The organism is Streptomyces sp. NPDC002730 (assembly GCF_042888805.1).
Classification (GTDB): domain Bacteria; phylum Actinomycetota; class Actinomycetes; order Streptomycetales; family Streptomycetaceae; genus Streptomyces.
In genome coordinates this window covers 226,781-283,304 of sequence record NZ_JBIAQG010000014.1, presented here as the reverse complement: position 1 = coordinate 283,304, position 56,524 = coordinate 226,781, and the positions used below count along the sequence as shown (strand labels likewise).

Annotated in this window: 49 protein-coding genes and 2 pseudogenes (2 of these 51 cut by a window edge); 18 read left to right on the top strand and 33 right to left on the bottom strand. The window is 68.6% G+C overall.

The window, feature by feature from the left end; all coding sequences use genetic code 11:
* Positions 1-600, top strand: partial view of a hypothetical protein gene (locus tag ACFYXH_RS32780; RefSeq protein ID WP_389570706.1) — the final stretch only. Its footprint begins 1,536 nt before the window's first position; the window shows 600 of its 2,136 coding nt (coding positions 1,537-2,136); its start codon lies off the left edge, out of view; it ends in the stop codon at positions 598-600.
* A gap of 81 nt (positions 601-681) precedes the next feature.
* The gene (locus ACFYXH_RS32775; protein ID WP_389570703.1) at positions 682-6,549 is read left to right on the top strand and encodes a hypothetical protein; all 5,868 of its coding nucleotides are present in this window, start codon (positions 682-684) and stop codon (positions 6,547-6,549) included.
* Positions 6,550-6,706: 157 nt separating this feature from the next.
* Here ACFYXH_RS32775 and ACFYXH_RS32770 read toward each other — a convergent pair.
* Positions 6,707-6,802: pseudogene (locus tag ACFYXH_RS32770) on the bottom strand (IS5/IS1182 family transposase); the annotation flags it as partial.
* A 117-nt stretch (positions 6,803-6,919) separates the two neighbouring features.
* Between ACFYXH_RS32770 and ACFYXH_RS32765 the strand changes: the two are divergent.
* A complete protein-coding gene (locus tag ACFYXH_RS32765; RefSeq protein WP_389570806.1) occupies positions 6,920-7,138 on the top strand; it encodes a hypothetical protein in 219 nt (72 codons plus the stop codon).
* A 172-nt stretch (positions 7,139-7,310) separates the two neighbouring features.
* Here the strand turns inward: ACFYXH_RS32765 and ACFYXH_RS32760 are convergent, their stop codons facing one another.
* From ACFYXH_RS32760 to ACFYXH_RS32745, 4 genes are read right to left on the bottom strand one after another with little or no spacing between them, the layout of a single operon-like run.
* Positions 7,311-8,495 carry a Wadjet anti-phage system protein JetD domain-containing protein gene (locus ACFYXH_RS32760; protein WP_389570699.1) on the bottom strand — a complete coding sequence of 395 codons (1,185 nt, stop codon included), beginning with the start codon at positions 8,493-8,495 and terminating at the stop codon, positions 7,311-7,313.
* Position 8,496: 1 nt separating this feature from the next.
* Positions 8,497-11,913: an ATP-binding protein gene (locus ACFYXH_RS32755; protein WP_389570696.1), complete on the bottom strand. Its 3,417-nt coding sequence runs from the start codon at positions 11,911-11,913 to the stop codon at positions 8,497-8,499.
* Entirely contained in the window at positions 11,910-12,536 is a 627-nt protein-coding gene (locus tag ACFYXH_RS32750; RefSeq protein WP_389570691.1) for a DUF4194 domain-containing protein, read from the bottom strand. Before ACFYXH_RS32750 ends, ACFYXH_RS32755 begins: the two co-directional genes overlap by 4 nt.
* Positions 12,533-14,014 carry a DUF3375 domain-containing protein gene (locus ACFYXH_RS32745; protein ID WP_389570688.1) on the bottom strand — a complete coding sequence of 494 codons (1,482 nt, stop codon included), beginning with the start codon at positions 14,012-14,014 and terminating at the stop codon, positions 12,533-12,535. The genes ACFYXH_RS32750 and ACFYXH_RS32745 overlap by 4 nt, the downstream gene beginning before the upstream one ends.
* Before the next feature lie 485 nt (positions 14,015-14,499).
* Between ACFYXH_RS32745 and ACFYXH_RS32740 the strand changes: the two genes are divergently transcribed.
* Entirely contained in the window at positions 14,500-14,652 is a 153-nt protein-coding gene (locus tag ACFYXH_RS32740; RefSeq protein WP_389570685.1) for a hypothetical protein, read from the top strand.
* A 434-nt stretch (positions 14,653-15,086) separates the two neighbouring features.
* On the opposite strand, the gene ACFYXH_RS32735 is transcribed toward ACFYXH_RS32740, so the two are convergent.
* From ACFYXH_RS32735 to ACFYXH_RS32705, 7 genes are all read right to left on the bottom strand, one after another.
* Positions 15,087-15,665 (bottom strand): hypothetical protein, encoded by a 579-nt coding sequence (locus tag ACFYXH_RS32735; protein WP_389570682.1) that lies wholly within the window; start codon positions 15,663-15,665, stop codon positions 15,087-15,089.
* Between the two features lie 2 nt (positions 15,666-15,667).
* Complete coding sequence (locus tag ACFYXH_RS32730; protein WP_327326893.1) at positions 15,668-16,828, bottom strand: ROK family glucokinase; 1,161 nt, start codon at positions 16,826-16,828, stop codon at positions 15,668-15,670.
* 158 nt (positions 16,829-16,986) lie between these two features.
* Entirely contained in the window at positions 16,987-17,814 is an 828-nt protein-coding gene (locus tag ACFYXH_RS32725; protein WP_389570677.1) for an ATP-binding cassette domain-containing protein, read from the bottom strand.
* Positions 17,811-18,863, bottom strand: coding sequence for an ABC transporter permease (locus ACFYXH_RS32720; protein ID WP_389570673.1), 1,053 nt, complete (start codon positions 18,861-18,863; stop codon positions 17,811-17,813). Before ACFYXH_RS32720 ends, ACFYXH_RS32725 begins: the two co-directional genes overlap by 4 nt.
* Entirely contained in the window at positions 18,860-19,873 is a 1,014-nt protein-coding gene (locus ACFYXH_RS32715; RefSeq protein ID WP_389570670.1) for a sugar ABC transporter substrate-binding protein, read from the bottom strand. Before ACFYXH_RS32715 ends, ACFYXH_RS32720 begins: the two co-directional genes overlap by 4 nt.
* A 128-nt stretch (positions 19,874-20,001) precedes the next feature.
* A complete protein-coding gene (locus ACFYXH_RS32710; protein WP_389570667.1) occupies positions 20,002-21,000 on the bottom strand; it encodes a sugar ABC transporter substrate-binding protein in 999 nt (332 codons plus the stop codon).
* 188 nt (positions 21,001-21,188) lie between these two features.
* Complete coding sequence (locus tag ACFYXH_RS32705; protein WP_362677268.1) at positions 21,189-21,908, bottom strand: GntR family transcriptional regulator; 720 nt, start codon at positions 21,906-21,908, stop codon at positions 21,189-21,191.
* Positions 21,909-22,063: 155 nt separating this feature from the next.
* Here ACFYXH_RS32705 and ACFYXH_RS32700 point away from each other — a divergent pair, with 155 nt between their 5' ends.
* Positions 22,064-23,068, top strand: a complete 1,005-nt coding sequence (locus ACFYXH_RS32700; RefSeq protein WP_389570664.1) for a Gfo/Idh/MocA family oxidoreductase — start codon at positions 22,064-22,066, stop codon at positions 23,066-23,068.
* Positions 23,069-23,147: 79 nt separating this feature from the next.
* Here ACFYXH_RS32700 and ACFYXH_RS32695 read toward each other — a convergent pair.
* From ACFYXH_RS32695 to ACFYXH_RS32675, 5 genes and pseudogenes are all read right to left on the bottom strand, one after another.
* Positions 23,148-23,949 (bottom strand): annotated as a pseudogene (locus ACFYXH_RS32695) (cytochrome P450).
* A 10-nt stretch (positions 23,950-23,959) separates the two neighbouring features.
* Positions 23,960-24,379, bottom strand: a complete 420-nt coding sequence (locus tag ACFYXH_RS32690; protein ID WP_389570661.1) for a PaaI family thioesterase — start codon at positions 24,377-24,379, stop codon at positions 23,960-23,962.
* Positions 24,380-24,444: 65 nt separating this feature from the next.
* Complete coding sequence (locus tag ACFYXH_RS32685; protein WP_389570659.1) at positions 24,445-25,623, bottom strand: cytochrome P450; 1,179 nt, start codon at positions 25,621-25,623, stop codon at positions 24,445-24,447.
* A 9-nt stretch (positions 25,624-25,632) separates the two neighbouring features.
* A complete protein-coding gene (locus ACFYXH_RS32680; protein WP_389570654.1) occupies positions 25,633-26,304 on the bottom strand; it encodes a response regulator in 672 nt (223 codons plus the stop codon).
* Positions 26,301-27,530, bottom strand: a complete 1,230-nt coding sequence (locus ACFYXH_RS32675; protein WP_389570651.1) for a sensor histidine kinase — start codon at positions 27,528-27,530, stop codon at positions 26,301-26,303. Before ACFYXH_RS32675 ends, ACFYXH_RS32680 begins: the two co-directional genes overlap by 4 nt.
* 144 nt (positions 27,531-27,674) lie before the next feature.
* Between ACFYXH_RS32675 and ACFYXH_RS32670 the strand changes: the two genes are divergently transcribed.
* Positions 27,675-27,893: a hypothetical protein gene (locus ACFYXH_RS32670; RefSeq protein ID WP_389570647.1), complete on the top strand. Its 219-nt coding sequence runs from the start codon at positions 27,675-27,677 to the stop codon at positions 27,891-27,893.
* Here ACFYXH_RS32670 and ACFYXH_RS32665 read toward each other — a convergent pair.
* From ACFYXH_RS32665 to ACFYXH_RS32655, 3 genes are all read right to left on the bottom strand, one after another.
* Positions 27,890-28,264 carry a hypothetical protein gene (locus tag ACFYXH_RS32665; protein ID WP_362676949.1) on the bottom strand — a complete coding sequence of 125 codons (375 nt, stop codon included), beginning with the start codon at positions 28,262-28,264 and terminating at the stop codon, positions 27,890-27,892. The genes ACFYXH_RS32670 and ACFYXH_RS32665 overlap by 4 nt on opposite strands.
* A gap of 11 nt (positions 28,265-28,275) precedes the next feature.
* Positions 28,276-29,202 (bottom strand): DMT family transporter, encoded by a 927-nt coding sequence (locus ACFYXH_RS32660; RefSeq protein ID WP_389570795.1) that lies wholly within the window; start codon positions 29,200-29,202, stop codon positions 28,276-28,278.
* Between the two features lie 94 nt (positions 29,203-29,296).
* The gene (locus tag ACFYXH_RS32655) at positions 29,297-29,914 is read right to left on the bottom strand and encodes a dihydrofolate reductase family protein (RefSeq protein WP_389570644.1); all 618 of its coding nucleotides are present in this window, start codon (positions 29,912-29,914) and stop codon (positions 29,297-29,299) included.
* Between the two features lie 234 nt (positions 29,915-30,148).
* On the opposite strand from ACFYXH_RS32655, the gene ACFYXH_RS32650 reads away from it, so the two are divergent.
* The gene (locus ACFYXH_RS32650) at positions 30,149-30,877 is read left to right on the top strand and encodes an SDR family NAD(P)-dependent oxidoreductase (RefSeq protein WP_389570641.1); all 729 of its coding nucleotides are present in this window, start codon (positions 30,149-30,151) and stop codon (positions 30,875-30,877) included.
* A 161-nt stretch (positions 30,878-31,038) separates the two neighbouring features.
* Here ACFYXH_RS32650 and alc read toward each other — a convergent pair whose 3' ends face one another.
* Both alc and allB read right to left on the bottom strand, forming a co-directional pair.
* Positions 31,039-32,154, bottom strand: coding sequence for an allantoicase (gene alc / locus ACFYXH_RS32645; protein WP_389570792.1), 1,116 nt, complete (start codon positions 32,152-32,154; stop codon positions 31,039-31,041).
* Complete coding sequence (gene allB, locus ACFYXH_RS32640) at positions 32,154-33,497, bottom strand: allantoinase AllB (protein ID WP_389570636.1); 1,344 nt, start codon at positions 33,495-33,497, stop codon at positions 32,154-32,156. The genes alc and allB overlap by 1 nt, the downstream gene beginning before the upstream one ends.
* 357 nt (positions 33,498-33,854) lie before the next feature.
* Between allB and ACFYXH_RS32635 the strand changes: the two genes are divergently transcribed.
* Entirely contained in the window at positions 33,855-34,655 is an 801-nt protein-coding gene (locus ACFYXH_RS32635; RefSeq protein WP_389570633.1) for an IclR family transcriptional regulator, read from the top strand.
* A gap of 68 nt (positions 34,656-34,723) precedes the next feature.
* On the opposite strand, the gene ACFYXH_RS32630 is transcribed toward ACFYXH_RS32635, so the two are convergent.
* The gene (locus tag ACFYXH_RS32630; protein ID WP_389570630.1) at positions 34,724-35,296 is read right to left on the bottom strand and encodes a TetR/AcrR family transcriptional regulator; all 573 of its coding nucleotides are present in this window, start codon (positions 35,294-35,296) and stop codon (positions 34,724-34,726) included.
* Positions 35,297-35,388: 92 nt separating this feature from the next.
* Here ACFYXH_RS32630 and ACFYXH_RS32625 point away from each other — a divergent pair, with 92 nt between their 5' ends.
* On the top strand, positions 35,389-35,808 hold the full coding sequence (locus ACFYXH_RS32625) for a DUF1348 family protein (protein WP_389570627.1): 420 nt from the start codon (positions 35,389-35,391) through the stop codon (positions 35,806-35,808).
* Between the two features lie 33 nt (positions 35,809-35,841).
* Here ACFYXH_RS32625 and ACFYXH_RS32620 read toward each other — a convergent pair whose 3' ends face one another.
* Positions 35,842-36,165 (bottom strand): DUF5955 family protein, encoded by a 324-nt coding sequence (locus tag ACFYXH_RS32620; RefSeq protein WP_389570624.1) that lies wholly within the window; start codon positions 36,163-36,165, stop codon positions 35,842-35,844.
* Between the two features lie 118 nt (positions 36,166-36,283).
* Entirely contained in the window at positions 36,284-38,176 is a 1,893-nt protein-coding gene (locus tag ACFYXH_RS32615) for a protein kinase (RefSeq protein WP_389570621.1), read from the bottom strand.
* 167 nt (positions 38,177-38,343) lie between these two features.
* Between ACFYXH_RS32615 and ACFYXH_RS32610 the strand changes: the two genes are divergently transcribed.
* From ACFYXH_RS32610 to ACFYXH_RS32600, 3 genes are all read left to right on the top strand, one after another.
* On the top strand, positions 38,344-38,949 hold the full coding sequence (locus ACFYXH_RS32610) for an NTP transferase domain-containing protein (RefSeq protein WP_389570618.1): 606 nt from the start codon (positions 38,344-38,346) through the stop codon (positions 38,947-38,949).
* Between the two features lie 217 nt (positions 38,950-39,166).
* Positions 39,167-40,789 carry a malate synthase A gene (gene aceB, locus ACFYXH_RS32605; protein ID WP_385301580.1) on the top strand — a complete coding sequence of 541 codons (1,623 nt, stop codon included), beginning with the start codon at positions 39,167-39,169 and terminating at the stop codon, positions 40,787-40,789.
* Positions 40,790-40,983: 194 nt separating this feature from the next.
* Positions 40,984-41,595, top strand: a complete 612-nt coding sequence (locus tag ACFYXH_RS32600; protein ID WP_389570614.1) for a hypothetical protein — start codon at positions 40,984-40,986, stop codon at positions 41,593-41,595.
* Positions 41,596-41,610: 15 nt separating this feature from the next.
* Here ACFYXH_RS32600 and ACFYXH_RS32595 read toward each other — a convergent pair whose 3' ends face one another.
* Positions 41,611-43,602: a PE-PGRS family protein gene (locus tag ACFYXH_RS32595; RefSeq protein ID WP_389570611.1), complete on the bottom strand. Its 1,992-nt coding sequence runs from the start codon at positions 43,600-43,602 to the stop codon at positions 41,611-41,613.
* Positions 43,603-43,646: 44 nt separating this feature from the next.
* A complete protein-coding gene (locus tag ACFYXH_RS32590) occupies positions 43,647-44,093 on the bottom strand; it encodes a RidA family protein (protein ID WP_389570608.1) in 447 nt (148 codons plus the stop codon).
* 213 nt (positions 44,094-44,306) lie between these two features.
* On the opposite strand from ACFYXH_RS32590, the gene ACFYXH_RS32585 reads away from it, so the two are divergent.
* Positions 44,307-45,863: an FAD-dependent oxidoreductase gene (locus ACFYXH_RS32585; RefSeq protein ID WP_389570604.1), complete on the top strand. Its 1,557-nt coding sequence runs from the start codon at positions 44,307-44,309 to the stop codon at positions 45,861-45,863.
* A gap of 9 nt (positions 45,864-45,872) precedes the next feature.
* On the opposite strand, the gene ACFYXH_RS32580 is transcribed toward ACFYXH_RS32585, so the two are convergent.
* Positions 45,873-46,823 carry a fibronectin type III domain-containing protein gene (locus ACFYXH_RS32580; protein WP_389570601.1) on the bottom strand — a complete coding sequence of 317 codons (951 nt, stop codon included), beginning with the start codon at positions 46,821-46,823 and terminating at the stop codon, positions 45,873-45,875.
* A 324-nt stretch (positions 46,824-47,147) separates the two neighbouring features.
* Between ACFYXH_RS32580 and ACFYXH_RS32575 the strand changes: the two genes are divergently transcribed.
* Positions 47,148-47,657, top strand: coding sequence for a hypothetical protein (locus tag ACFYXH_RS32575; RefSeq protein ID WP_389570598.1), 510 nt, complete (start codon positions 47,148-47,150; stop codon positions 47,655-47,657).
* Positions 47,658-47,722: 65 nt separating this feature from the next.
* Here the strand turns inward: ACFYXH_RS32575 and ACFYXH_RS32570 are convergent, their stop codons facing one another.
* Both ACFYXH_RS32570 and ACFYXH_RS32565 read right to left on the bottom strand, forming a co-directional pair.
* Positions 47,723-47,938: a DUF397 domain-containing protein gene (locus ACFYXH_RS32570; protein ID WP_389570595.1), complete on the bottom strand. Its 216-nt coding sequence runs from the start codon at positions 47,936-47,938 to the stop codon at positions 47,723-47,725.
* A complete protein-coding gene (locus ACFYXH_RS32565; RefSeq protein WP_389570790.1) occupies positions 47,935-48,768 on the bottom strand; it encodes a helix-turn-helix domain-containing protein in 834 nt (277 codons plus the stop codon). Before ACFYXH_RS32565 ends, ACFYXH_RS32570 begins: the two co-directional genes overlap by 4 nt.
* Positions 48,769-49,135: 367 nt before the next feature.
* Here ACFYXH_RS32565 and ACFYXH_RS32560 point away from each other — a divergent pair, with 367 nt between their 5' ends.
* Together ACFYXH_RS32560 and ACFYXH_RS32555 are read left to right on the top strand one after the other, a co-directional pair.
* Positions 49,136-50,305, top strand: a complete 1,170-nt coding sequence (locus ACFYXH_RS32560; protein WP_389570592.1) for a hypothetical protein — start codon at positions 49,136-49,138, stop codon at positions 50,303-50,305.
* The gene (locus ACFYXH_RS32555) at positions 50,302-50,766 is read left to right on the top strand and encodes a hypothetical protein (protein WP_389570589.1); all 465 of its coding nucleotides are present in this window, start codon (positions 50,302-50,304) and stop codon (positions 50,764-50,766) included. Before ACFYXH_RS32560 ends, ACFYXH_RS32555 begins: the two co-directional genes overlap by 4 nt.
* Positions 50,767-50,918: 152 nt before the next feature.
* Here ACFYXH_RS32555 and ACFYXH_RS32550 read toward each other — a convergent pair whose 3' ends face one another.
* The gene (locus ACFYXH_RS32550; RefSeq protein ID WP_389570586.1) at positions 50,919-51,380 is read right to left on the bottom strand and encodes a hypothetical protein; all 462 of its coding nucleotides are present in this window, start codon (positions 51,378-51,380) and stop codon (positions 50,919-50,921) included.
* 462 nt (positions 51,381-51,842) lie between these two features.
* Between ACFYXH_RS32550 and ACFYXH_RS32545 the strand changes: the two genes are divergently transcribed.
* Both ACFYXH_RS32545 and ACFYXH_RS32540 read left to right on the top strand, forming a co-directional pair.
* Complete coding sequence (locus ACFYXH_RS32545) at positions 51,843-52,055, top strand: DUF4287 domain-containing protein (RefSeq protein ID WP_389570583.1); 213 nt, start codon at positions 51,843-51,845, stop codon at positions 52,053-52,055.
* Positions 52,056-52,232: 177 nt separating this feature from the next.
* A complete protein-coding gene (locus ACFYXH_RS32540) occupies positions 52,233-52,586 on the top strand; it encodes a DUF4333 domain-containing protein (protein ID WP_389570581.1) in 354 nt (117 codons plus the stop codon).
* 326 nt (positions 52,587-52,912) lie between these two features.
* On the opposite strand, the gene ACFYXH_RS32535 is transcribed toward ACFYXH_RS32540, so the two are convergent.
* Positions 52,913-54,586, bottom strand: coding sequence for a DUF262 domain-containing protein (locus tag ACFYXH_RS32535; RefSeq protein WP_389570578.1), 1,674 nt, complete (start codon positions 54,584-54,586; stop codon positions 52,913-52,915).
* A 377-nt stretch (positions 54,587-54,963) separates the two neighbouring features.
* Positions 54,964-56,524, bottom strand: the 3' portion of a protein-coding gene (locus tag ACFYXH_RS32530; RefSeq protein WP_389570574.1) for an MXAN_6230/SCO0854 family RING domain-containing protein. 1,067 nt of this gene lie beyond the right edge of the window; the window shows 1,561 of its 2,628 coding nt (coding positions 1,068-2,628); the start codon falls outside the window, past its right edge; its stop codon occupies positions 54,964-54,966.

The following is a 56,524-nucleotide window of genomic DNA, read 5'->3' as shown; positions in this document are numbered from 1 at the left end:
GCGTGGGGCCTGCTGGATATCCCGCCCCCGCCGTTGAGTCCCGGGTCGCCGACGCATCGGCCGACCGGTGGGGGGCATCGGCCGCCGGTGACGGCACTGGAGGTACTGATCGTGGCTGCATTGTTGCGTGATGGAAGGGTCGGTACGGCCCGCTCCCGGTCGTTGGACGGCCAGCAGTTGAGTGCGGCAATGTTCGGCCCGGATGTGGTCACGCCGCCCTTGTTGTGGACGGTGATCCACACCTGCGAGGACATGGCGGCGGCTGGTCTCCTTACCCGCACGATCGTCGCTCACGACGGCGTGCTGCCGGAGGTGTTCACCTGGTGGCCCGACACCGAAGAGGCCCGGGAGGCACAGCGAATCGCCGTGGGCGCCGATACGGCCGTGCGGCAAATACGGCACTGGCGGCGCCCCTGGGAACGCAGGCTGCCGGACGGGCACAACGCCACCCCCGCTGCAAGTGCGCGATATGCCCAGTGGCGTATCGAGGTCGACGGCCCTGATGCCAACACCGAGCTACCCGAGGGACACACATTTGTACGCGGCCATCGCAGGGGCGAGGGACAGGCCCCCGCCTGGCACCAGCATCTGCAGCGCTGAACTACTGAAAGGAATCCTGTGGCACGCCGCACGCCGCGTACCCCGCATCACACTCTTACTGAGCCGCAACGCACCCAGTACTTGGCCCTGGAGCAGGCCGTCGCAGAACTGCCTGACCCCGTCGGGGATGTGCTGGCACTGGTCACCGAGGAGCAGCTCTCCTCAATGTTGGAACGCCTCAGCCGTAAGAGCCGCACGGCGGTTCTGCAGGAGTTGCGCACTCCATCGGTCGGGCAACCGAGCACCCACGCGGTACGGCAGGCGCTGGGAGCCTTGCGGCGCAGCGAAGGGGCTCAACAGACACACACCATCGGCACGCTCACCCAGCCCACACTCGACGGTATGTGGGACGGACTGTCCACCTGGTTGGAACAGGGGTCTGACCAAGACCTTTCCGGATTGGAAGAGCTGGCTCCGGACCGGACCGTACTGCTGCTTACCGGTCTGGTTCAGTGGAGGGTCACACATCTTGCGGTCCCATTGCTGCACTTGGTGCTGCGCGACCATCCCCTGTCGTCGTGGCCTGCCGAGGATGCAGACGCCATTGTGCGGGCCTGCCAGGCATTCGAGGAAGCCCATCGAAGCCGTCCGATCGACAGCACGCCGTCCGAACCAGCTCCTCGGTCGGTGGAGCCGCCCGTCGATAGGGAGGAACCCGCGGTACGGGATGAACCCGTCAGCACCATCGATCTGAGTACCACAGCAGCCTGTACGACCCAGGCCGAACGATTGCGTGATGCCTTTGCGTCGGCCACCCAGGTCGTATCCGAGGCTGCGACCTTGCTGGCGGCAGGCAGGGTGGTGCCCTCTGAGCTGCTACAACCTGTCGGGCAGGTAGGGCAGGTTGTCGATGAGGTGCACGCGGCAGTAGCGCTGGCACTGCACGAGCCCGGGCCGTATCCGGAGCAGGACCTTCCGGGCCTGCTGGATGCGCTGGAGACACTGGGAGCTGCGGCTGACCAGGATTACGCACTACGGGAGATCCTGCAGCGCGTCGCAGCGGCGAGCGGCCCGGTGGGACACCCAGCGATCGCACAACTTCGTACAGCCGCAGAGTCGTTGTTGGCCGTCAATAAGTGGGCTCCTCAACAGGTTCAGGAGGCTGAATGTCTGGCCACGGTCGCGGAGCTGGCGTACGCGGTGGAGTCGGACGATGACGATGGTGCCGACGCACTGACCGAGCGACTGCGTCAGACACTGCCCCCGGCCATCGCACCTGTGTTGACCTTGATACTGCGCGGCAAGGCTGTCGTTCCATCTGTTCCCACCAGCGCCGGCCCGATAGGCGGGAACGATCCAGGAGGCGCGCACGAACCGGCACCACAAGGATCGGCTTCCTTGGAACTCCCGCCCCTCCAGGAACCAGGTGGCATCCCGCCCAGCGACGGTGCGGAGTCTTCAGACACTGATGCATCGCTGATCCCAGTCCCCCGTCACGGGTTCGACGTCGAGCCAGGAGCTCTGGCGGCTGGTTCTTTCAAGCCAGCACCGCCCTCAGCGGCACCGTCGGCGGACCGTACGGTGACCGTCGACAGGCAGTGCACACCAGTGCGACCAGCGGCCGCCCACACCACGGCAGAACTCGCAGTCTCGAAGTCAGATACGCCTGCCAGTCTTCCTGCTCCTGCTGCCTCTCCCGTCCTTGCCGATCTGACCGCGCGGGGCCAGCTAGCTCTCGCTCACCACGCCGCTAACGCTCTCGGCCACCTCGCCACCGCCTCGGCGCTGCGCTCCCTGGTCCTGGCCGAGGCCATGCGCTCGGACACCGGCGCCTGTGCCCATGAACTACGTGCGGCGGTGACCGATCAGCTGCAGCACGGTGTGCCGGACTCCTTGGCCGATCAGTTGATCGTGTTGGCCGCCGTCGTCCGGTCCGGTCTGCTCGCAGGAGATCCCGACAGTGGCGAACTCGCCTTGAAGATCGCTGCGCAGTGGCACGACTTGCCCGGAACCAGCGCGGTCGCTACCGCAATTGGTCACGCGTCCGCCCGGGGACAGTTGTCTGGACGAACCACTCTCAACGTCCTGGCCGCCCGCCCCGATACTGGTGATGACCTCGCCGTCATCTGCGACACTGCCCGCGCCGAACTGCGCACCGGCCCCAACCTCAGCAACCTGCGGGCAAAGCAGTTCGCCGAACAGTGGTGGGCACCCGACGGCAGGATCGGCGCCCTGCTGCATGCAGTGGCCGATGACCGACGGGACTTGGCAACCAGCACCCGACAGCAGTTGCGGGACCTGGGTGCGCCCGGGGCGCTGTCCACCTTCTTGGACGCTGACGACAAAGCAGCCCGAGGCACATCCCGCAAACTCAAGAACGCTGCCCGCTCGCGAATCCTGCAGTACGCCACCAACTCCCTCGACGTAGTCCAACAGTGGCTGGTGCTCATCGCCCAGGTCCAACCCCGTGCAACCGACCCTCTTTCGTTCCTGCACGAGGCGGTCCAGCCGCACCGCCAAGGCATGACCGATGAGCTGACCGCCCTGACCGAGACCGACCCGAAGTCCCTCACCGCGGCCGCGGCACGGAGCTGCTTGGCGAGCCTTGAGACAACGGCGCGGCTTTTGGCTGGCGGAACCCTCACCGGCACCGAGCCTGAACCGTCCACCGTCCTGAACAGTGACCTGCTGCGGGCCCCCGACCTTGAGCTCAACTCCCGCCTGGTCCCTTCCCGTACCCCGACACTGGACGACGTCACAGTCGCCGACCGCGCCGACTGGGCCCAGGCGGTGCGCGCGAATATCGACCGGGAGAACTATGCCATCGCCCGGATCGCCCTGGACGCACTGGAACAAGCGGACACTACTTCCCCAACGCTGACAGACGAACTGCGTGCCACGTTGCACACCCGGCGTGCCCATAGCGGCAGCGCGATCAAAACCCTGCACGGCGAACTGACGCGCGATATCGACACCGCCACCCGGCTGGGCCGGGTGCCCGAGCACGGGCGCGCCCGGATCACCGCCCGGATGGAAGCCGCGCACAGCGCGCTGGCCGGCGATGCTCTCGGTGCTGTCCGCCGCGAGTGTGAGGCCATTCGCGAGGAACTCACCGTTCTGGGTGCCGAGGCCGCCCGGTCCCTGCAGGAACGGGCCACCGTGGAGCTCAACGAGGCTGACGCGCCCACCCGACTGACCGACGCTGTAAGACAGCTGATCGTCGAGGGTGACCTTGCGACGGCCGAAGAGTACTTGCTGGCGGCCCGCGAGGGGAACACGCCGCCACGTGCACAGCACACCGCGCTGGCCGACTTCGATGCCTTTTTCCCTGCGGTCCCACAAGCCCTGGCCGATGGCATCACCCCCGCGGTGATCACCGCGGCCGAGAACGGCACCAGCCTGGGCCCCTTGGACTTCGGCCCCCTGTCCCCCGGTGATCGTAAAATCGCCGTGGCCGCACTCACTGCCTGGCACCACGTTGCCACCCGATGGGCCCAGGTCCGCACCAACACCTACGTACTGAGCCCGGCTCTGCGTCTGGCCGGTATCGAATATGAGCGCGAGGCCGATCCCGGCCTGCCGGTCGCCTCAAACCTGCGCCGGTGGGTCGATCTTCGCGACGTGACACTGATCGGCAAGGTTCGCCTGCCGGCTTTCGGTACGCAAGCGGACGGCCGACTGCGACTACTGATGACGTCCGAGGTCACCGACGCTGCCAAGCTCCTCGCCTGGGTCCAGCAAGATCCCAGCTCCATCCCCGTCATGATCGCGTTCATCGGCACCCTATCTCCCGCTCAACGCAGAGCCCTGGCCGCAGCCTGCGCCGAACATCCCGCCAAACCCGTTCTGGTACTGGACGCTGCTGCTCTGGCCTACCTGGCCTCCCGCGGCAGTGGCCAGTTCACCTTGACTGAACGCATCCTGGCCCCGTTCAGTGCCATCAATCCCTACACCCCCGACGCCAACGAAGCCGTGCCGGAGGAGATGTTCTACGGTCGCGCCGAGGAACTGTCCGCCGTCACTGACCAGCACGGTGTCAGTCTCTTGTACGGCGGGCGCAGGCTGGGAAAGTCGGCCCTCCTACGGGCCGCTGGTCGCCGCCACGCCCTCACCGAAGGTCATGTCGCGCTCTACCTACCGCTGCCCAGTAGCCTGGCCTCGGGCACAGAGGAAATCTGGGACATGATCTCCACCGAGCTGGGTCGGGCAGGGATCGGTCTGGCACCCGGCCGGCGCGCCTCCACCGCGTTTCGGCGTGTCCGGGATGCCGTCACGGCCTGGCTCGATCAGGACCGGACCCGACGGTTGCTGCTCCTGCTCGACGAGTGCGACTCCTTCTTCGACGCCGAAGCCGACGCCGGCTTCCCTCAGACCACCCGCCTGCGGGACCTGATGAGCGCGACCGAACGCCGCTTCAAGCCCGTCTTCGCCGGTCTGCACCAGGTCCAGCGCTTCGCCGGTCTGCCCAACCAACCCCTCGCCGAGGCGCACTTCGGCAGAGCCCTGGGCATCGGCCCCCTCTCCCCTGGCCCTGCCTACCGTCTACTCCAGGAGCCCGCTGAAGTCCTGGGGATCAACTTCGCGCACGACAGCCTCATCCACCGCCTGCTGGCCTACTGCAACTACCACCCCAAACTCCTTCAGGTCGCCGGCGAGGCCCTCGTCAGCGAAGCACTGGCCAGCCGCACGCCCGACGGGCCACCCTGGACCATCGACAACGACATCCTCGAACGCGTTGTCGGCTCGCCGGACCTGCGACGTCGTATCCGCGACACCGTGCGCCTCAACCTCAACCTCGACCCCCGCTACAAGGTCATCGCATTGCTCATCGCGCACAACGCCCACACGCATGGCGTCGAACACAGCATGAGCACGCGCGCCCTGCGCCAGCAATGCGCTGAATGGTGGCCCGAGAGCTTCACCCACCACACGGCCGACGAGTTCCGCGTCCTGCTGGAAGAGATGCTGGGCCTGGGGATCCTGGCCACCGAACGTGACGGCTGGCGCCTGCGCTCCTCCAACGTCCTGCGGCTCTTGGGTACCCAGGACGCCATCGAGGAAGAACTCCACGCTCACGATCCCAACGACATCTCCACCCGTCTGTCCATCAGCCAGGCTCGGCGCCCGCTTCCCGGCGCCCGAATTAGTCCCCTGACGGAACAGCAGATCGCAGGTCTGGTACGCCGCAACAACGCGCTGCGCATCGTGCTTGGCACCGACGCCACCTGCCTCGATGACGTCACCGCCGCGCTGACCGACCAGCAGCAACGCACCCCCAGCGAGCTGGCACCCCTGATCAAACCGGCCACACCCCACGCATACCGCCAGGCGCTGAGCGCAGGCAAGGCCCGCAGCCCTCACCGGCTGATCGTCAGTGACATGCGACACTTCAAGCCCGACCGCGTCGATACCGCTCTGCGCGACGCCATCACCCGCCAACCCGCCTCCGGCGTAACCCGCTGCGTCATCGCCCTCATTGACGCCGGGAATCGCGAACACCTTGAGGTCCTGTCCCGCTACGCGGAAGAGGACATTCTTGTCCCCCTGCAGCGCGCCACCACCGACGGCATTCGCAGTTGGGTCACCCCCACCGATGTCCTGACCGCCTTCAACGCCCCGGAAGACCGCCGCCGCCTCTTCGCCACGACCGGCGGTTGGCCGATGCTGCTCAATCAAGCCGCCGAGCTGGCCGCCACGAGGCACAGCGCAGCGGACATCTGCCGCACCCTGCACGACGCCCTCGCCACACCCGCCGGTGCCAACCAGCTTCTGGAAGCAGCCGCCCTCACCGGTCCGGCCCTGCAGGGCATCCTGCACGACCTGTCCGAACTCGACGAGCCCCTGTCCGAAGACGACCTCGTCGACCTCCTCACTTCAGAACACCCCGACGCCGCTGACGCACTGGCCACCCTGCGCCACTTGTCAGCCCTGACCGAGACACCCGGCACCGACGACTCGGCGCTGGAAGCAACCATCGCTACTGCCTGGCGTGCACACGGACCACGCTAACCATCGCAGCGACACACAAAACATCGCTAAGTGCCCAAGATCCCGGTGTGACGAACAACCTGGACACCCTCGCGACTGCACTGTAAAGCGTGTTGTAGAAGGCCGTAGTCAGGCAGGCTGAACTGGGCATTTGGCGTGCCTGGTCATGCGGTGAGGGCGCGAGGTGATGCATGCGGGCGAGGGCCTGGACCGCGTGGTGGAGGCTGTCGCCGCGCTGCCGGCAGTCGCGGAGAATCTTGTAGTTCTTCATCCGACTTCCTCCGGTAGGGCTCACGGAGGAGGGCGGGGACGGAACGGCGAAGGTACGGCCGAGGAACCGGCCGCCGATGCACTCGACCGCTGCCGGATGCCCGTTGCCCTGCTGCGCCGCATGGCAGATCCGGTTCTGCGCTACGCGGAGCTGAATGCCAGGGCGGAGCGCGCCATGCGGGACGGCAAGAGCCACCGCCGCCGGCCCCAAGGTGGTCAGCGGCTGAGCCGCGTCGCCGCATCCCGCCATGCGGTGCTCGAGCGCAGCCAAGGGGGCTGGGAGAACCCCCGCTGCCCTGATCCCCGCTACACCTCGGCACTCAGCCGCAATGGGCCATGATCGCTCTGTGCCCGAGCTGCCATGCCCTGAAGACCCGTGGGACGGTGACCGACGAGTTCCGTGCTCTCCTTCGCCCTACGGCCCTCGCCAGGCACCAGGAACTGCTCGCCGCGGGTCGATGAACCTGCCCCTTCATCGACACCGACAAGCTGGCTGACGGTGTGTGCGGTTGCTAGCGGAGCTCCTTGAGGGCGTCTTCGAGCAGGTGGAACCGCACGCGTTCTTGTTCGAGTCGCACGTTGGGGCCGAACTCGCCGTCCACGAGGCCGTCGTAGACATCGGCCTCGTCCGGTGTGAGCGTGCCGAGAGGCCGGTGGGTGGGCGCATCTTCCTTCACCCACTGGCCGCGGTGCTCCAGGAGAGTGGGCCGGTTCATCAGGATTGACTGCGCGTGCGGGAAGGCCCGACGCAGCCGGTCGAGGATGGTGAACCCGTGAGTGTCCAGGTCGCCCCAGTACACAAGGCGTACATCGTGCAGCCAGGTCAGGGCGGACAGTTGGGTGACGGCGTAGCCGCCGCCGTGGATCACGATGCTGTGGGGCTGGTCGGGGAAGGCTAGGTAGGTGGTTTCATTCTCGATGACGTACACGGTCGTGATGCCGGGCGGGGGCGCGGTGAACTCATCCGCGCGGACCGTGAGTTCGCTGAAGCCCCCCAGCGACTCGCCGCCGAGCAGCCGGAATCGCAGGTAGGCGGGCTTGCGCAGGAAACGGAAGCGGGCGGCGAAGTCAGTGCGCGCGGCCTCGGCGTCGATGCGGTCGTCGGGAAGGCACTGTTCGAGCAGGGTGGTCAGGATGGCGCGGTGGCGTTCGATGAACTTGGTGTCCACCCCAGGTACGTCGAGCTGGCGCAGGTAGACGGCTGGTCCGCGGTAGTCGGTGATCCAGCGGATCGTGTCCTCCAGGCGGGGCCAGTCGGCCTCCCGTTGGAGGACCTGCATGGGGTGGGCGACCATCCAGACGATGAGCGCGGGCAGCCTTTCCTGGGTGGAGACCAGCAGGGCTTCGTAGCGGGCGACCGTGGGGGTGACGCCGAGTAGGCGCCAGAGGTCGTCGCGGTCGTCGATCCAGATGCGGTCGGGGATGTTGTTCACGCCGGCCAGGCGTCCGCCGAGTCTGCGGTATTCGATGCGCAGGTGCCGGTGTGCGCTGGGCGCCCACGATTCGGTCCAGGCGAGGACGTTGTCGTAGTGGCGGGTGATGTCGCCGGCTTTTGGGCCGCGCAGTGGAATCTCGACGGGTTCCCAGGGTGCCCCGTCGGCGAGTTGGGTGAGGTAGGTACCCGTGTTCCAGCGTTTGCGGAGGCGTTCGAGGACGGCCTGCGGCGTAGTCCAGTTGGAGTTTTGATGCGTCGTCATCTCAGTCTCCCTGTCCGGCGGTGGGCTGCAGGCCGGCCAGGGTGCGGGCGAGACGTTCTTGGCGGTACTGGGCGATGGTCAGGGTGCGTAGGCGGGAGTGGTGTCCGCTGGGGTTGTCGACGAAGCCGACGGCGGACACGTAGGGCTCGATGACGTGGATCTTCTGCAGCGGGGTGACGATGAGGAGTTGCAGGCCCAGGCGCTTGAAGAGGTCCAGGGCGAAGCGGGCGGATTCCTCCGAGCCGCGTCCGAAGGCTTCGTCGATGACCACGAAGCGGAAGGTACGGCTCCTGCTGTGGGTGGTGTCGAGCTTGAACTGGTAGGCGAGAGAGGCGGCCAGGATGGTGTACGCGAGCTTCTCCTTCTGTCCGCCGGACTTGCCGCCGGAGTCGGAGTACACCTCGTACTCGGAGTCGTCCTCGCGGCGTCGTTCGCTGGCGCTGAAGACGAACCAGTACCGCACGTCGGTGACGCGCTTGGTCCAGCCGCGGTCGCTGTCCGCGTGGCCTTCGCGGCCCTTGAAGCGTTCGATTAGGTGCTGGACCTGGTGGAACTTCTCCTCGGAGTACAGGTCGGAGTCATCGCCGGATAGGACGTCGTCGGTACAGGCGCGCAGTTCCGCGGTGAACTCGCGGATCTCCGTGTTGGGCGTCTGCTCGGGCTTGAGCATGATGTAGCGGCCCGGGTTGTAGTCAATGCCGGCCAGCGACTCGTTGATGGTGTTGATGCGGTCGCCGATCTCGCCGGCCCAGATGTTCAACTGCGCGTGGAATCCGGCGATTTCGCGGATCACGTTGGTCTTCAAGTAGGTGCGGAACTGGTCCTGGAAGCGCGGCAGGTCGTCGGCGACGAGCTGCTGGTGCAGGGCACGGTAGCCAGGGGCGGAGGCAACGGAGGCGTCGAGTTCGCTGGTCTCGACCTGATACGTGGTGCGGAAGGAGCTCATCTGGGCGGCGATCGTCTGGGCGAGGCGGGTCTGCTCCTTGGCCCAGCGGTGCTTGTGCGCCGTCATCTCCTCGCGCAGCCGGGTCTCGGTTTGCACGCACTCCTGCGCGGTCCGGCACTCCAGGCGGGCGGTGGTCAAGCGCTGTTCGAGGGCCGGAAAGTGCGCCTGTGCAGCGCCGGCGGCCGGTTCGTCGAGTACCGCGCGGGCCTCGTCGCGGGCGCGTTCAGCGGCGTCGCGCTCGCCGTCGACCCGTCCCCAGCTCTGGCTGGCCTTCTCGTAGGCGGCCCCTTGTTCGGTGATTTCGTCGGCGATCTCGGTGAGGCGGCGGGTGAGTTCGTCCAGGTCGTTGGAGGCGGCTTGCAGGCGCTGCTTCTCCGCGGTCAGCTCTGTGATGCGCCGTACCGCGGACGGCCAGTCGATCTCGCTGTAGTCCAGCATCGCCGTCAGCCGGTCGAGGACCTTGTCACGGCTGATGGCGTCCTCGTAGGCGGCTCCCAGCTCGCGTTTCTTCTTCTCCATCTCGCGCTGGGCGCCATGGACCCGTCCCGCCTGATCCAGGAGGGCATCGATCTTCGCCTGGTTCGTCCAGCCGAGCACATAGGTACTGCGGTCGTCGATGCGGGTGGCGTCGTTCTTCTCGTGACGGCCCCGCGTCCCCTTGATCAACCCCTGTGCGGTGATGGCCAGGTCGGCGTGCCGGAAGTCCTCCATTGTCGGCACGCAGGCATGGGAGGCACGGCGTTCGAGCTCGCCGGCCAGCCACGGGGCGAACGGCGAGTCCTCGCGCACTTCGAGCTTGGTGAACAGCGCCGTGGACGCACCGGTGGGCAGGCGCCGCGGCGGTAGCTTGTCCGGGACGCGGAAGTAGACCAGCTTCGTCCCCAGGTGGTGGTCGTTGATCCAGTCGGAGACGCGAGCGTACTGATCGCCGGGGACCAGGAGGGACACGGCGAAGCCGCGCAGCAGCCGCTCGGCGGCTCCGGCCCACGCCTGTTCCTCGTCTCGGACCTGAATGAGTTCGCCGGCGAAGGGCAGGGCACTGTCCTCGATGCCGAGTTCGCGGCTCAGGCGGGCGCGTACCTCCAGCTGCTTGCGGGGGATGTTGCTGCGCCGCGAGCGCAGACTGATCAGGTCTGCGTTGAGGTCCTCGGCCCGCTGCTTCAGCTGTGCGGCCTCGACTGCGAGCGTCTCCAGGGCAGTGCGCGTCTCCTGCGTCGTCGCGGCGACGTCGTGCTGGGCCCGGGCGATCTCCTCAAGGCGGTCGGTGAACTGCGCCTTATCGGTGACCGGGGCCAGCTCTGCCTGCTCCAGCAGGGTTGCGTGCTGGCGGGCGCGCTTCTCCTGAGCGGCGCGCTGCTGGCCCGTCTCCTCGATCTGGCGCTCCAGTTCGCCCAGGCGCCCGCCGCCCAGGCCCTCACGCTGCATTTCCCACCGGCGTTCCTGGTCCCGCAGCCGCTCCAGCTCGTCCTTCGCGGTCTTCTTCTCGCCCTCGAGGCGAGCGAGCATCCGCTCCGCCTCGGCGCGCTGGGCTTCGTGCAGCACCGATGTGCGCTGGGCGACGAAGTACCGCAGGGCGGCCTGCTGGGCGTCGGACTCCTCGATGCGTGCGGCCAGGCCCTGATAGGCGTCGCAGTCCTCAAGCAGCGGGGTGAGGGCCTCGATCTGGGCGCGGGCCCGCTGAACGGAGTTGTAAGTGGTAGTCAGAGCGTCGAAGTGGCTCACGATGTTGTCCGTCATCGCCGCCGCATCGAACGGTTCGAGCATGTGACTGCGCACGAACTCGTCCAGGCTGCCAACCGACTTCATCGACACCGTCTGATGGAAGAGTTCCAGCGCCTGTTCGGACTCGATGCCCATCCGGCGCCGGAAATCCTTGCTGTACGGCGGGAACGTCTTGTGGACGCGGACATCGCCCGATTCGAGACGCCTCTTCAGCGCCCGCACCTCGGTGCCGAAGTCGGCGAAGTCTCCAGCGACGGACAGCGCCCGGTCGGCGACGAGGAACAGCCGCTCGGGGCTGGTGGCGTTCCCGTCGGCCAGCCAGAACACCTGCCCCAGCGTGACGGTCGCCGCCAGCGCCGGGTTCGTGAACACGCCCAAGATGACGGAGTAGCTGCCCGGCTTGCGCAGCGCCACCGGCTTGGTCGTCCCTGTGGTCTCGTTGCGTTCGGACTTGTAGTGGCCCAGCACGTAGGAGCGCAGGCTGCGCTCGCCGCTCTCCGCACCGGCCGCCTTGTTGTAGGCGATCTTGCGGGCGGGCATGAACAGCGTGGTGATCGCATCCACCAGGGTGGACTTGCCGGAACCGATGTCACCGGTCAGCAGGGCGTTGGCGCCGCCGAGGCCGAACGACCACACGTGCTTGTCGAACGTGCCCCAGTTGTAGACCTCCAGACGCTCCAGCCGGAAGCCTGCCGCAGCCAGGTCGGTGGAGGCACTCGTGTCGGCGGGGCCGGGCTGGGCGGGGATCACTGCTGCTTCTCCTGGGGGGTGTGGGTGGCCGCGTACTGGGCCAGGTTCGTGTCGAAGTCGGCGAGCCACTGCCCGTCGACGAAGGCTTTGATGATCCGCTGCACCTCGAACAGCTGCTCCTGCCCGCGAGCGCGGCGCAGGAACTGCAGGTCCACCACCTTGTTGATGTGGCCGTCGATCTGGTCGACCAGGCGTGCCTCGTTGCTGCCGGCCGGGAGGAACATGCGGATCATCTCGACGATCTCGTCCCGGGTGATCATCAGGCGGGTGCCGTCGGCGCCCGCGTCGAACTCGGCAAGCCGCTTGCGCAGCAGCACGACCAGCAGACTGACGGGGTAGGACAGCGAGCGCCGGGGCATCAGCCGCGGCGGCGCCATGCGGGGATCGCGGACATCGTCCTCGTCGTCGGGTTTTGACTGGAGGAAGGCGTAGCCCTCCATCTCGTCGATCACCACTCGCAGCCCCATGACGTCGACATAGTCCTTCACGCCGGCACTGTGATGCAGCAGCGCGTCCCAGGCCCGCTCGTGCTGGTCGCGGAAGACCGGGCCCTTGAGTAGCTGGTTGACCGGCAGCGAGAGGGCGCACGGCTGCTGCGGGGTGGGGGTGGCAGGTGTGGTCATCGCCCCTCCTTCGGGCTGGATACCCAGGCGATGCCGGGGCTGGTGCGAGCAAAGGTGACTACGGGTACGGTGGCGACCTGCTGGACGTCGTCCTCGCCGATCCACGTGATCTCTTCTTGGCGGTGGTCGTCGAACACGGTGGTGAATCCGTCGTCCGGTAGCGCGAAGTAGGCGACCAGTTCGGCAAGCCCCTGCTCCAGGGGGTGCTCGCGCAGCGTCTCAGCCAAGGACACCTGCGTGCGCAAGCCCAGGGCGTGGTGCACCGAGGCCGTGAGCCGGGCGGGATCCACGTACACCGCCTCGAACAAGGCGTCGGCGGTGAACTCCTCGTCCCCCGCCTCGATGCCGGTGCTGTCGATCGGTGCCTTGACCACCGGCGTATACAAGGGCCGCTCCATCGGCAGGGCGATGGCTGGGGCTGCCGCATCGATCTCGGCGACCAGATTCACGCCCGGCACGTCGCGCAGGGCCAGGGCCTGCGTCTCGATCGCGCGCACCAGTTCCAGGACGCGGCGGTCTTCCGAGCGCACCTGGTCGTCCAGGAATCGGCGGAGCTGATCCGACAGCTGCCGCACCGTGGCCTGGGTGCGTTCGGCGGCCTCCAGCCAGTCCCGGGGCATGCGACGCATGCGCGGGTCAGGCTCGTCGATGGCTTCCATGGCCTCAACCCCGGCCAGCAGCGTCTTGAGTTCGTCCTGACGGCTCGGGGCGAGCAGGAAGTCGTAGAACGCCTGGAAGGTCCGTCCCTGGTCCGACTCTGCGATGCTCTCGCGGCTGCCCAGTACCTCATCCAGGAGTTCGCCCTTGGCCCCGTCCCACGCGGCGATCTTGCTCCGCAGGTCCCGGTCCAAGTCCCGGAAGTTCGCCTCAACCTCGCGGAAGTCGGCCAGCAGCCCGTGCGCCGTCGTCGTCACCTGCTGGTAGCGGTCCCGCAGCGCCGCGCTGTCCAGGACGTCTACCTCGCCGGCCTCAACACGCTCGATTTCCTGGTCGATTTCATGCCGTCGCCGGGTGAGCTCGGCCAGTCGCGCCTCGGGGTCGGTTTCGGTGCCGAACGTCATCTGCCGCAGCAGATCGAAGATCGTATTCAGGCGCGACTCCGTACCGACGAACGAACGCTCTTCCAGCGACCGGACCCACGCGATCGCCTTCTCGACCGCGGCCGTGGCGTCGTAGTGCGGCTCGTCCGAATCCGCCGGGTAATACTTGCGCAGCCAGCCGTTTCCCGGTGCCGACCAGACATCCAGATACGCCTTCGCGGACTTGGGAAACGTGCCCTGCCCGAGCCGGTCATTGAGGGCGAACAACTCGTCGTCCAGACGTTCGACAAGCTCCGCACCGGCAATCGAGCGCGCTCCCTGCTCGACGAACACCTTGTTGAAGAAGCTCAACATCAGTGCCGCGTTGTCGGCCTTCAGCAGCCGCCAAGCAGCGCTCTGCTTCCGCAGGGCGACCAGACGGTCGTAGTCCAACTCCATACATCCTGCCCTCTCACTACCCCAGCAAGTACGACCGCATTTCCCGCCAACAACGAGAATGCACGCCCCACTCGGTCGGCACTCATGCCCGCACAGCCGTGCATGGGCATTCCGCGCCGGCCACAAGGAACCGTAGAGGTCACCACTGACAACGGGACTCGGCCCGAGCCGATGACGGGATAGGCCAGGCTGCCTCGGGGCGGGAAAACGGCAGGCAAGAGGCCGGATACATCCGGATTCTGGATCGTTCCCGTTCTCGCCCTTGCGACCATTCCCGAACACATTTCCGAGTCCCGGCCGGGGATTTTGGCTCGCCTACCGGTCCGCCGGCCCTGCCCCATCCGGGCGGACGCGAGGCCGTGCCATCGCATCTTGATCCCGTCCAGTGAGAGCTGGGTCGTGGCCGGTTGGGTTTTCTGTCGGAATTCCAGTCGTTGTTTCCCTGTGACAGCCATGACGGCGCAAATGCAGGGAGGGCCTCGCGGATGAACGGGCAGATCGATCAACGGATGGTGCTGCTCATGCTCGTTGGTTGCGGCACTGTGTATGTCGCCTTCGAACACCCGTCGTTCGGCACCGCCCTCGTCGTCGGTGTCGCCGTGGTGACACTGCTCCACCTCCTGATGCGGAGGCGCTGACCCGCATGCCGCTCAACTTCGATGGCACGCGCTCAGGGTTCTCGACAGCCGCACTTGTTCGCAGCCCAGAACAGCTAATCGGAGCAGAGCAAACCCCGTCGACCACCGCTCAACCGGGCCCGTCCCTGCACGCGGAGACCCCCGCCGGATCAAGCCGACGGGGGTCCACATCGGTCACACCTGTCACGCGCGTGTCACCAACAGCGTCGACGCTCCTGAACCACAAGACCCTGACCAGGCCAAACGCTCCCGACCTGGACCACGTGGACGCCAGAAGACGGATCAGACTACCTGTGCCAGGTGGTGCCCAGAGAGGGGCCGAGGATGAGCACGGGGGCGTCGTCGGGACCGTCGATCCGGTACTGAAGGGTCTTCGGGGGCGTCTGCGTCTCACTCACCCTCTCCACGCTATCCAGTGAAGTCTCGTCGTCCGGTCAGGGGGTCGCTGTCGATACCACGTACACCGTGGGGCGGGCCGTGTCGCTCAGGTCGACCGTGATGTCCTGGGTGGGCCGCGGGTCCTTCTGCGGGTGGCTGGTGCCCGCCCAGTCGCCCTGACCGGCGCTGAAGTCCCAGCCCGCCGTCTCGGCGTCGCGCGCGCTGATGGTGACCGCGCCGTCGTGGAGCTTGGCGCGGCTCGTCCCCACGCCCTCCAGGAACAGGTCGAGCCCGCCCGAGGTGGTGCGGAACTGCACGAAGAGCCGGCTGGTCTTCCAGTTGCTCGTCTCGTAGTAAGCGACGTCCGTGGACTTCGGCGGGATGGGCACCTCGAAGACACGGCGCTTCGTCTGGGAGGGCCAGGTCTCCCGCAGGCTGGTGGCCGAGGACTCCGCCTCCTTGTCCCGGCCGCTGTCGCGGCTCTGCTCGGCGGAGATCACCAGATAGCCGGCCGGGACGCCGACGAGCAGCACGATGATGATCGCCGTCAGCCAACGGCGGCGGAGCATATGGCGCCGGTCCTCGGGAGGGTGGGCGCTGTCGTCCGGAGAGGTGGACTGTCGGGGCACGGTCATGGCTACGGTTCCTGGGTGGGGCGGGTGGTGCTGGAGTTACGGATGGCCTGCGCATAGCGCTCGTACCGCTCATGGCGCTCCACACGGCGCCGGTTGGCCCGGCGGAAGCGGCGCGCCACGAGCCGCGCGAGATCGGCCGCGCCGACCATACCCGCCTCGGGGCCGAGCTGGGCCTTGGCGATCCGGGCCTCCGGGCGGTAGCCGCGGCCGGTGAGATGCCGGCGGAAGGCGTCGCGGGCGGGCCCGATGAGCAGGTCGTCGGCGGCGCTGACTCCGCCTCCGATGACGAAGCACGAGGGGTCGAGAGCGGCGGCGAGGTTGGCGATGCCGACGCCGAGCCACTGGCCGATGTCCTGGAAGAGCTCGATGCACATGGCGTCGCCCTCGCGGGCGAGTTCGGTGATGAGCGGGCCTGTGATCTCGGGAATGTTGCCGCCGACGCGCTCGATGAGGCTGTGCGCGACCGGGGAGTCGGCGGCGGCGAGCTCGCGGGCCTCTCTCACAAGCGCGTTGCCGGAGCTGTACTGCTCCCAGCAGCCACGGTTGCCGCAGGGGCAGCGGTGGCCACCGGGCACGACCTGCATATGACCGAACTCACCCGCGACTCCGTACTTGCCGCGCTTGACCTGGCCGTCCTCGAGGATCGCGCCGCCGATGCCGGTGCCGAGGGTGATCATCACGAGGTGGTCCTCGCCGCGGCCCGCGCCGAAGCGCCACTCCGCCCAGGCGGCGGCGTTGGCGTCGTTGTCGACCAGTACGGGCACGGCGAGCCGGGCCGCGACGGCGTCGCGCAGGGGCTCGTTGCGCCAGGCCAGATGGGGCGCGAAGAGGACCTTGGAGCGATCGGCGTCGACCCAGCCGGCCGCGCCGATACCGACGGCGTGCACATCGTGACGGTCGGAGAGATCGAGCACCAGCTCGCAGATGGTGTCCTCGACGACCTTGGGGCTCTTGGACTTGTCCGGCGTCTCGGTGCGGATCTTCTCCAGGATGACCCCGTCGGCGTCGACGACACCCGCCATCACCTTCGTACCGCCGATGTCGATGCCGACCGTGGGAACCCGGGGCGCGGAGAGGTGAGAGCGCCGTTCCCGGGTGCCGACAGTCTTCAGGACGGTGGCGCGGGCGGAGCCTCGGTGGGCGAAGTCGCGGTACGTGCTCATGTCCCTGCGGGGTGTCGGGGGGCCGGGTGCTGTCACGGCCCGGGGTGGGCGGTGCCCACCGGGCCCGATTCTGCCATCCGGCGGGGTCGGGGGCGCGGGGCTCCGCCCCCGGACCCCCGGTCCGGGTCGGAGCCCCGGTCCGGACCACCGCAGGCGCGCTAAGACGTGGGCGGCTCGTCCTTCACCGGATGACCGCCCAGGTGCGTCGGCACCGGCGCCCTCTCCAGCTCGTGCCGCAGGTCCTCGAGCTCGCTGCCGCCCGCCATCTGCCGGGTGAGCTCGTCGAGGGTGACCGAGTCCTTGGTGTGGCTGGCGGACATGGTGCCGCGCTTGAGCAGTACGAAGCGGTCGCCGACCAGATAGGCGTGGTGCGGGTTGTGGGTGATCAGCACGACGCCCAGACCCGCGTCGCGTGCCGCCGCCACATACTTCAGTACAACACCGGACTGCTTGACGCCGAGCGCGGCGGTCGGCTCGTCCAGGACCAGGACCTTCGCGCCGAAGTAGACGGCCCGGGCGATCGCCACGCACTGGCGCTCACCGCCCGAGAGCGTCCCGATGGGCTGGTCGACATCGCGCAGATCGATGCCCATCCGCAGCAGTTCGGAACGGGTCGTCTCGCGCATCAGCTCGACGTCGAGTCGCTTGAAGGGACCCGCGCCCTTGGTCGGCTCGGAGCCGAGGAAGAAGTTCCGCCAGACCGGCATCAGCGGTACGACGGCGAGGTCCTGGTAGACCGTGGCGATGCCGCGGTCCAGGGCTTCGCGCGGGCTGGCGAGGTTCGCCTGCTCCCCCTCGATCAGGAAGGTGCCCGTGTCGTGCCGGTGCAGACCCGCGATGATCTTGATCAGGGTGGACTTGCCGGCGCCGTTGTCGCCGAGCACACAGGAGATCTCCCCGGCGTGGACCTCGAGCGAGACGCCTTCCAGCGCGCGGATATTGCCGTAGTACTTACTGACGTTGTCGAGCTCGACAAGGGCCGTCATTTGCTTGCCTCCGCACGCTTGCGGACCCATGCGTTGAGCAGGGTGGCCAGAAGGAGCATCGCTCCGAGGAAGAACTTGAACCAGTCCGGGTTCCACTCCGCGTACACGATGCCCTTGCTGGTCATGCCGAAGATGAACGCGCCGACCGCGGAGCCGATCGCCGAGCCGTAGCCGCCGGTGATCAGACAGCCGCCGATGACGGCCGCGATGATGTACGTCAGCTCATTGCCGACGCCTTCGCCGGACTGCACCACATCGAACGAGAAGAGCAGATGCTGGCCGGAGATCCAGGCGGCGAAGGCGACGCCCATATAGAGGCCGATCTTGGTCTTGTTGACCGGGACACCGACCGCGCGGGCCGCGTCGGCGCCGCCGCCGACCGCGAAGATCCAGTTGCCGAAGCGTGTACGCAGCAGGATCCAGGTGGCCAGCGCCACCAGGACGAACCACCACAGGATGGTTACCTTCAGCGTGACGTCACCGAGGGTGAGCTGCGAGGCGAAGAGCTTCTTGGCCGACTCGAAGCCCTCCATGTCGGCGATGGACTTGGTCGAGACCGTGCCGCTGATCAGCTTGGTGAAGCCGAGGTTGAGGCCGGTCAGCATCAGGAACGTACCGAGCGTGATGATGAAGCTGGGCAGTTTCGTACGGGTCAGCATGAAGCCGTTGAAGACCCCGACCGCGAGCGTGACGAGCAGCGAGACGAGCACGCCGACCCAGACGTTCGCCGTCATCTGGTAGCTGAACATCGAGGAGATCAGCGCGGAGCTGGTCACCAGGACGCCGGCCGAGAGGTCGAACTCGCCGCCGATCATCAGCAGCGCGACCGGTACGGCCATGATGCCGAGGGTCGAGGCCGCGTACAGGACGGTGGACAGGCTGGACGCCCGCAGGAACGATTCGGCGATGATCGAGAAGAAGAGGAAGACCGCCACGGCGCCGACGACCGAGCCCAGTTCGGGCCGGCCCAGCAGCTTGCGAAGGGGCGAGGTGCGCAGCAGCCGCTCGTCGGTCTTGTCCGGTGTGGCAGGTGGTGCGGTAGCGCTCATCGGGTCCCCCGCTCCGTGTATTGCTGCAGCTCGGCGGCGTCGTTCTTGGTGATGATCTGCGGTCCGGTGAGGACGGGCCGCCCGCCGCCGAGGACATCGGCGTTGTACTTGTAGAGCCAGAGCAGATCCACAGCCTCGTACCCCTGGAGGTACGGCTGCTGGTCGACGGCAAATCCGAGGGTGCCGGCCGTCAGAGCGGTGGCGACCTTGGCGTTGAGGTCGAACGTGTCGACCTCGGCCTCGCTCTCCGCGGTCTTCCTGGCCTGGACGGCGGCGTCCGCGAACGGCGCGCCCAGGGTGACGACGGAGTCGATGGACCGGTCGGCCTGGAGCTTCGCCTCGATGGACGCCTGGACGTCGGGCATGTTGGTGCCGTCGACGTACAGGTTCTGCATCTGGCCGCCGAAGGTCTTCTTCGCTCCGGCGCAGCGCTGCTCATGACCGACGTTGCCCTGTTCGTGCAGCACGCACAGGGCCTTCTTCTTGCCACGTCTGTCGAGCTCGTCGCCGACGGCCTCGCCGGCGATCGTCTCGTCCTGGCCGATATGGGTGAGCGCGCCGTACGCCTTGGACTGCTCGGAGCCCGAGTTGACGGTGATCACCGGGATGCCGGCCTTCTCGGCCTTGGCGATGACGTCCTTCATCGCGTCGGGCTTGGCGAGCGAGACGATCAGGCCGTTGACCTTCTTGTCGATCGCCGCCTGGACGAGCTGGGCCTGCTGCTGGCCCTCGTCGCTGTGGGAGTAGAGGAAGTTGATGTTGTCCTTGACGGCGGCCTGCTCGGCGCCGTTCTGGACGATGTCCCAGAAGGTGTCGCCGTCGCCGGAGTGGGTGACCATGGCGAAGGTCCAGCGAGGGGTGGTCACCGCGGCCTTGCCTGCGGCGGCCTGTGCCTTGCGGGCGTCCTCCGCGCGCTTGCCGCCGGTGCTGCTGCATCCCGCCAGGGAGGCTCCGAGTACCGCTGCCAGCACCGCGCCGAGCGCGCGTACCCCTGTCCTTGCCCTAGCCACGACCCCGTGCCCTTCTTGCCGTACTCGCTGTGCTTCCCGGTGCGGCCGGGGGGCGTGGTGACGCGCCCCGGCCGCCCAAGTATGTGTCACAGCAGGTCGGAGGGTGGGCATCGGGTATGCCTCGTAGGTCATCGGGTGCCGTCGGCGGTGAGCTTCTCCAGCGCGGGCACGTCCTTCTCGGTGACGAGGGCGGGACCGGTGAGGATCGGCCTGCCGCCGCCGATCACATTGCCGTTGGTCTTGTTGAGCCACAGCTCGTCGATGGCCAGGTAGCCCTGGAGGTAGGGCTGCTGGTCGACGGCGAAGCCGATCTGCTTGGCCTTGAGCTGCTTGACCACTTCGGCGTTGAGGTCGAAGGTGTTGACCTCGGCGCTGGAGCCCGCGCCCTCCTTGGCCTTGACGGATGCGGCGGCGAACGGCGCGCCAAGTGTGACGACGGCGTCGATGTCCTTGGCGCTCTGGAGCTTCGCCTCGATGGAGGAGGTGGAGGCGGGCATGTTGGTGCCCTCGACGTTGAGGTTCTCGACGGTGCCCTTGAAGGTCTTCTTCACTCCTGCGCAGCGGGCCTCGAGCGAGACATTGCCCTGCTCGTGGATGACACAGATCGCCTTCTTCTTGCCGCGCTTGTTGAGCTCCTCGCCGACGGCCTCGCCGGCCACGGACTCGTCCTGGCCGATATGGCTGAGTGCACCGACATCCTTGGAGAACTCGGCGCCGGAGTTGATCGTGACGACGGGTATGCTGGCCGCGACGGCCTTCTTGACGACTTCCTTGACCGCTTCCGGCTTGGCGAGGGTGACGACAATGCCGTCGACCTTCTGGTCGATGTAGGTCTGGACGAGCTGGGCCTGCTCCTTGCCCTCCTTGTTGGCTGCGTAGAGGAACTCGACGTTGTCCTTGCGGGCCGCGACCTTGGCGCCGCTCTGGACGATGTCCCAGAAGGTGTCGCCCTCGCCGGAGTGCGTCACCATGGCGATCTTGAGGCGGCCGGTGGTGGCCGGTTCGCCTCCGCCGCCGCCCTTGGAGGGGCTGTCCTTCGCCTCCTTGCCGCCGGAACTGCTGCATCCAGCGACGACGACCAGGGCACATGCGGCGAGCAGGGCTGCTGCCGTGCGGGTGGTACGCATGGTGGGTCCGCCTTATCTCCCGGCCGCCCGGTTGCGGCTGGGTGCGTTTTTACGGCGGTCCCGAGACGCAGTCAAGACTTTGTCCGAACATTCTTACGCGAAGGACATTCTTACGTGACCGAATCGTGCGGGTGGACCGGGTCACCGCGGGGCACGGAAACGGCCGGGCGGCGCCGGGGCCGGCGGGGTCACGGCCGGACGAGGAGCTGAAACTCGAAGGCGTAGCGCGAGGCGCGGTAGATGTGGGAGCCGAACTCGACCGCGCGGCCGGTGTCGTCGAAGGTGGTGCGCTCCATGGTCAGCAACGGAGCGCCGGTCGCCTCGGTCAGCAGCTCCGCCTCCAGCTCGGTGGCGGCCCGCGCCCCGACCGACTGCCGGGCGCTGTGCAGGGTGATCCCGGCGGCCCGCATCATCCGGTACAGGCCGGTGGCCTCGAGCCGCTCCGTGTCGCATTCGAAGAGGCCGGCCGGCAGATGGTTGCGCAGCCGGGCCATGGGCTCGCCGTGGGCGAAGCGCAGCCGCTCGATCAGCTGGACGTCGCTGCCCTCCGGTACGCCGAGGGCGGCCGCGACCTCGGCACTCGCGGGCTCGAAGGCATTGCGCAGCACGATGGTGGCCGGGCGCTGGCCGGCCGCCTCGAGGTCGTCGTAGAGGCTGCTGAGCTCCAGCGGGCGCTTGACCTGGCTGTGCACGACCTGGGTGCCGACGCCCCTGCGGCGCACCAGCAGGCCCTTGTCGACGAGGGACTGGATGGCCTGGCGGACGGTCGGGCGGGACAGCCCGAGCCGGTTGGCCAGCTCGATCTCGTTGCCGAGCAGGCTGCCGGGGGTGAGGGTCCCTCTCTCGATGGCTGCTTCCAGCTGCTGCGAGAGCTGGAAGTAGAGCGGGACCGGACTGGTGCGGTCCACGCTCAGCTGGAGAGACAGGGACGGGTCCGTCACGTGTCTGGGCTGCTTGGGCACGGAGCGAGCGTAGTCGCAGTGAATGTTGACGGGAAGTCGTGAAGTTCGGTTGTCAGGACAAAGTCTTGACATGGCGGCGGGCCGGGCATCACCTTTGGGCCATGCGCATCGGACTCATCGGTACGGGACGAATCGGCTCTTTCCACGCGGGTGTGCTCAGCCGCCATCGGGAGGTCGGTTCACTGGTCGTGGCGGATGCCGACGCGGCACGGGCGGCCGAGGTCGCCGAGCGCACCGGGTCCACCGCCGCGCCGAGTGCCGACGAGATCTTCACCTGGGGCGTGGACGCCGTGGTGATCGCCTCGGCGACCGCCGCCCACGCCGAACTCATCGCCCGCGCCGCCCGCGCCGGTCTGCCCACCTTCTGCGAGAAGCCGATCGCGCTGGACCTGCCGGGCACGCTCGGCGCGCTCCATGAGGTCGAGCAGGCCGGCACCCTGCTCCAGCTGGGCTTCATGCGCCGGTTCGACGCGGGCTACACGAAGGCCCGCGAGATCGTACGGTCGGGTGCGCTCGGCCGGCTGCACACCGTACGGGCCATCACCTCCGACCCCGCCCCGCCGCCCGCCGCGTATCTGCCGCTCTCCGGCGGCCTGTACCGGGACTGTCTGGTCCATGACTTCGACATCCTGCGCTGGGTGACGGGCCGCGAGGTCGTGGAGGTGTACGCGACCGGTTCGGACGCGGGCCCCGCAATGTTCCGCGAGGCGGGCGACGTCGACACGGCTGCGGCAGTGCTCACTCTGGACGACGGGACCCTGGCCACCGCCACGGCCACCCGCTGCAACGGCGCGGGCTACGACGTACGGATGGAACTGGTCGGCGAGCTCGACCAGGTCGCGGTCGGCCTGGACGACCGTACGCCGATCAGCTCGACCGAGCCCAAGGGCCCGCGCGCGGCGGACAAGCCGTGGCCGGGCTTCCTGGAGCGGTTCGCCCCGGCGTACGAGGCAGAGCTGGACGCGTTCGTACGGATGGTGGAGGGCGAGGCGGAGAATCCTTGCGACGGGCGGGAGGCGCTGGCGGCGCTGCGGATCGCGGAGGCGTGCGAGCTGTCGCGGCGGGAGCGCCGTCCGGTGCGGCTCGAGGAGATCCCCTCCGACTGACAACCGACCGACCGGCCGCCTGACCGACCGCCTGACCGACCGGCCGGCCGGCCGACCGGCGGGCTGACGACCGGATCCCCTACCAGGTGACGGGCAGGCTCTCCGGGCCGCGGATCAGCATGCCGGTGCGCCAGGTCAGGGCCGCCGGACGCGCGTCCAGCGCCAGGTCGGGGCAGCGCTCCAGCAGCGAACGGATCGCGATCCGCGCCTCCAACCTGGCCAGCGGGGCGCCCAGGCAGTAATGGATGCCGTGCCCGAAGGCGAGGTGGCCGCGGCTGTCGCGCCGGATGTCGAAACGGTCCGGGTCGGGGAAGCGCGCCGGGTCGCGGTCGGCGTCCGCCAGTGCGATCAGCACCAGTTCGCCGCCACCCGGGATCGTCGTGCCGCCGATCTCCAGGGGCTCGGTGGTGAAGCGGTACGTCGGCGTCGCCAGCGGTCCTTCGTAGCGCAGCATCTCCTCGACCGCGCCGTCGAGCAGCGAGAAGTCGGCACGCAGAGCGGCCAGTTGGTCAGGGTGGGCAAGCAGGGCGAGCATCCCGTTGGAGATGAGGTTGACGGTGGTCTCGTGCCCGGCGACGAGCAGCAGCCAGGCCATGCCCAGCAGTTCCTCACGGCTGAGCCGGTCGCCGTCCTCGTCCGCCGTATGGATCAGCGCGCTCATCAGGTCGTCGCCGGGCTACGCCACTCCTTGGACAGCCGCGGATCGGCGAGCGCGGCACGCCCCGCGTCGTGTCCGACGATCAGCCAGGCCGCGTAGCCTCGGGCATCCGTATCCGGTGGACCGGGCCCCGAGCCCGTAACCCGGCGTAGACGGGATAGGGGTCGCGGGTGAAGTCCTCGCCGAGCGCGGCAAGATCGACGACGGCGGCTTCGATGGTCATCGTCTCCCCCTCAGGACTGCTGCGCGGACAGTACGGTGCCCTGCGCGACGGCGCAGAGTGTCTCCTCGCCGTCCGCGTTCACCGCGTACAGATCGCAGCGGACGACGGCCTGACGGCGGCCGGTGTGCACGACGGCAGCACGGGCCACCAGGGTGCGCCCGGTCGCCGGGCGGATGTACTGGACGGAGAAACCGCCGGTCAGCACCGCGGGCCCGAGGGTCGTACCGGCGGCGAAGGTGATGGAGTTGTCGGCGGCGTACGCGAGCACTCCCCCGTGCAGATAGCCGTTCTGCTGGTGCAGCTCTTCGCGGATGTCCACTTCGAGCACGGCCTCGCCGCCGCCGAACCCGGTGATCCGTGCCTGGAGCAGCCGGCTGAACGGCTGGCTTTCGAGAATCTTCCGGGCCACTTCGAGGTCAAGTCCGGGCATCGTCGTGCTCCTTGGGAAGTCGGTGGCGGAGGAGTCCGGTCAAGCGCTCACTCGTCGATGATCCGCTACCACCGCACCGGAAGGCTTCGCACCCCGCGCATCAGCAGGCCGGGCAGCCAGTCGAGCGGGCCGGCGGCCGGGTCGAGGGCCAGGTCCGGACAGCGCTCCAGCAGAGTACGGACGGCGATCCTGCCTTCCATACGGGCCAGCGGCGCGCCCAGGCAGTAATGGATGCCGTGGCCGAAGGCGAGGTGGCCGTGAGTGTCGCGGTTGATGTCGAAGCGGTCCGGGGCCGGATAGCGGGCGGGGTCGTGGTCGCCCGCGGCGATGCCGACGAGCACCGCCTCGCCGGCCGGGATCACGGTGTCGCCGATCCGGACCGGGGCGGCGGTGAAGCGGGCTGTGCCGGTCTCCACCGGTCCTTCGTAGCGCAGCATCTCCTCGATCGCACCGTCCAGGAGTCCGAAGTCCGCGCGCAGAGCGGCCAGTTGACCGGGATGGTCGAGCAGGGCCCGTACACCGTTGGAGATCAGATTGACGGTCGTCTCATGGCCTGCGATCAGCAACAGATAGGCGAGAGCGCGCAGTTCGGCGCCGGAGAGCCGGTCGTCGTCCTCGGCGCGGGTGCGGACGAGTGCGGACAGCAGATCGTCGGTGGGGTGGCTGCAGCGTTTGTCCTCGATGAGTTCGTCGAGGTAGGCGGCCAGTCCATGGACGGCGTCCTGTTCGGCCGCAGATCCTGTCGGGGCCACGATCTCGTTGGACCACTTCCGGAACGCGTCGCGGTCGGCGGCCGGGACACCCAGCAGCTCGCAGATGACAATGATGGGCAGCGGGAAGGCCAGTGCGTCGACCAGGTCCCCGTGCCCGGCCGGCAGCATCGCGTCGAGCAGCCCGTCGGTGATCTGCTGAATACGCGGGCGCAGGCTCTCCACCCGGCGCGCGGTGAATTCGCGGACGACGAGCTTGCGCAGCCTGGTGTGGTCCGGCGGATCGAGGACCAGAAGGTACGGGCCGATGACCTGTTCGTCGAGCATCGTCGCGCCAATCGTGGCGGGCGACTTGGACAGCCGTGGATCGGCGAGCGCGGCGCGCGCCTCGTCATGGCCGACGATCAGCCACATCTCCTCACCGTTCGGGAGACGCACCTCATGGACGGGCCCGGACTCACGCAGGCGCGCGTAGTACGGATACGGGTTCGCGATGAAGTCCGCTCCGTACTCCCCCAGATCGACGATTCTCATCGCGTCAGCCTATGTCGGCTCGTCCTCGTCGAGCAGACCGGCATCATGGGCCATCAGAGCGATTTGGACACGGTTGTTGAGGTCCAGTTTGGCCAGGATGCGGGAGACGTGCGTCTTGACCGTCGGCACGCTCATATAGAGCGTCGCGGCGATCTCGGCGTTGGACCGGCCACGGCCGACGGCGACCGCCACCTCCCGTTCACGTTCCGCGAGCGAGGTGAGCCGCTCGGTCGCCGCGGCTCTGCGGGTCTGGTGCGTGCGCTCCGCCACGTGCGTCATCAACTGGCGGGTGACGGCCGGGGAGAGCACCGGATCGCCGGCCGCCACCCGCCGTACCGCCGCGACGATCTCGGTCGGCGGAGTGTCCTTCAGCACGAATCCGGCCGCACCCGCGCGCAGCGCCCGCAGCACCTGTTCGTCGGCGTGGAAGGTGGTCAGGACGACGACCTCGGGCGCGTCGGGTCGGCGGCGCAGCGTCTCGGTGGCGGTGAGACCGTCCACGGCCGGCATCCGGATGTCCATCAGCACCACATCGGGCGAGTGCCGGTCGACGAGCGCCTCGACCTCGGAGCCGTCGGCCCCCTCCCCCACGATCTCGAGGTCGTCCGCCCCGCCGAGCATGAGAGCGAGTCCTGCCCGTACGAGAGGGTCGTCATCGACGACGATCAACCGGATTGTCATGAGGGCCACGGTAGCCAGGCCTGGACACGGAATCCGCTGTCGGCCGTCGCTCCGTGCTCGAGCCTGCCGCCCGCGAGGGTGGCGCGTTCGGTCAGACCGATCAGTCCCTGGCCCGAGCCCGGCACCTTCGCGACCTCACCGAGAGGGGCTGGATTGGCCACGTCGACGGTGAGACCGCGGCCGGGTCCGCCGCTCATGGCGACGGTGACCTCCGTGCCGGGCGCGTGCTTACGAGCGTTGGTCAGCCCCTCCTGGGCGATCCGGTAGACGGTGCGGCCGGTGGCTGCGGGGACGGCGGCCGGATCGGTGATGCGGTTGTCGAGGGTGACCTTCATGCCCGCCTCGCGGGACTCGGCGACCAGCGCGTCGAGCGTGGCGAGGGTGGGCTGCGGCCGGTCGGCTCCGTCGCCGTCGCCCGGTGCGCGCAGCACGCCGATGATCTCGCGCAGATCCTGGAGCGCCTCGTGTGCACTGTCGCGGATCACTCCTGCGGCCCGGGCGACCTCGGCGGGCGGCGCGTCCGGCCGGAATTCGAGGGCGCCCGCGTGCACGCTGAGGAGGGTCAGCCGGTGAGCGAGCACATCGTGCATCTCGCGGGCGATCGCCTCACGGGCCAAGCGCTGCGCCTGCTCGGCGCGCAGCTCGGCCTCGGTCTCGGCCCGCCAGGCTCGCTCGCGCAGGGCGACAACGAGCTGACGGCTGGCTCGTACGAGCATGCCCCAGCCGATGACCAGCAGGATCAGGATGAGCCCGGTGACGACCGATGCCAGGAAGGACATGCCCGGGTCGGGACGGACAGCGGCCTGTGCGGCCGAGCCCCCGATGGCAAGGGCACCGACGATCGCAACGGGCTTGAAGGGGCGGTGCACGGCGAGGCTGAACAGGCTCACCAAGAGCGCGCCGGCGGCGACCGGCACCACCACGCTGACGACGATCAGGGTGATCGCGAGCCCGAGCGGTGCGCGCCGTCGCGCCCAGAGCGCGCAGCAGGCCGCCGCGCCCACCAACTGGTCGGCGAAGACGACGAGCTCGGAGTTGCCGGCCTGTTGGCTCTCCTCGGAGGCGAGCAGGCCGATGACCGCGGCGATGACGAAGACGAAGGTGTCGACGATCCAGTCGCGTGCGGTACGGCGCGGCCTGGCCCTGCTCCGGTGGCAGGACAGGTCCGGGTCCCGGGGGTCGGACATGGCTGAGGGCAGCAGCCAGGGGTACTCCGTACGCGTCATATCGACAAAGCTACGCAGGTGGGAGCCGGGTGCGGCCGTGTGGCCGAAGGAAGCTACCAAAGTCGTGCGGACTCAGACTTTCGGAGCTGCGGCACATCCCGAGGGCCGACGCGACGGCCCGGCGGACCGGACCACGATCAACGCATGAAGAAGATTCTCGAAGCCATCGGCACGGTGCTGCTGGTCGTGGGTGTCTGTGGAGTGCTCCGCGAGCTGACGGGCTGGTTCCGCTTCCTCGGGCTCACGCGCTTCGTCACGGAGTACTTCGGTTTTCTGCACGGGCGGGAGATCTTCGCGAACATTGTGATCGCCGTGGTCGGCTTCGCGGTGCTGATGATGGCGGACCAGTACCGGAAGGCTTAGGCGGCGGCTTCGTTCAGCCTGGTCACTTCGGCGAGGTGCTCGCTCATGCGGTTGCTGACGCTGCCGCTGGTGTAGAGCACGGCGCCGACGACGGAGACCGGGACGGACAGGCCGAGCACGCCCAGAAGTTCGGGCCAGTCCCGTTCGGCCGTGCACCTGTTGTCGCCGTTGTACGACCCCTCGTTGGCCGTCGAGCGGTCCGTGAAGAGCCGCGCCTCGCACAGGGACTGATACCCCGCGTCGTACGGCGTGAGCAGCTGGACGCCGAACCACACCCACAGCAGTGCCGCGGCGGAAAGCAGCCCGAAGCCCCAGGCCCGGACCCGCTTGGCACGTGCCCGGAACTCTATGTCGTACGTCAGTGATCGCATGGCGCCAGAACCTAGCAATCCGCCCGGTCGGCCGCGCGCCTGCCCCAGGTGGTGCCCGCCAGGACCAGGCCGGCGCCCAGCAGCCCGAGCGCGCCGAGGTGTTCGCCCGCGATCGCGATACCGGCAGCGGCCGCCCACAGCGGTTCGGTGCCGAGCAGCAGGCTGACGCGCGACGGCGAGGTGCGGCGTACCGCCCACATCTGCACGAAGAAGGCGAACAGCGTGCAGAACACGGAGAGGAACAGCAGCCCGGCCCATTCGCGCGGGCCGAAGCCGGCGGCCACCGACCAGGGCGAGGCCCCGGTACCGGGGACGGCGGCCAGTACCGCGAACACGGCGACCGCGCTGCCCAGTTGGACCGTCGTCAGGGAGAGCGAGTCCGCACTCTGCACCGCCTTGATCCTGGCCATCGCCAGCACATGGACGGTACGGGCCAGCGCGGCCAGCAGCATCAGCAGATCGCCGAGCGAAGGTGCGCTGAAGCCGCCGCCCTGGGTCAGCAGCACCACACCGGCGACGGAGAGGCCGGCCGCGGCCACAAATGCCCGAGGCGGCCGGTTCCTGCTCACCGCTGCCTCGGCGAGCGGCGTGAAGATCATGGTGAGGCTGATGATGAGCCCGGCGTTGGTGGCGGAGGTGTGCACCACTCCGTACGTCTCGAGCAGGAAGATCCCGCTCAGCACGAGCCCGAGGAGAGCAGCGCCGCGCCATTGCGCGCCGGTCAGCGCCCGCAGCTTGCGGTGGCCTGCCGCGGCCAGCACCGGCAGGACGAGCGCGAAGCGAAGCACCAGCACGGCGACGACCGTGTGCGTGGTGGTGATGCCCTTGGCCGCGAGATAGCTGGCGCCCCACACCACGGCCACCAGCAGCACGGGCAGGTCGGTGAGCCAGGCGCGTCGGGGCGCGAGGGCGGCAGCGGGTACGGCGATCGACGACACCTGGGTCTCCAAGGGTTCCGGCAGGGTGGAGACTTCGGCGGCTCGCACGCGGAGCGATCACCGTACCCGGGTGGACGCGTGAGTACTACACGTTTTATTCGGCCTCGTATGTGCCGTACTCGGGGCGGCCCGCCAGCTCGTACGTGTGGATGGCCACGCCCGCGCCCGTGACACGGGCCCCGGCGTGCCGGAACGCGGTCGGTACCGCGCCGTTGGCGAAGAGTCGGCGGCCCGTGCCCAGGACGACGGGGAAGATGAGCAGATTGAGCTTGTCGATCAGGTCGTGCGCCATGAGGAAGTGGGCGAGACCGCCGCTGCCGTGGACCTGGAGCTCACCGTCCGTGCGCTCCTTGAGCGCCGCGACCTCCTTGGCGAGGTCACCGTCGATGATCGTGCTGCCGGCCCAGTCGGCCTTGTCGAGCGTGCGCGAGGCGACGTACTTCGGCAGGGAGTTGAGCCGCGACGCGACCGGGTCGGCGGGGTCGGTCACCTTGGGCCAGTAGCTCGCGAAGATCTCGTACGTACGGCGGCCGAGCAGGAAGGCGCCGGCCTGGTCGAAGACCTCCGTGATGAACCGGCCGAAGTCGTCGTCGCCGTACGGCACGGACCAGCCGCCGAGCTCGAAGCCGCCGCTGGGGTCCTCGTTCGGTCCGCCAGGGGCCTGCATCACGCCGTCGAGGGTGACAAAGGAGGTGATCGAGAGCTGTGCCATGGCAAGTGCCTGCTTCCTGGGTGCGGTGTTCCGTTCATCAACTCGGACCCCGCCCGTGCCGGGAATTCATCGGTCGGCCCGGCTGGAGCGAGATGACAGCCATCCGCATGGCGGTGCCGACGATCTCTTGCTGAGGGGGTCACACGGGGATTCAACGTCCGTTTGCCGCCAGCACCGAGGAGGCAGGGCCGCTTTCCTTGAGGTCGTAACCACTACTGACAAAAGGGGTACGGGATGTCCAGGACGGCTCTGGTGACCGGTGGCAGTCGCGGCATGGGGGCGGCGATCGCCCTGCGGCTCGCGCGGGAGGGCGTCGATGTGGCGATCACGTATGTGCGCGGCGAGGAGGCCGCCCAGGCGGTTGTCCACAAGATCGAGGCGACGGGGCAGCGGGGTCTCGCGCTGCGGGCGGACGCGGCGGACGCCGAAGCGCCCGGCGCGGCCGTCGGCCGGGCCGCGGACCGGCTGGGGCGGCTCGACATCCTGGTCAACAACGCGGGCGTCGGTGTACTCGGCCCCATCGAGGGCCTGTCCGCAGGCGATGTGGACCAGGTGCTCGATGTGAACGTACGGGCGGTGTTCCTCGCCGCGCAGGCGGCGGCCGCCCGGATGGAGCGCGGCGGGCGGATCGTCTCCATCGGCAGCTGCATGGCGCAGCATGTGCCGGGTCCCGGCGGCACGCTCTATGCGATGAGCAAGTCCGCACTGACCGGCCTGACCAAGGCGCTGGCCCGGGAGCTGGGCGGACGCGGCATCACGGCGAACCTGGTCCACCCGGGCCCGATCGACACGGACATGAACCCGGCTGACGGCCCGTACGCCGAGCCGCAGAAGGCGGACACGGCGCTGGGCCGTTTCGGCAGCGCGGAGGAAGTGGCGTCCCTGGTCGCGTACTTGGCGAGCGACGAGGCGGCGTACATCACGGGCGCGGAGCTGTCGGTGGACGGCGGCCACGCGGCGTGACCGGGGCTCCGCCCCGGACCCCCGGCCCTTCCGGGGGTGTCCTCAATCGCCGGACGGGCTCCTCGCCGGCGGACATCCCAGCCTCGCCGGCGATTGAGGCGCGGGGTCTGGGGCGGAGCCCCAGTTGCGGGGAGGGGCGGGGAGGGGAAAGACCCCCGGGCTCAGCCGCCCAGTTCCTGGTGGCGCGCCGCCAGGCGGTTCGCGCCGTCCGCCGTCAGCGAGCCGAACAGCCGCAGGCGCGAGACGCCGCCGTCCGGGTAGATGTCCACCCGGACGTGCGTGCCCACCGCCGGGGCAGCCAGCACGAAGCGGTGATTCGTGTCCGGCTGCAGGCGCGTGCGCGGGAGGATCTCCGCCCACTCCCCCGTCTCACCGTCGCGGAGCGAAACCGCCGCCCAGCCCGCGCTGTTGCCCTTCAGATACGCCGTGTCGATCTCCACCGCGCGGATCTCGGCCTGCTCCACCAGCTGGTAGCGGATCCAGTCGTTGCCCTTGTCCCGGCGGCGGCGGGTCTCCCAGCCGTCGTCCATCTTGCGGGAGCGGCCCGGCTGGATGGTGTTGGTGGCCGGGGAGTAGAAGCGGTCGGAGGCGTCCTCGACCCGGCCGCCGTTCTCCAGCGCCACGAGGTCGAAGGTGCCCAGCACGCCGAGCCACGCCGGGTCGGGCGCGACCTCGCCGTAGACCCGCAGGCGAGCGATGCCGCCGTCGGGATGCTGGTTGACGCGCAGGTGCGTGAAGCGCTGCTCGACGTCGACGGCGAAGCCGTTCGCCGCGTGGCCGCCGACGGCGGTACGGGGAACGAGCGTCGTCCACTTCACGTCGTCGGCGAGGAGGTCCTCGGGCGAGGGTGAACCGGACACCGACGCGGCCTCGACCGACACCGCCTGCGGGTAGTTGCCGCGGAAGTGGGCTGTGTCGACGACGATGCCGCGTACGACGCCGGGCGCACCGAGCCGTACCAGCGCCCAGTCGTGGTCTTCGTCGGTCGGGTGCGGCCGCGCGGCGCTCACACCGCGGCGACGGCGGGTCTCCCAGCCGTCCATGATCTTGCCCTTGTGGCCGAAGTGCTCCGGGTCGAACTCCGCGGCCTCGGGCTTCAGCATGTTCTCGCGCTCGGCGAAGAACTCGTCGTTGGCGGCGATGACGCCCGCGCCGAGCCGGCGGTCGGCGAGGTCGGCGTAGTGCGCGAAGGGAAAGTCGGCCGTGCGGTAGTCGGCGTACGGGTCGCCGCCGCCGAACGGACTGGCGTCACCGGTGAAGGAAGGTATGGACACGATCAGTTGTTCCTTTCGAGCAGCCGGCCGGTCGGCTCGGCCAGGGTGCCGTTCTCCACGATGCGTTCGCCGCGCAGCCACGTCGACCTGACGACTCCGTGCAGGGTCTTGCCGGCGTACGCCGTGACCTGATTGCGGTGGTGGAGCTCGGCCGGGTCGACGGTGAAGGTCTCGTCCGGCGCAAGGACCGCGAAGTCCGCGTCACGGCCCGCCTCGATGGCGCCCTTCCGGCTCAGGCCCGCGAGCTCCGCGGGAGCCGCCGACATCCAGCGGACGACGTCCTCGAGCGTGCGGCCGCGTTTGCGGGCCTCGGTCCAGACCGCCGGGAGGCCCAGCTGGAGCGAGGAGATGCCGCCCCAGGCGGACGCGAAGTCCGGGGTCTTCAGATCGGTGGTGCAGGGCGAGTGGTCGGAGACGATGCAGTCGATCGTCCCGTCCGCCAGGCCCTCCCACAGCGCGTCCTGGTTCGCCGCCTCTCGGATGGGCGGGCAGCACTTGAACTCCGTTGCCCCGTCCGGGACTTCCTCCGCCGTGAGGGTGAGGAAGTGCGGGCAGGACTCGACCGAGATCTTGACGCCCCGCCGCTTGGCGGCCGCGATCAGCGGCAGCGCGTCGGAGGAGGACAGGTGCAGTACGTGTACGCGGGCGTTGAGTCGCTCGGCCTGCGCGATCAGGCCTTCGATCGCGGTGTTCTCGGCGTCGCGCGGCCGGGAGGCGAGGAAGTCGGCGTACTTCGGTCCGGACTCCTGCGGCGCGGCGGCCAGGTGGTGCGGGTCCTCCGCATGCACGATCAGCAGTCCGCCGAAGCCGGCGATCTCGGCCATGGAACGGGCGAGCTGCTCCTGGTCGAGCTCCGGGAACTCCTCCACGCCCGACGGCGACAGGAAGCTCTTGAAGCCGAAGACACCGGCGTCGTACAGCGGCCGCAGGTCCTTCACATTGGACGGGATCGCGCCGCCCCAGAAGCCGACGTCGATATGCGCCTTGCTGCGGGCCACCTCCTGCTTGGTGGCGAGGTTCTCGACCGTGGTGGTCGGCGGGAGGGAGTTGAGGGGCATGTCCAGCAGGGTCGTTATGCCGCCGGCCGCGGCCGCGCGGGTGGCGGTCCAGAAGCCCTCCCACTCGGTGCGGCCGGGGTCGTTCACATGGACATGGGTGTCGACGAGGCCGGGGAGCACGACATCGTCCCCGAAGTCCTCCAGCCGGGCCCCGGACGACACCTCGGCGTCGTACGGCAGTACCGCCGCGATCTTCCCGGCGGCGACGGCGACCGATGCGGCCCGGGTCCCCTCCGGGGTGATGACGCGCGTGGAGCGCAGTACCAGGTTCACGTCCTTGTCGGACACCCGTATCCTCACTTCCCTTCTGTACAGCGAATCCATTCCGTACAGCGATCCCGTACGGCGAATCCGCACTGTGAAATTCAACGAACTGTTGAAGAAGTCTTCACTCCGGACTCCGGTCCGTCAAGACCCTCCTGATCCACCTCCGGGCGCCTGGATGTTTCCACAAAGTGAAACTGGAATTTCGCGAAGCAGAAGGTAGATTTGACTGAAGAGACCGGCAGAAGATCGCCGGAGACGACCGCCGGCACAGGGAGACACGGGCCCTGACCGGCAAGGACGCCTTGACGAGAGCGGTGTGCCGGGCGCAGGCGCCCGGTAGGCTGCTGACTTGCCCGCCTGCCCGAAAGGACCGTTGACGTGCCGACGTCCAGCGCCAGCACCACCGACGCCGCCAAGACCGCTTCCAGCGGTGGCGTGCAGTCCCTGGAGCGCGCCTTCGACCTGCTCGAAAGAATGGCCGACGCCGGTGGCGAGGTCGGGCTGAGCGAGCTCTCCGCCAGCAGCGGCCTGCCGCTGCCCACAATCCACCGTCTCATGCGAACGCTGGTGGCCTGCGGTTATGTACGCCAGCAGCCCAATCGCCGCTATGCGCTCGGCCCCCGCCTGATCCGCCTGGGCGAGTCCGCCTCCCGGCTGCTCGGCACCTGGGCCCGCCCCTACCTCGCCCGCCTGGTCGAGGAGACCGGCGAGACGGCGAACATGGCGCTGCTCGACGGCGACGAGATCGTGTACGTCGCGCAGGTGCCGTCCAAGCACTCCATGCGCATGTTCACGGAGGTCGGCCGACGGGTTCTGCCGCACTCCACGGGCGTGGGCAAGGCGCTGCTCGCGCACACCCCGCCGGAAGAGGTACGGGCCCTGCTCGCCCGGACCGGCATGCCGGCCGCCACAGAGAAGACGATCACGACGCCCGAGGCCTTCCTCGATGCGCTCGAGCAGGTGCGGCGCGCGGGCTTCGCGGTGGACGACAACGAGCAGGAGATCGGGGTCCGCTGCCTCGCGGTCTCGGTGCCCAACTCTCCGACGGCAGCGGCGGTTTCGATCTCGGGCCCGGCGGGCCGGGTCACCGAGGCGGCCACGGACAAGATCGTGCCGATCCTCCAGGAGGTCGCCCAGGACCTCTCGGCGGCCCTCGCGAGTACGGCGGCGCAGGGCTAGGACCCTCGACGACTGAAGCAGAAGAACGCGGCTGCGCCGGCGAACACGAGTCGTCGGCGCAGTCGCGTTCACGGCGTCGGGACCTGCGAGCGATCCGCGTCCAGCAGCATGCGCGCCGCCTCCCGGGCCTGACCTGCCGGCGCGCTGCTCCCGGAGATCGCGGCTGTTGTGATCGCACCCTCCACAAGCAGCAGGAGGGGCTCCGACAACCAGGCGGGGCGGCCCGCCGCAGCCACCAGCCCGGCCAGATACCGCCTCAGCGCATCGACGTGACCGCGGGCCGCAGCCGCGACGCCCTCCGATGTGGCGCCCAGCTCTCCGAATGAGTTGACGAAGGCACAGCCCCTGAAGTCGGGCTCCTCGAACCACGACTCCAGCCAGTCGAAGACCGCCAGGATCCTGTTCTCCTGCGAGGGCCGGGCGTCGACATGGCTCGCCAGCGCCGCGCGCCACCGCCCGTCACGTCGGAGCAGATAGGCCTCCACCAGGCGCTCCTTGGAGGGGAAGAGCTGGTAGAGGCGTTTGAGGGACACCCCTGACGCGTTGCGGATCTCATCCATGCCGACCGTCTGCAGTCCGCGCCCGTACAAGAGCGTCTCGGCTGCGTCGAGGACTCGGGCCTCGAGTGCTGCGGCTTCCATGCCAACCCCCGCCTTGCGTGAGAATCACCGTTCTCCTAGGCTACGACACAGACGGGAGAACGCACGTTCTCCCGGCTTCGAAGGGGAGAGCCATGACCGCGAACAGGCCGCCGTTCCCGCCGTTCACCGCCGAGACCGCACTGCAGAAAGTCAGGGCAGCGGAGGACGCCTGGAACAGCCGTGACCCCGAGCGGGTCGCGCTCGGCTATACCGAGGACTCCGAGTGGCGCAACCGAGATGTGTTCCTCTGCGGGCGCGCGGAGATCGTGGAGTTCCTGCGCGACAAGTGGCAGTACGAGCTGGACTACCGGCTGCGCAAGGAGCTGTGGGCGCACACCGACAACCGCATCGCGGTCCGCTTCGAATACGAGTGGCGCAACGAGGACGACAAGTGGTTCCGCAGCTACGGCAACGAGAACTGGGAGTTCGACGAGCACGGTCTGATGCGGCGCCGGTACGCGAGCATCAACGACTTCCCGATCGCCGCGGACGAACGGCGCATCTCCCTCTGAGCCTCGGGCCCGGCCGCCGGACGGACCCGGCCCTCAGACGCGGCGCTGCGGCGGTACCTCGCCGAAGAGGTCGACCGCGTTCCGTACCCCCATCAGCGCCGGCGCCAGCGCGCTGACCGAACCGATCGCACCCGCGATCAGCAGCAGCGAGCGGCGCATACGCGGGATCTCCGGATCGCCGTGGGCCACCATCGCGGCCAGCACGGCCAGTTCGTCCTCGGCGATACCCCGGTCGGGGAACTCCGCAGGATGCCCGGCGAGTTCACGGCGGAGCCGGGAGACGGCGAGACGCAGCTCCGTCGCCCTCGGGTCCTCGCCGCTCCCTGTCACCCGCGTCTGCCCCACGCTCCGCAACAAAGTCTCCCCCTCGCACATCGGTGTGCCGGCCGGTGACCCATGGGTGTCGGTCAGCCACCCTGGGTCGCGGGCCAGTTAACGCCATCCGATGCGGTGGGCGCCACTCCGTGGACGTAATTCAGGACGACGGCTGCACGGAGTCGATCGCACCGCGCCAGACCGTCACATCAAGGGTGATGTAGTGGCTGGGGTCCGACTCGGGCGACCTCCCCTGGAAGGTGACCACGCCCACGTTCCCCGTTTCGCTCAGCACACAGAACTTCGCGCCCTTCGACAGGTTTTCAATCTTGAGCTGAGTGGCGAACCGGGTCTCGCTCCGGCAGGTCGCCAGGTCGGCGCTCTGGCCGGTGCGCAGCAGGACGAGCTTTCCGTTCTTGGCGTCGATCGTGCCGAGGAAGTACTCGTGCTCGATGTCGCCGTTGTTGGTGTCACCGGGAATCGGCTTGACCGGCTCGTCGCCGAGGTTGATGCCGTAATCGTCCGTCACGTTGAGGCCGTTGTACGTCTTGGGCGTCGGGTCCGCGACCGGTTCGGCGGGCTTGGAGGACTGGTCGCCACCCGGGGTCTGGGACGAGGGCGTGGAATTCCCCGACGGGGTCGAGCCCTGAGCCTTGTCCTGATTCTGCGACTCGTTGCTCTTGTCCTTGTCCTTGCCGGACAGCGCGACGTACACGCCGCCGCCGGCCAGCGCGCCGACCACCAGCGTGGCCACGACCGCGATGGCCAGGTTCCGGCCAGTCTTCTTCTTCGGCGCGACGGGCGCGACGGACCCAGTGACCATTCCGTAGGGCTGCGGGGGCTGGACGTACTGGGGTGCCGTCTGCGCGTGCGGGGTGGCATGCGCGTGCGGGTAACCGTAGGTCGGCGACTGGGCCGGCGGGCCGAAACCGGGCGGCGGGGTCGCCGGTGCGGAGGCCGCGGTGGGCGGCGGAACAGGAGCGGGCGCGTGCATCTGCGCCTGGGCGGCGGGCTGCGTGGGCGCGTGGTGCGGCGGGACGGGAGCCGCGGCCGGGGCCTGAACAGGGGCCTGTGCGGGTGGCTGGGCCGGAGGCTGCACCGGAGCCGGGGCCTGCCCGGCGGGCGGGGTCACCGGCGGCGCGGGGGCCGCCTTGCGCGTGGTGATCTCGGCGGCGACGGCGCCCGGAAGCCACTCCTCGGGCCGGCGCAGCACTGTTTCCGCATTGGCGGACTGGCAGATGGCGAGGAGGTCCGCGACGGAAGGCCGGGCCTCGGGGTCCTTGGCCAGGCAGCGGGTCACCAACTCGCTCAGCTGCTGGGGCAGTTCAGTGAGGTCGGGCTCCTCGTGCACGATCCGGTAGAGCACGCCGTGCGAAGTGCCTTCGCCGAAGGCCGCCTTGCCGGTCGCCGCGTACGCCGCGACCTGGCCGAGCGCGAAGATGTCGGTGGCCGGGGTGACCTGGCTGCCTGCCGCCTGCTCCGGGGCCATGAAGGAGGGGGTGCCGATGGTGACGCCGCTACTGGTGAGCGAAGTCGCGTCGGCGGCCCGGGCGATACCGAAGTCGATGACGCGCGGCCCGTCCGATGCGAGCAGGACGTTGGCCGGTTTCAGGTCGCGGTGGACGATGCCCGCGCCGTGGATGACGTGCAGCGCCTCGGCGATCCCGGCGACCAGCAGCAGCACGGTCTCCACCGGCAGCTTGCCGTGCTGGATGACGGCGTCGGCGAGGGATGGCCCGGGGACGTAAGCCGTGGCCAGCCAGGGCTGCTTGGCCTCCGGATCGGCGTCGATGACCGGCGCGGTGTACAGGCCCTGCACGCGCTGTGCGGACTGCACCTCCTGCGCGAAGCGGCGGCGGAATTCGGCGTCTTGGGCGAAGTCGGGCCTGATCACCTTGATGGCGACCGGGCGGCCGCCGGGCGTGTACGACAGGTACACCTTGCCCATACCACCGGCGCCGAGCCGAGCGGCCAGCCGGTATCCGGCGACGTTCTGCGGATCTTCTTCGCCCAGCGGCTGGAAGACCGCTCCGTCGTGCGCACGCCCACTCATCGACTCTTGTCCCCCATGGCCAACTTCAGTATCGGAGGTGCACCTTACCCAAGCGCACGCCTCACTCTCCACGTCGGACGAGCCGCGTGACCTAGGCGGTTGCAAGCCCTTGCCGACGGACCGCCACCGGCTCGGCACTTCGACCGCATATGAGGTAAGGAGTCCTTATGGCACAACCACCGAAGGAACCGATCGTCGCCGGACTGCTGCTCGCGGCGGGCGGCGGACGCCGGCTGGGCGGACGCCCGAAGGCGCTGCTCGAGCACCGGGGCAGGCCGCTGGTCGAGCACGCGGTGCGCGTGCTGCGCGAGGGCGGCTGCGGACCCGTGCATGTGGTGCTGGGCGCGGCGGCCGACCGGGTACGGAACGTGGCCGACCTCTCCGGCTGCGTACTGGTGGACAACCCGGAGTGGGAGGAGGGCATGGGCTCCTCACTACGAGCGGGTCTGGAGTCGCTCGGCACCACGGACGCGGACGCGGCGCTCGTCTCTCTCGTGGACCAGCCGGGGATCGGCGCGGCGGCGGTGGCCCGCATCCGCGCCGCGTACCGATCCCGGGATTCGCTGGCGGCGGCCGCGTACGAAGGTGAGCGCGGGCATCCGGTCCTGTTCGGCGCGCACCACTGGAGGGATATCACTGCGAGCGCGGTCGGCGACCGCGGCGCACGCGCGTATCTGAAGGCGCACAAGGCCTCGCTCGCGCTGATCGAGTGCGGCGACATCGCCGAGGCGTACGACATCGACACGGCCGAGGATCTGGCACACCTTGAGTAAACGGCGTGGCACTCAGCGCCATGATCTGTCGACCCGGAGAATCTCGATATCAACAAACCATTGAACTTCCACCATGAGGAAACTACTATCCACTGGTCAGAAGCGCCCGACTCTCCAGACGGCGCCCGCGACCGTACCTCGGCTCTTGCGGCACCGAGTGCCGTATCTGTACGCCCGGCGGCCGCCAGGCACCGCCCGCTGAAGGAAGTGACAGCTCATGTCCGCACCAGCGCCGTCCCCGCTGGCCATCGTCGAAGCCGAGCCCCTGCCCCGGCAGGAAGAGGTCCTGACCGACGCGGCCCTCGCCTTTGTGGCCGAGCTGCACCGGCGGTTCACACCACGGCGTGACGAGCTGCTCGCCCGCCGCGGTGAGCGCCGTGCCGAGATCGCCCGCACCTCCACGCTGGACTTTCTCCCGGAGACCGCCGCGATCCGCGCGGACGACTCCTGGAAAGTCGCCCCGGCCCCGGCGGCGCTCAACGACCGCCGTGTCGAGATCACCGGACCGACCGACCGCAAGATGACCATCAACGCCCTGAACTCGGGCGCGAAGGTGTGGCTCGCAGACTTCGAGGACGCCTCGGCTCCCACCTGGGAGAACGTTGTCCTTGGCCAGCTCAATCTGATCGACGCCTACGAGCGCCGGATCGACTTCACCGACCCCCGCTCCGGCAAGTCGTACGCGCTGAAGGCCGCCGACGAGCTCGCGACGGTCGTCATGCGCCCGCGCGGCTGGCACCTGGAGGAGCGTCATCTGCAGCTCGACGGAAGCCCGGTCCCCGGTGCGCTGGTCGACTTCGGCCTCTACTTCTTCCACAACGCCAAGCGCCTGATCGAGCTCGGCAAGGGACCGTACTTCTACCTCCCGAAGACGGAGTCGCACCTGGAAGCCCGCCTCTGGAACGACATCTTCGTCTTCTCGCAGGAGTACGTCGGCATCCCGCAGGGCACCGTCCGCGCGACCGTCCTGATCGAGACGATCACCGCGGCGTACGAGATGGAGGAGATCCTCTACGAGCTCCGCGACCACGCGGCCGGCCTGAACGCGGGCCGCTGGGACTACCTCTTCTCGATCGTCAAGAACTTCCGTGACGGCGGCGAGAAGTTCGTGCTCCCGGACCGCAACGCGGTGACCATGACCGCGCCGTTCATGCGCGCCTACACCGAGCTGCTGGTCCGCACCTGCCACAAGCGCGGCGCCCACGCGATCGGCGGCATGGCGGCCTTCATCCCGTCCCGCCGCGACGCCGAGGTCAACAAGGTCGCCTTCGAGAAGGTCAAGGCGGACAAGGACCGCGAGGCGGGCGACGGCTTCGACGGCTCCTGGGTCGCGCACCCGGACCTGGTGCCGATCGCGATGGCTTCGTTCGACGCCGTGCTGGGTTCGAACCCCAACCAGAAGAACCGCCTCCGCGAGGACGTCTCGGTTGCGGCGGGCGACCTGATCGCCATCGACTCGCTGCACGCCAGCCCGACTTACGACGGTCTGCGCAACGCCGTCCAGGTCGGCATCCGCTATATCGAGGCATGGCTGCGCGGCCTCGGCGCGGTCGCGATCTTCAACCTGATGGAGGACGCGGCCACCGCGGAGATCTCCCGGTCCCAGATCTGGCAGTGGATCAACGCCGGCGTCGTCTTCGAGAACGGCGAACTCGCCACCGCGGACCTGGCCCGCAAAGTCGCGGCGGAGGAACTGGCCGCGATCCGCGAGGAGATCGGCGAGGAGGCCTTCACGTCGGGCAACTGGCAGCAGGCGCACGACCTGCTGCTGAAGGTGGCGCTGGACGAGAACTACGAGGACTTCCTGACGCTGTCGGCGTACGAGCAACTGGTCGGCTGATTCACGCCACTTCACCACGACGCCCCCGGTACCGCACAGCACCGGGGGCGTTGTGCTGTCGCGAACTGCGCACATGCCGCGCCTCTGGCGCGGGAGGCGAGGACGTCCTCACTTGCCTCAGCCCGACGATCCGGGGCGCGACGGTGGGCCGACCCCGGTCGGGAGCAGCAGAAGCGCCATGGGAGCCTCCTCCGGTGACCAGCACCAGTGACACGTCCTCGAAGAAGCGGTTCCTGAGCCGGCTGTTCATCACCATGGGGGTGCTTGCGAGCATCGTGGCCGCCGGCGTTCTTGCACTCACGTGGGTGTCGGCGAAGGTGGACTCCGACCTTACGAAGCAGGAGAACGAGTGCTGCTGGAAGGACGGCGCCACCTTCGCCTGGATGAGCGACGCGATGGGCGTGCAAATACCACAAGAGGCCGCAGACCGGCGCGCCGGATACAAGGTCGGTATGCGCTACGACTCCGGGCTGCTCGCCTTCACACTGCCCAGCAAGCAAGCGGAGAAGTACCTCGTGGCCCTGAATGCGTCAGGCGCAGTGACGATCGAGAACCTGCACCCCGAGGACAAGGACTACAAGCCCGCAGCAGGCTTCAGGCACCTGGGACTGCCGGAGCCGGAGACCTTCGAAGCAATGCGGTTGGGCGGTCTCTGCTCGGGCGATGTCAAGTCGCCCGAGGGGAAGGACGTCCATTACTGCATCAATCTCTTTGCACACGAGGTCAAACCCGGCACCACGCGGATCTACATGAGGTCGACCATCGAGCCGGGCTTGACCCCACCGCCCGCCACGCCGGAGACGTGACGAAGCAGCGGCGTCCTACGAGGCTGAGCGTGGCTGGACCGGGTCGGTCATCCGGTGCATGAGGTCGACGGGCAGCGCCGGGTTCCGGGCTGCGTCGCCCGCGGTTTCCGTGTCCCGCAGCAGCCGGACCAGTACCCGCGCGGGCAGCCGGGGGTGCATGGCCGCCGCATTCCGCACCCGCTCCCGCGGGTCGTCGAGCAGTCGCACCGCGGAGGCAGCCGACAGGCGAGGGTCGGTGGCGGCCCGCAACCGCACCTCCACATCCGTGTCCCGACTGAAACGCTCCACCAGGTCGGCCGTTGATTCCGGGTCGTCGAGGGCCAGTTGGCGCATCCGTGGGTGCGGGTCGTCGGCGTACCGCAGGAGGTCGTGGCGCGGGAAGTTCGGGTGCGTGCGCGGTCGCCCTGGGTAGGTGAGGCTGCCGTTCCACCATCGCCACACCTCCAGGAGCATGTCGGCGGGGGCATCGTCGCAGGACTCGGCGAGGAAGAGGCGTACGACGCGGTCCTCGTCCCGCGCGAGGAGTTCGACGACGTCCGGCGGCAGGTGCCTGGCGCGGGCGGCACTGCGGCGCAGCAGCGGATGGGACGAGGTGGCGCAGCGTCGCATGGCCTCGGGGTCGCCGTGGAGGGCCACGACCCAGGGAAGTTCGTGGCGCATGACGCTCGAGTCGAAGTCGACACGGACCGACGCGCGCTGCTCCTCGGATAGTTCGGGCCGTACGGACACCTGGAATCGCACATCGTCGTCCTGATCGTCGGCAAGGACGGCGACCAGGTCCGGGTCCAGGTACGGGTTCTTCGCGAGGGCCCGGCGGCGGGCTGAATCGTGGTGTACGGAGAGCTGCTCGGCGAGCTCGCGGTCAAGGCGGCACGTCTCAACCGCCTGGTCGCTGTAGTCCAGCGCTTCGAAGACCGACCGGGGCATTGGATGGTCCTCGTGGTGGCGCAGCAGCGCCGTGACGCGGACCTTGCTGTCGGGGTCGGCGAGCAGCCCCTCCCGTGCCGGGCCGTCCAGATACGGCCAGGCGCCCGGGCAGGCCGACGCCCGCACGCTGCGATCGGGGTCGGCGGCCAGTGCGATCCGCAGGCGTACGGGCAGATCGGGCAGGCGGGCAACCTCCGCACGGAGCCGAGAGGAAGGGACCACGGCGAGCTGCTCGTAGGCGGCCTTGGTGAGCTCCACGCGCCTGTCCGCGGCGAGTTCGGCGAGGAGATGGCGACGCTTCGGGTCCTTCTCGCCGAGCACCAGACCCGTCCACTGTTCGGCCGTCATGTCCGGCTGGGCCTCCGCCAACCGTCCGCGTACGTTCCACTCCGGGTGGACGACAGCGGCATCGACCACCGCAGACGGCAGCATGCGCCAGAGAAAGTGTGACGACAGGCCCAGCAGCCGCCGCAGTACGTCCTCGGACGCCGCTGGGTTGAACCCCAGGCCGTCCGCCCACACTTGGCGCAGCCGCTCAGTTGGCCCTGGCCCCAGGGACAGCGAACTCCAGGCGGCCTCCCGGTCTTCCGCGGTCTCCCGAGCCGCCGCCTGCGCGGCCTCTTCCATCCGCTCCTTGACCCGGTCCACGGCTATGAGCCAGACCTCGTACTCCTCGGTCGTCGCTCCCAGCAGCGCGTCCCCGTCCGTCGAGACCGCGACGAACTCCGGCTGCCCGGATCGCTCGCCGAGCACGCCCGCAAGATCCCACTCCTTGGTGAGCCGTACCCGCGTCCACTGCTTGGGTACGCTGCCCGTCCGGGTGCCTGCGACATCGATCAGGAACACCCCGTCCTCGCCGATGATCCCGTACTCGACCGCAAGCCGGTGCCATTGCGCGTTGAGCTCGGCGACCAGGCCCGGCCGGGCCGGCCGTACGGCCACGGTCGGCTCGGCTCCGTACGTCACGACCGGCCGCCAGGCGGCCCTGGGCGGCAGTACGTCCTCGGTCCGCCAGTCCCCCATGATTTCCAGCCCGGCACGCTGCAGCAGCTCCGTGAGCTCGACTCTCCAATCTGTCATGGGAGCTCATCCTGCCCGAGCCCCGGCACCGCAGGGGCGCCGACTCACTCGGGCAGCGCCACGGTGAGGTCCACCTCGACGAGTTGTCCCGCGAAGCCCAGTTGAGCGACGCCCAAGAGCGTGCTGGCGGTGGTGAACGCGGGCCCGATGACTGAGTCGGTGAGCCGCTGCCAAGCGGTTGCCAGGACACCCGTGTCAGCGCTCCGTACGTAGATCACCGAGCGCACTACGTGCTGCGGCTGGGCACCCACCGCCGAAAGAGCGGTCAGCACATTAGCCGCAACCTGGTCGATTTGCTCCTCAAGCACTCCAGAACCGACGAGCGATCCGCTCCGATCGAGCGGACACTGGCCCGCCAAGTAGGCCGTGCGGCCTGCCTCCACCACGGTGATGTGGTGGTAACCGGGCGTTGGGTGAAGGTGCTCGGGGTTGATGCGGGTGATCTTCGCACTCACGCCCGCGAGTCTGACGGACCTGTTGCCGGAGCGCATCGAGATCTATACAGCCGAGCAGTACGGGGCACCGACCCACGCCGTGTCCGCGAGGTGGGGATGGGTGCGCAGCTTCTTGTGTTCTCGCAGGCCGGGGGCTTGCTCGATGGCGGGAAGGCCACACAGTAAGGAAACCTGGTTAATTTTATTACCAAGTTGCATTTTCTTCTCCGAGTGGGTTGGGTGATCACATCCGAGAACGAGAGGACCTCGATGACCGACGTGTTGATCGTGGGTGCCGGGCCCACCGGCCTCACCCTGGCCTACGACCTCGCCCGCCGTGGCGTCACCGTGCGCATCATCGACAAGAACGCCGCCCACCACCACGGCTCCCGCGGCAAGACCCTCCACCCGCGCAGTCTGGAGATCCTCGAAGACCTCGGCGTCGCCGACCGGATCGTCGCCGACGGCACCGCGCACCTGATGTTCCGCAAGTACTTCGACGGTGAGTACGTCAGTGACATCGACCCATTCGCCGGCGACGGGCCCGCCCCCGACGCCCCGTTCGACAGCGGCGTGTTCATCGGCCAGTGGCGCATCGAGGAGATCCTGCGCGACCGCCTCGCCGCCTGCGGCGTGCAGGTCGAACTCGGCGCGGAACTGATCGGGTTCGTCCAGGATGCCGACGGCGTGACGGCCACCCTCACGGACGGGCGCCGGATCCAGGCGGCCTACCTGGTCGGATGCGACGGCGGACGCAGCGCCGTCCGCAATACGTTGGGGCTGCCCTTCGAGGGCCACACCGAACAGGTCCAGGCAATGGTCTGCGGCGATGTGGAGGCTGGGGGCATCAGCCGGGACTACTGGCACCAGTGGTTCACACCGGACGGCGCAATCATGCTCTGCCCGATCCCGGGCACCGACTCCTTCCAACTGCAAGCCACACCGGAACCCGACGAGCAGGGCAACCCCCTCCCGCCCTCACTGGAAAGCTTCCAGCGCCTGTTCGACCACCACGCCCGCACGGCGGGGATCCGGCTACGCAACGCCACCTGGCTGTCGACCTGGCGGGTCAACGTCCGCATGGTCGAACGGGCCCGCGTCGGCCGGGTCTTCCTGGCCGGAGACGCCGCACACGTGCACCCGATAGCCGGCGGGCTCGGTATGAACACCGGCATCCAGGACGCCTACAACCTGGGCTGGAAGCTGGCTCTCGCCCTGACCGGCCAGGCGGGCGCCGCGCTCCTGGACACCTACGACGAAGAGCGGCTGCCCGTGGCCGCCTGGACCCTGCAGATCACCACCGACCGACTCAACCGGGTCCTGGAAGCCATCAAGGAGCCCGGCCATGGTGTCGAGGCCGCCGCTCCGCCTACCGTCGGGCAGGGGTACCGGTGGAGCTCGCTCGCCACGGGTGCCGGAAATGAGATCCTGCATCCGGGCGACCGGGCCCCCGACGCGCCCTGCACGGACCGGATGGGCAACCGCATCCGGCTCTTCCAGCTCTTTGCCGGACCGCACTTCACGCTGATCGGCTTCGGCACCGCCGCCCCGGCGGCACTGCGCGAGGTGATGGACAAGCACGGGGACCTCGTCCGCGCCCACGCCATCGGCGCGGAGCGATCCGGACTTCGCGACACGGACGGCCACGCCCGACGCGCTTATGGCATCGGCGGTGACGCCCTGGTGCTCGTACGGCCCGACAACCACATAGCCCTGATCACCGAAGGTTCGGACAGCCACGCCGCGCTCGCCTTCCTCGACGGGCTCCGCTCCCAGCCAGGCAGCCGTCACCCTCACATCGCTCCTGATGCGGGCGTGACACTTTGACGACAACTCCTAGCGGACCGCCACCGTGCGCTGCGCGGAGAAGTCTCCCCACTTCCCGTCAGGGAGCTTGGCGCGGATCTTGATGCTGTAGCGGGTGCCGGGCTTGTCCGTGACCATCATCGTGTACGTCGCCGTCCCGGCGGGCGGCTCGGCGCCCCAGACGATGGTGGTGGCCAACTTCCCGTTCAGGAACAGCTGATGCTCCTTGACGGGCCCGCCGGTCTCGGGCGGGGTCCAGGTCAGATCGACGTTCCCCTTGCGGGTCGTGGCCTTCAGACCGGTGGGAGCCGTGCTGGGTCCTTCGCCGGGCGCGGCAAGGGTGGTGAGATCGACGGCGGTGCTGTCCGACGACGAGTTCTCGGCGGCGTCCCGCGCCCGGACGGTGAAGGTGTAGACGGTGCCGGGCCGCAGGCCTGTGACGCGGGCGGTGGTCTCGGTGCCGGGCACGCTGTGGATGCGGGAGTCCTCCTGGTAGATGTCGTAGGAGGTGACGCCGATGTTGTCGGCAGCCTTCCCCCAGCTGAGGGTGACCGTCCGGCCTCCGTCGACCATGCCTTGCAGCTTGGCCGGCGGCGTGGGCGCCGTCTTGTCCTCCGGCGTGGAGGCCGGGGTGGTGACAGTGATCGCGGGGCTGGGCTTCGAGAGATTCCCGGCGGCGTCCCGCGCCCGCACCGTGAAGCTGTAGGCGGTCTTCGGGCTCAGCCGGTCGATGTCCACCATCTGCTTGGCGGCCGGCAGCGTCTTGACCCTGATGCCCTTCTGGAACACCTCGTATCCGGTGACCGCCTTGTCGTCCGTGGCCTGCTCCCACATGACATGAACGGAGGTGGCGCTGCCCGCCCGGGCGGTCACGCCGGAGGGTGCGCTGGGGATCGTGGTGTCCTTGTCCTCACCACCGCAGGCGGTGAGGAGAAGTGCGGCCGCGCAGGCCAAAGCGGGGAGTGTGGGGGGACGTTGCACGGTCGGACCTCCGCGGACGACGGCAATGGTCCAGACCTATATGCCACAGGCCTGTGCGCACCCACAAGGGGTGCGCCCGCACGGCCCTGCTCTCGCCACAAGCGAGTGACCGGACTCATCGGCGGGCATCGCGCCGATTCTCCGGTACCGGCTCAGTTACGGAATGCAGTGGACTACCGTGTACCAGCACATTCACTGCCTGATCAGCCCGAACGAGGACCCCGTGCAGACGACCCCCCTGAGCCCCGAGGACCCGGCCGAACTCGGCGGCTTCGAGCTGCTCGGAAGGGTTCGGCCAGGGCGGTATGGGCCAGGTCTATCTCGGTGAGTCCCCAGGTGGCGAACCCGCCGCCGTCAAGATCATCAAGTCGGCCCCGCCTGAATTCCCTCGCTGCCGACCTCCAGTCGACCTGGGAGTACACCACCCCGCTCCGCACCGAGCACGAGCGCCGCGCCGCGCTCGTCGAGCTCGACGCCCTGGTCGCCGTCTGGCTCGGCATCACCGCCGACCAGCTCTTCGCGATCTTCAAGTCGCGCTACCCGCAACTGCACGACTACGAGTCGGTGACCTACTTCGACGCCAACGGCCGTAAGATTGCGGGCGACTTCAACACCTACGGCCACGGCCAGACCAAACAGGACTACCTCGACCTCCTCGCCCACCTAGACAACCCAGCAACGACCCCACCGCCCCCGGGCTACACCAGCCCCTTCTACAAGGCCGACCGTGAAGCCGAGATGCGTGCCGCGCACGCGCACTTCCAGGCGCGGCTCGATGCGGAGATCGCCGTCGGCCGCTGGTCCCCGCCGGAGCCCGCCACGGCGGACGCCTGACGCAAACGCCGAGGGGCGGTACCCAAACACCTCGGGAACCGCCCCACACCAAGACGACCACATACCTACACAGCACCGCTCCCAGCCACGAAACCGAGGAAGGCGTCCCACGCCTGCGCCTGAACGGCGAGCATCGGCACAGTGGTGTCCTTCGAGTCCCGGACATGCACAACCCCAGGACGGGCCGCGACCTCTACGCACTCGCCGCCGGCACCGCTGCTGTAGCTGCTCTTGAACCACGCCAGTTCAAGCGCGTTCGGCACAGTCTCTTTGCCGTTCATGTCTCTCCAAGCAACTTCTCGATGAGGGCCAGCGATTCGCGCGGTGTGAGCGCCTGCGCCCTGAGCAGACCGTACTGCTCCTCGATCTCCCGGACCGCCCTCCGCTCGGTGTAGAGGCGGCTGAGCTTGTGTACCTCCACATAGGCGATCCTCCGCCCTTCAGTCGTCTCGATCAAGGTGAACGGTCCAGCCAATCCGGCGTGCTCCTCGCGTTTGGTCGGCATGACCTGGATCTCGACATTGCGCTGCTGCCCGACCAACAGGATCTGTTCCAACTGGCCCCGCATCACACCGGTCCCACCCAGCGGCCTATGGAGCACGACCTCTTCGATGACGAAGCTGAAGGTGGGCAACGGCCTGCTGGCCAAGATCTCCTGCCTGGCCAGTCGAGCAACAACACGCTGCTCCACGGTCTCTTCGTCATACAGGGGCCGCCAGTTAACGAACACAGCTCGTGCGTATTCCTCGGTCTGCAACAGCCCGGGCACCGCCTGGTTCGCGTACACATGAAGCTCGACGGCCTCAGTCTCGAACCGCGCCGCATCGCGGAAGAACGCCGGATATTGCGCCCGCGCCACCTCCTCCTTCATCTCCGCCAACACGCCCCGCGCCCCTAACAGCTCATCCGCCTGCTCGATGAACCGTGGCGGCGGCACCCGCCGCCCCTGCTCGTACGACGCGATCGTCGACGCCGAGTACCCCGTCGCCGCCCCGAACGCCGCCCGGTCGTACGCCGTGCACTCCCGAAACCGCTTCAACTGTCGTCCGAACACATGCAAGATGCCCGACCCGGGCCCCTGCTCCGCTTGCTGCTGCTGCTCATCGTCCATCGTCATCCGCACCACCTCCCGAGCCCAACCTCAACGCCACCGCCCCACCCCCGGTCACGCCCCACACTGCGTACAGCCACCCGGCCCCCGCGTACACAACGCCCCCGTACCGCCTCACGCCCCACCCGATCAACGCTACGCACGTCACACCCCAGTTCGCCTCGCCGAGCGGCCGATTCCCCCGATCGCGCGACACCCCACGCCTCGCCGCCCATCAGTGCACGTAGCGCCGGTCGATCCAACAGCCGCCCCTCCAAGCGATACCGCTGCGTCAGGCCGGTGCCCGGCGCCGACCATTCGTGAAATCTGCCGCCACACCCCTTCCGCCGCTATCGTCGTAGCCGGGCGAAGTCGCACAAGGGGGCGCATGGTGGACGCGGAACTGGAGTTACTGGCGGCGCGCGTGGCGTCCGCACTGGTTACCAGCATGACCACGGATGAATGGCCCACCCTCCGGACTCGACTGGTCCAGCTGTTGGAGCGCACCGTGCCTCGGCAGGCGGCCCTGGTAGCCGACGAGTTGGACGAGGCCCGACGCGACCTGACGACTGCGGCGGCTGCGCGCGATGCGGCCACGACCTCGGACGTTGAGGCCATGCTGCGCCACCGGCTGCGTCGGCTGCTGCGTGCCGAGGGCGAATTGGCCCCGGATCTTGGAGCATTCCTTGCGGAACCGGGTGCTGTTGACGACCGAGCGCCCACCCGGGCGATCCGGATCGGGCATGCACCCTCCCACTACGTGATTCTTGCCGTGGACCTGGCTCGCTTCGCCGCCTACGACACTCCGATGCAGGTAATCCTCCGACGGAGCCTGTACGACGGCGTCCACCAGACGCTTGCGGCTGCCGGCGTGCCACCCGACGCTACGCAGATTGAGGACAGAGGGGACGGAATGCTCGTTCTCCTCAACGACGCTGTCAGCCTCCCAGGTCTGTTGTCCGCCGTGCTGCGTGACCTTCCTGAGTTCGTGGCGAGCTGGAACTCCCTGGCCGCGTCCTCCGCGCAGATGAAGGTGAGGGTCGTCGTACACCAAGGCCTCGCCGTCGCCGATGCGCACGGCTGGACCGGTGCTGCGCTCAACGATGCCGCACGTCTGCTGGACCATTCCGTTCTGCGAGGCCTGATGAACACCTCCCGCAACCCGGTCGTCGTTTCCGTGTCGGACAGCGTCTACCAAAGCGTGGTACGGCACCACTATCCACGGGTTCCGGTGGATTCCTTCCGCGACGTCGTTCTGACGACCAAGAGCGGACACATCACCGCCTGGATCAACGACCCGGAGGGCCTGTTGGAGAAGGCTGTCGCCACTGCCGTCCCTCAAGCCACCGCGATTCGCGGGTACGTCGTCGCCGGAGACGGTCCCGATGCCGACGGAGGAGCCCTGTTGGACATCAGCGACAGGCCCGAGGTCGCTGCAGCCACACGGGCCATGGGCAGTGCATTCGACCGGATCTTCCAAGCCCTGGGGCCGCCGCCGGAGGATCTGCTCATGCGGTACAGGGCCGTGACGAGCGATGGTGGCGGGAGCGCCCGATGACACAGAGCGCATCGGACCCCAAGCCGCGACTGACGACGCTGGAGATCGTCCTGCAGTGGGCGCAACTCCCGCCCGAGCACCTGAATGTCGCCATGAAGGCACTCGAACCGGAGCTCGCCCGTCAGCATCAAAGAGAACTGGAACAGGCTCGCCTGGAAGCCGCCGACGCGAAGGACGCGCGCGCCCACAGGCTCTACCTCGGCGGACTGATCGCCGGGTTCCTGCTGTCGACAGGCATGCTCACCGGTGCTGTGGTCGTCGGGGTGAACGGCCAAGCATGGCTGGCTGCCATGCTCTCCGGACCGAGCGTGTTGTCCCTGGCCGCGCTGTTCGTGCTGAGAAAGGTCGATGCGGGGGCTGCCCGGCAGAGCGCTTTGCTCCACCAAAGCGCGCTGGGGGCCGGCACGCAGCCAGGTGTCGACCCTGCTTTGCAGAGCACGCCCCCTGGAAGCGTCGTCTGAGCAGTTCGGGGTCCATACAGCCCCGATGATCACGCGCACGTCGGATTCCTCGTAGCGCGGGCGTAGTGGCGAGGTGTTGTCAAACAGCACCCCGCTGAACCCCACAGGCGTCCGGCGCAGCACGGGAACTTCCAGCCGGGCAGATCTGTCCGTCAGGAGCGCACCACGCGCCCGACCGCGTTGACCACATCATCGGCAGCAGCACGGGTCCGGGTGGAGCGGGCCGCCAAGTCCTCCTGGTCGGTGGCGTGGTGCAGGGTGAACGTCGCATCCGCCAGCTCAGCGAGCCTGCGGCGTATCTCAGCGTCGTCGGTGAGCAGTTGGACCTCAGCCAGGGCCGCGATCACTCCGGAGCGAGCCTCCAGCGCGGCGGCCGTTGCGGCGTCCTTGTCTCGGGCCGGCGCGTCACGCTGCTCCCACCGGTTGTACTGAAGGCGGCGGAACACGGTCTCGGAGGCGAGCAGACGTGCGGTCGCCTGACGGAGTTCCCGTCGGGTCTCGGCATCAAGGGCGCCAGTGTGGAGCCGGTTGGCGGTCCGGGACTGAAGGAAGTGCGAGACAACCGCGCCCAGCAGTGTGCCGGTGACAGCGATGATTCCCGTCCAGAGCTCCACTATGTTTCCCCTTGACACTGCGGACCGGATGCCCGTCCCTGCCGAGATCTCCATCGAGAGCCAAACGCGCGTCGTCGGCGGCATATTGCCGGACCATGCTCCACAAGTTGACATCATTTGGCGACACATCCTGGAGCCTTGTCATTGTTCGCATCGCGAGTCACCGTGCCACTCCCCCTGAGCCACCGGCTCCATCTGCCGGGTGGGACGGCACCAGTACTGCAATCGGCCGAGGCAGCGAGTGGAAGCCGGGACGGACGATCACCGTGGCCACACGCGGTCGATATGGCACGGATCACATCCACCGAGTCGATCAGTTCGATCCTCCGCTGCGGTCGTACAAGCACCAACACCGACACCAACACCGCGGGAGCGGGCGACAGCCGACCGCGCCGGCCTGCACTCGGCACACAGACCGACAGAACCAGATCATTCAAAGACCACGAACGGGACACTGCCAACATGACTCAAACCGTGAAGGGCCCTGCCGGCTACTTCCCGTCGATCGAGAAGAAGTACGGTCGCCCGATTGCGGAGTGGAAAGACCTCATCCGCTCCTCGCCCCTGACGAAGCACATGGAACTCGTCTCCTGGCTGAAGGCCGAACACCGGCTGGGCCACGGCCACGCCAACGCCCTCGTCGCGCATACCCTTGCCGAGGACAGCGGGAAGTAGACCGTCCGGCGCCCGGCGTGCGCTGCCCGCAGGCGAGCAGATTCCGGCCCGGCAAGCGGCTGGATGTGGCCGGGATCGTCGATGAGGTGTGTCCGGGCGGTGCGAGTGCGCGCCTGAGGCACGGCCAGTATGCTTCCGGCCACTTCTCATTTTGATCATCCGGAATGGAGCCCCACCATGACCATAGCCCGCTTGTCCGCAGCAACTTGGAGCCTCGCGGCCATAGCCGCCGGCGTGCTGCTCGTCGGCTGCTCGGGCTCCGTCACCGTTGGAAACTCCGAGCCGAAACTGTCCAAGGGCAAGCTGGCCACCACAGTCGCCGAAAAGCTCGCCGCCACAACGGGCCAGCCGACGCCAGACGTCGCCTGTCCCGAGGACCTCGTCGGGAAGGTCGGCACCACCACCCGTTGCACGCTCACAGCGGACGACGGCAGCACTCTGGGCGTGTCGGTCACCGTTTCCTCTGTCGTTGGAGACCGGATCAACTTCGACATCAAGGCCGACGACACAGCTTCCCCGGCTGCGAACTGACAACCAGGACAACAAGCGCGTCGCCGCACTCATCACGGTGATCTGCCTGGCCCTGCTGTTCAGTCTGATCGAACGCCAGGTCCGCCAGCCCTGGGACCCGAGCAGAGGATGCAGGGGCTCTGTCCGGGCAGCCAGAAGGTGCGACCCACCGGCCGGATGATTTTCTACCACCCGTCCGACCCGAGGCTACGGATCGGCAGCGCCACCGACCCACCCGTCATCGCCGTCACCCGGGGTATCCAGCTCCACCTGCTCGACCTCCTCGGCCTGGAACCCACACGCCCCGCTGGTCGGACACCTGAACGAACTACCCGCGAAGTACGGGGCTAGAGCAGCCATTCGTCCGCGAGTAGCCCGACCAGCTGCTTCTGCCGTGTCCGGACGAGCTCCGGGGTCCACTCCGTGTGCTGGAGCACCTGGGTCGTCAGTGCGAAGGGCACCACCCCGTTTCGGCCCGCGAAGTAGGTGGCCTTCTTCACGGCGAAATCGTGGTTCTGCGCTGCCGAGTTCTTGGCCCGGTTGAGGAGAACCAGGTTCCCCAGCCGGTGTGTCCAGGCAAGGCGCTGCTCCTCGTCGAAGAGAGCAGTCCATTGGGAATCATGTTTCGGGTTCTGCGGGAGGACATGCTCGACCGTGATGATCGGATGCTCGTAGGTGGCCCCCTGACCACGCGCAAGCACCTCGTCAATCCTCAGGAGCACGTACTTGCGGATCTTGCCCACGAGGTAGAGGTCGCCGTCCAGCTTGGCCCGTGTGTCGGCACGCTCCGCCTCCGACAGTTCCAGAGCCTCGGCATCCAGCCCGGCTCCCTGATCGAGCTGGCGCAGCAGTTCCGCGTAACGGGTGACGCGAGGTGTGGTGTAGACGCGTCGGACGAACATGCTGGCGGAGAGCCGCTCCAACGCGCCCAGGAACCGGTCGAGCCACACGGGGTCGTTCCCGTGGTGTCGCAACGCCCAGAGGGCGGCCGGTCGCCAGTCGTTGTTGTCGACCTGCTGGAGTCGCCGGAACCAGGTGTTGACCTTCTCGGCGCCGGACGAGGCCTCGTAGACGGCGTCGCGGACCTGGACGTACGCGTCGGCGTAGGGGCGGAGGACCTCGTTGACGAAGACCTCGCCATCGCCAGGGAGGTACCGGCTGAGTACCTGCTCCGGGAACTCCTTGAGCAGTTCTTGTTCCGCCCGCTTCTTGGCATAAATCATGCGCAGGTGAAGGAACAGGTCCGCGAAGTCGTCCCGGCCGAGGTCCTCTTCCGCGTCCTCCCACTTGGTTGCGCACTGCCCTGCCGCCGGCTCTGGGAGGTCGCCGATGATCCGCGCCTTGAAGATGTCCGTCGGCGACAGGTCCAGTCCGCGGGAGTTCATGACGCTGAAGATGCGGTGCGCACTGTCCAGGTCGGGGGTGCTCACGACGACCAGGTAGGTCCGCTCGACGAGCATCTGCAGCAAATCGAGCCAGCGTGCCTCTGACCAGCCGGCCAGTGCGGTATGGAGTGCTCGCGCGTTACAAAGGACCGCCTTCTGGGCGTCCGTGCCCAGCTTTTCCGGGACCAGGGTGAGCAGCTGCGGGACGGCTCCTTTCCTCTGCACGTACTGCTCGAAGAACTCCGCGTCACGCGGGCGCAGTTTGAGGCGTGGCCGCCTGGCGAGCCCTCGGATCTTGGCACCCGGCTCACTCACGAGTTTGTCCAAGTCGTCCCGGACCTCCGGGTCCTCGGCAAGGTCACGGATCACGGACAGCAGGATGGTCAAGGTGGTGAGCCGCTGCTGACCGTCGATGACGTCGGCGCGCGACGTCCCGCCCTCCTTGACGAGCACGATGGAGCCGAGGAAGTACGGCTCCTCCTTTCCACGGTCCAGAGCTTCCACGAGATCTGTCAGCAGTTGGACGGCCTGCTCCTCCTCCCAGGCGTAGGGGCGCTGGTAGTCCGGGATGTGGAAGACGTAGTCGCTGCTGAACACCTTGTGCAAGGGCATCTCGTGGGCCTCGAGCTTTTGCATGGCCCCATGATGGCGAGGCGGAGCGCCGGACCGCGGGCGAATGGTCAGAAAGGTGGATCATCGGCCCCTTCTCTGTGAGGCTCAGGGCGATCCGTATGAGGTACTGGACGTGCCCCATCCTCGTCCAGGTCTCCGGGGCGCCCGTGCCCGCCGCGCCTGCGCCGTGGGCGCAGGAATCCAGCCACTTGTCAGCGGTGTTCCGGTGCGGCGATGAGGGGGGCTCGGAAGGCTCCGCACTCGGCGATGGTCCGGGCTGCTGCACGGATCCGTTCGGCGCGCTCGGGGCCGCGGGTCGTTGCCGCCACCCACGAGCCGAGAACCACCTGCCCGGAGAGGGTCTCAGCGGTTCTTCTTCTCTGATCGCAAGCGTCTGCAGGTCACCGAGGAGCGATAGCCGTGACCAGGTCGGCGGCGGCGAGCAGGCGCACTCGGGCCGCGTCCTGACTGAGCGGATGGAGAGCGAACACCTCGCTCCCGTCAGGCAGTTCCAGGTCGCCCCGGAGCAGGTAGGCCAGCGACGGCCCCGCCGACGGTCCATCGCCCTCGACGCCCGCGCCAATGGGAGCGTCGGTGTCCGGCGAGCCGATGCGGGTGGCGAAGCCGGTCACGTCCTCGCCGTCCCTGCGCCGGTACACGCTCCGCGAGCCGTCCGTATGGCGCAGGACGACCGTGGCCGCCCGCGCCGCCGCCTGCCACACCGCGAGCTCACCCAGGCCGACGCGCGCTCCCGAGGCGAACAGGTCCGTCAGCCGGTGCGCGAGGGTGGCCAGCGCGTCCGCGTGCCGCCACACGGCGTGGTGCGTGCCGGTGACTCCCTTGACGACGTCGAGCCAGCGCATGGTGCGCGTCTGCACGTCGATGAGCAGCGGCACGCAGGCGCGGCTGCTGCCGGTGAGGTCGAAGCGCTGCTCGACGGAGTGCGGGTCGAACACCGGTCCCAGGTTCCCGGATTGGTCGCGCACCATGAGTCCGGCGAAGGCTTCCGCCAGGTCACCGAAGGGAACGTTGTTGTACGAGTAGACGACCGCGACGACGTAGCGCACCCCGGCTGCGTCGAGCCGCTCCAGGTCGAGGTCCACGAACTCGCTGGCGCCGAGTGGAGGCGGCGCGTCCTGAAGGTCACCGGAGTGGACCGCGGCCTCACCCGAGTACCGCAGGCTGGTGTAGGCGCACTCTCCGACGTGCCGCCAGTCCGCGTCGAACATCGCGGCCGACAGGTCCAGGTCGGTCGTACCCGAGGTGGGGCTCTCCATCCAGTGCAGGAACAGGCGCAGTGTCCGGCCGTCCGGTACGGCGAGTTCGCTGCCGCGCGGCAGGGTCACCAGGGCTCGGGACGCGGTCCGTTCGGTGAACGGCGCGACGACACCGTCCAGCGCGGCGTCGACGACCGCGACGTCCACGGGTGCCGCCTGCCCCGCCCTGCGCAGCAGCTCCGCCGTCAGCACGTCGACCACGATCCGCACGAGGGGGACGGGCAGTGCCGGCCTGTTGTCGTCGGCCACATGGGTCTTCGCCGCCGCTCCCTTCGGGAAGAACACCCGTGCCACCTGCTCCCGGTCGCGGGTGCGGACGGCACCGAGCGCGGACAGCAGGACGGCCGGCGCCACCCGCGAGACCACGCGCTCCAGCGCGCGGACGACGGAACGGGAGCCGTTCTCGTCCTTCTCGCCGATGAGGCGCAGCAGGTGGTCGAGGCGGCGGACCAGTTCACCCGGGCGCTGCTCGAGCAGCGTGAGCGCCCCGGCGAGGTCGCGGGCCGCGAGCGCGGCCTCGACCTGACCGCTCCAGCTCTGCGCCACGACGGTGGAGCCGGTGACGTCGATGCGGGCGGCGGTCTCCGCGGCCGTGCGCAGGGTGGCGGACAAGGCGTCGTCGCCGAGCCGGGTGCCGCGCAGCGCGGCGAAGGCGAGAGCAGCACGCGGGAAGCGGTTCGCGTGC

What these genes read in the sequence shown, in the direction of transcription:
- ACFYXH_RS32765 (WP_389570806.1), top strand. Translation starts at nt 6,920, where the DNA reads ATGGCAGATCCGGTTCTGCGCTACGCGGAGCTGAATGCCAGGGCGGAG.
- ACFYXH_RS32760 (WP_389570699.1), bottom strand. Translation starts at nt 8,495, where the DNA reads ATGACGACGCATCAAAACTCCAACTGGACTACGCCGCAGGCCGTCCTC.
- ACFYXH_RS32750 (WP_389570691.1), bottom strand. Translation starts at nt 12,536, where the DNA reads ATGACCACACCTGCCACCCCCACCCCGCAGCAGCCGTGCGCCCTCTCG.
- ACFYXH_RS32745 (WP_389570688.1), bottom strand. Translation starts at nt 14,014, where the DNA reads ATGGAGTTGGACTACGACCGTCTGGTCGCCCTGCGGAAGCAGAGCGCT.
- ACFYXH_RS32740 (WP_389570685.1), top strand. Translation starts at nt 14,500, where the DNA reads ATGAACGGGCAGATCGATCAACGGATGGTGCTGCTCATGCTCGTTGGT.
- ACFYXH_RS32735 (WP_389570682.1), bottom strand. Translation starts at nt 15,665, where the DNA reads ATGACCGTGCCCCGACAGTCCACCTCTCCGGACGACAGCGCCCACCCT.
- ACFYXH_RS32730 (WP_327326893.1), bottom strand. Translation starts at nt 16,828, where the DNA reads ATGAGCACGTACCGCGACTTCGCCCACCGAGGCTCCGCCCGCGCCACC.
- ACFYXH_RS32725 (WP_389570677.1), bottom strand. Translation starts at nt 17,814, where the DNA reads ATGACGGCCCTTGTCGAGCTCGACAACGTCAGTAAGTACTACGGCAAT.
- ACFYXH_RS32720 (WP_389570673.1), bottom strand. Translation starts at nt 18,863, where the DNA reads ATGAGCGCTACCGCACCACCTGCCACACCGGACAAGACCGACGAGCGG.
- ACFYXH_RS32710 (WP_389570667.1), bottom strand. Translation starts at nt 21,000, where the DNA reads ATGCGTACCACCCGCACGGCAGCAGCCCTGCTCGCCGCATGTGCCCTG.
- ACFYXH_RS32700 (WP_389570664.1), top strand. Translation starts at nt 22,064, where the DNA reads ATGCGCATCGGACTCATCGGTACGGGACGAATCGGCTCTTTCCACGCG.
- ACFYXH_RS32690 (WP_389570661.1), bottom strand. Translation starts at nt 24,379, where the DNA reads ATGCCCGGACTTGACCTCGAAGTGGCCCGGAAGATTCTCGAAAGCCAG.
- ACFYXH_RS32685 (WP_389570659.1), bottom strand. Translation starts at nt 25,623, where the DNA reads ATGAGAATCGTCGATCTGGGGGAGTACGGAGCGGACTTCATCGCGAAC.
- ACFYXH_RS32680 (WP_389570654.1), bottom strand. Translation starts at nt 26,304, where the DNA reads ATGACAATCCGGTTGATCGTCGTCGATGACGACCCTCTCGTACGGGCA.
- ACFYXH_RS32675 (WP_389570651.1), bottom strand. Translation starts at nt 27,530, where the DNA reads ATGACGCGTACGGAGTACCCCTGGCTGCTGCCCTCAGCCATGTCCGAC.
- ACFYXH_RS32670 (WP_389570647.1), top strand. Translation starts at nt 27,675, where the DNA reads ATGAAGAAGATTCTCGAAGCCATCGGCACGGTGCTGCTGGTCGTGGGT.
- ACFYXH_RS32665 (WP_362676949.1), bottom strand. Translation starts at nt 28,264, where the DNA reads ATGCGATCACTGACGTACGACATAGAGTTCCGGGCACGTGCCAAGCGG.
- ACFYXH_RS32655 (WP_389570644.1), bottom strand. Translation starts at nt 29,914, where the DNA reads ATGGCACAGCTCTCGATCACCTCCTTTGTCACCCTCGACGGCGTGATG.
- ACFYXH_RS32650 (WP_389570641.1), top strand. Translation starts at nt 30,149, where the DNA reads ATGTCCAGGACGGCTCTGGTGACCGGTGGCAGTCGCGGCATGGGGGCG.
- ACFYXH_RS32630 (WP_389570630.1), bottom strand. Translation starts at nt 35,296, where the DNA reads ATGGAAGCCGCAGCACTCGAGGCCCGAGTCCTCGACGCAGCCGAGACG.
- ACFYXH_RS32625 (WP_389570627.1), top strand. Translation starts at nt 35,389, where the DNA reads ATGACCGCGAACAGGCCGCCGTTCCCGCCGTTCACCGCCGAGACCGCA.
- ACFYXH_RS32615 (WP_389570621.1), bottom strand. Translation starts at nt 38,176, where the DNA reads ATGAGTGGGCGTGCGCACGACGGAGCGGTCTTCCAGCCGCTGGGCGAA.
- ACFYXH_RS32610 (WP_389570618.1), top strand. Translation starts at nt 38,344, where the DNA reads ATGGCACAACCACCGAAGGAACCGATCGTCGCCGGACTGCTGCTCGCG.
- aceB (WP_385301580.1), top strand. Translation starts at nt 39,167, where the DNA reads ATGTCCGCACCAGCGCCGTCCCCGCTGGCCATCGTCGAAGCCGAGCCC.
- ACFYXH_RS32595 (WP_389570611.1), bottom strand. Translation starts at nt 43,602, where the DNA reads ATGACAGATTGGAGAGTCGAGCTCACGGAGCTGCTGCAGCGTGCCGGG.
- ACFYXH_RS32590 (WP_389570608.1), bottom strand. Translation starts at nt 44,093, where the DNA reads ATGCGCTCCGGCAACAGGTCCGTCAGACTCGCGGGCGTGAGTGCGAAG.
- ACFYXH_RS32585 (WP_389570604.1), top strand. Translation starts at nt 44,307, where the DNA reads ATGACCGACGTGTTGATCGTGGGTGCCGGGCCCACCGGCCTCACCCTG.
- ACFYXH_RS32570 (WP_389570595.1), bottom strand. Translation starts at nt 47,938, where the DNA reads ATGAACGGCAAAGAGACTGTGCCGAACGCGCTTGAACTGGCGTGGTTC.
- ACFYXH_RS32565 (WP_389570790.1), bottom strand. Translation starts at nt 48,768, where the DNA reads ATGGACGATGAGCAGCAGCAGCAAGCGGAGCAGGGGCCCGGGTCGGGC.
- ACFYXH_RS32560 (WP_389570592.1), top strand. Translation starts at nt 49,136, where the DNA reads ATGGTGGACGCGGAACTGGAGTTACTGGCGGCGCGCGTGGCGTCCGCA.
- ACFYXH_RS32555 (WP_389570589.1), top strand. Translation starts at nt 50,302, where the DNA reads ATGACACAGAGCGCATCGGACCCCAAGCCGCGACTGACGACGCTGGAG.
- ACFYXH_RS32545 (WP_389570583.1), top strand. Translation starts at nt 51,843, where the DNA reads ATGACTCAAACCGTGAAGGGCCCTGCCGGCTACTTCCCGTCGATCGAG.
- ACFYXH_RS32540 (WP_389570581.1), top strand. Translation starts at nt 52,233, where the DNA reads ATGACCATAGCCCGCTTGTCCGCAGCAACTTGGAGCCTCGCGGCCATA.
- ACFYXH_RS32535 (WP_389570578.1), bottom strand. Translation starts at nt 54,586, where the DNA reads ATGCAAAAGCTCGAGGCCCACGAGATGCCCTTGCACAAGGTGTTCAGC.